Consider the following 55,808-nt stretch of genomic DNA (forward strand, 5'->3'; position numbering starts at 1 on the left):
CCGCGCACCGCGCCGGACGCGACGTCGTCGTACTCAGCAAATCCGCCGCGGGCTCGGCGGCAACGGCGACGCACTACGCCCAGGGCGGGATCGCGGTGGTGCTGCCGGGCAATGACGATTCGGTGGCGGCCCACGTGGCCGACACCCTGGCCGCCGGTGGCGGTTTGTGCGACCGCGACGCGGTGACCTCGATCGTGGCCGACGGCTATCGCGCGGTCTCCGATCTTGCCGGCGCGGGTGCGGTGTTCGACCAGGGTTCGGATGGGAACTGGGCGCTCACCCGCGAAGGCGGGCACTCCCGGCGCCGCATCATTCATGCCGGCGGCGACGCCACCGGGGCCGAGGTGCAACGTGCCCTGGACCAGGCCGCGGCCTCGCTCGATATTCGCTGCGGTCAGGTGGTGCTGCAGATCCTGCGCGACGCCGACCGCGTCACCGGCGTGCTGGTGGCCAATGCCGACGGAATCGGCGTGATCCACGCCCCGGCGGTGGTGCTGGCCACCGGAGGTCTGGGCCACCTATACCGGGCAACCACCAATCCCGGCGGCGCAACCGGCGACGGGGTGGCCCTGGCGCTCTGGGCCGGCGTCGCGGTAAGCGACCTGGAATTCATCCAATTCCATCCGACGATGCTGTTCTCGGGAGCCGGCAACGGCCGCGCTACCGGTGGGCGCAGGCCGCTGATCACCGAGGCGGTGCGCGGAGAAGGCGCCAAGCTGATCGACGCCCGCGGCGCATCGATCACCGAAGGTGTGCACCCGATGGGAGATCTGGCACCTCGCGACGTGGTGGCGGGGGCGATCGATGCGCGCCTGCGCGAAACCGGCGATGAGTGCGCGTATCTCGACGCGCGGGGGATCGACGGTTTCGCAGAGCGCTTCCCGACCGTCACCGCGGCCTGCCTACAAGCCGGTATCGACCCGGTTCGCCAACCGATTCCGGTGGTTCCGGGCGCGCATTACAGCTGTGGCGGCGTGGTCACCGACGTCACCGGCCGCACCGAGTTGCCCGGCCTGTTCGCCGCGGGCGAGGTGGGCCGAACCGGGATGCACGGCGCCAACCGGTTGGCGTCCAACAGCCTGCTGGAGGGCCTGGTGGTCGGTGACCGCGCGGGCACCGCGGCCGCGGCCCACTCGGCGTCAGTGGGTCGAGCGGACGCCGCGGTACCCGAGCCTGCTCGACGCGCGGCCCTGGACCGGCAGTGCTTGCAGGACGCGATGTCACGCGAGGCGTCGGTGGTCCGCGACGCGCAGGGGCTTGCCCGGCTGCAGGAGCTGCTGGCCGGCGCCGGTGCGCGCCAGGTCGCCGACCGGGCCGGCGTCGAGGACGCCGCACTGACCTTGGCCGCCCGGGTGGTCACGGCGGCGGCGTCGGCCCGCACCGAAAGCCGGGGCTGCCACCATCGCGCTGACTACCCGGCCGCCGATCCCGGGCAGGCCCGCAGTTCCACCATCCGGCTGCGCGACGGGGTTGTCGCGCTCGAGACACCCGCGGGAGTCGCATCGTGATGCTGTCCGAGACCGAACTGGACGAGGCGCGCCAGGTCATCGCCCGCGCGCTGGATGAGGATCTACGCTACGGGCCCGATGTCACCACCGCAGCGACGGTCCCGGCCGGCGTGACGGCCGAAGCGGCCATGGTCACCCGGGTGCCCGGGGTGATCGCCGGGGTCGACCTGGCCCTCCTGGTACTCGACGAGGTCCTCGGAGCCGACGGCTACCGGGTGTTGGACAGGGTCGCCGACGGCGCCCGGCTTCCGGCCGGCGCACCGGTACTGACTCTCAAGGCCGACACCCGAGGCCTGCTGACCGCCGAACGCACCATGCTCAACCTGGTCTGCCATCTGTCCGGGATCGCAACGGCCACCGCGGCCTGGGTCGATGCCATCAACGGAATCGCCGGCACGTCGGCGCGCATCCGCGACACCCGCAAGACGCTGCCCGGCCTGCGGGTGCTGCAGAAATACGCGGTACGCGTCGGCGGTGGGGTGAATCACCGGATGGGTCTGGGCGACGCCGCCCTGATCAAGGACAACCATGTGGCCGCGGCGGGTTCGGTGGCTGCGGCACTGCGGGCGGTCCGGGCGGCAGCGCCCGACGTGCCCTGCGAGGTCGAGGTGGATTCGCTCGAGCAGTTCGACGAGGTGCTCGCCGAGGGGCCCGAGCTGGTGCTGCTGGACAACTTCGAGGTCTGGCAGACCCAGATGGCGGTGCAGCGCCGCGACTCCCGCGCCCCCGGGGTCCTGCTGGAGTCATCCGGTGGGCTCACCCTGGACTGCGCGGGCGCCTACGCCGCCACCGGAGTCGACTACCTGGCCGTGGGAGGCCTCACCCATTCGGTGCAGGTGCTCGACATCGGCCTGGACATGTAGCCGTTTCGACTAGCGTTCCCGAATAGGCAGACCGCAGCGAGGTAGTGAGATGACCCGATACGACGTGATCGGGCAGCGTTACTCCCGGGCGAGGCGACCGGATCCGCGAATTTTCACGGCGATCAACGATGCCGTTGACGAGATGGGTTCAATCGCCAACATCGGTGCCGGTGCCGGCTCGTACGAGCCAGCACAAACGGTGGTCGCCGTCGAACCCAGCCACCTGATGATCAGCCAGCGGCCAGCCCGAGCTGCGCCGGCGGTCCGAGCCGTTGCGGAGCACTTGCCGCTCAGGAGTCACTCGGTCGATGCCGCACTCGCCATCCTGACCATTCACCACTGGAGTGACCTTGGTCGGGGTATCTCCGAGCTGGTCCGGATTGCTCGCCGACGCGTGGTGATCTTCACCTGGGACCACAGCGCCTTCCAGAACTTCTGGCTGCTACGCGACTATCTGCCGGCCGCAGGCGAGACAGATGCGAGGCTTGCGGTCTCCCTCGACCGTCTGCAGTCCCTACTGCCTGCCGAGGCCAGCATCCGCCCGGTTCCAGTCCCACATGACTGCACCGACGGGTTCGGTGGTGCCTACTGGCGTCGACCGGACGCCTATCTTGATCCGGTCGTGCAAGCCGGCATGTCGATGCTGGCCCTGACGTCTAAATCCGCGCTGCGGCCGGGCCTGACGAAACTCCGTCACGATCTGAAGTCCGGGGCGTGGGCGACCCGGCATGAAGATCTCTTGGGCGAGTCGGACCTCGATCTCGGATACCGTCTGGTCGTCACCGATCTGCCCTGATATCGGTGACGAGCACCGCCACCTTGCGGTTCTGTACCCGCAGCAGGAACGGCAGCGAGGCGTCACCCGAGCCGGCCGGCAGGATCCGCGGATTGACCAGGTGCAGTTCACTGCGGGACAGCCGAATATCGGCCTCGCCTGCGGCGATTACGTTCTTGACCCAGTCGGTCTTGCCGTGGCCGAGCGCGATCGCCAGCATGCCGCCCTTGCGGTATGAGGTCACCACCGTCTGGTACGGCTTGCCGGACTTCCGGCCCCGATGAGTGATCACCGACGTGCCCGGAATGTACTTGGACAGCGGCTTGACCACTGGGTTCACGTACTTGATCTGCAGGCGATCCACCCACGCCGGGAATACCGCGGGCAGCGTGGACGGGTCGGCGGCACCCTTGTCGGTGGCCATGGCAACTCCGTTCGTCGGGGGAACGTCACAGTTGCGCACCAGCCTAGCCGCGAGTGCTGGATAGGCGGGTCGTCCGGCGCTGCGAGCGGAAAGTAGGTAGCGCGGCGGACCCCCGGCTACAGCCGTGGGGAGGAAGTCAAATTGACTTGAGGCCCTCTGGGACAATGGACGGCGTGAACACCGGCCTGATGGCACGCATCGACCTGCGCGGCACCGCTGATCTCTCTCGGGCCCGATTGCGCGCCGTCCTGCCCCGCGGCGGGGTGGACGTGGAGGCGGTGCTGCCGCGGGTGCGCCCGATCCTCGAGGCGGGCGAATCGTTCGACCGAGTACGGCCGGACACGATCCGGGTGCCGGCTGCGGCACTGGAACGCGCGCTGGCCGAATTGAACCCCGCCGTACGTGCCGCCCTGGAAGTGGCGATCAGCCGCGCCCGTGCGGTCCACGCCGATCAGCGGCGCACCGACACCACCACCACACTGGCCCCAGGGGCCACCGTCACCGAACGCTGGCTTCCGGTCGAGCGGGTGGGCCTGTATGTGCCGGGCGGCAACGCGGTCTACCCGTCCAGCGTGGTGATGAACGTCGTCCCGGCCCAGATCGCCGGCGTCGAGTCGCTGGTGATCGCCAGCCCGCCCCAGGTCGCCTTTGATGGTCTGCCGCACCCCACCATCCTGGCCGCGGCAAGGTTGCTCGGTGTCGACGAGGTCTGGGCGGTCGGCGGTGCGCAGGCGGTGGCGTTGCTGGCCTACGGCGGCACCGACACCGATGGGGGCGAGCTGGCGCCGGTCGACATGGTCACCGGCCCGGGCAACATCTACGTCACCGCCGCCAAGCGGTTGTGCCGTTCGCAGGTGGGAATCGACGCCGAAGCCGGGCCCACCGAGATCGCCATCCTGGCCGACAACACCGCGCACCCGGCACACCTGGCCGCGGACCTGATCAGTCAGGCCGAGCATGACGAAATGGCCGCCAGCGTGCTGGTCACCACCAGCGCGGAGTTGGCCGATGCCACCGACCGCGAGGTGGTCGCTCAGCTGCAGACCACCGTGCACCGCGAGCGGGTGACCGCGGCGCTGTCGGGACCGCAGTCGGCGATCGTTCTGGTCGACGACCTGGACGCCGGTATCCGGGTGGTCAACGCCTACGCCGCCGAGCACCTCGAGATCCAGACCGCCGACCCCGCCGCCGTGGCGAGCCGAATCCGTTCGGCCGGTGCGATTTTCGTCGGACCGTACGCGCCGGTCAGTCTCGGCGACTACTGCGCCGGCTCCAATCACGTGCTGCCCACCGCGGGCAGTGCGCGGCACTCCAGTGGACTGTCGGTACAGACCTTCCTGCGCGGCATCCACGTCGTCGACTACACCGAGGCCGCACTCAAAGATGTCAGTGGACACGTGATCGCGCTAGCCACCGCCGAAGATCTGCCCGCACACGGTGAAGCGGTACGACGGAGGTTCGAGCAGTGAGCGGCACACCGGCCCGACCGGGCGCGGGGATCACCTTGGCGGATCTGCCGCTGCGCGAGGACCTGCGCGGCAAGTCGCCCTATGGCGCACCGCAACTGGAGGTTCCGGTGCGGCTCAACACCAACGAGAATCCGCACCCGCCGAGCGCTGCGCTCATCGACGATGTGGCGCGCTCGGTGCGCGAGGCCGCGGCTGAGCTGCACCGCTATCCCGATCGCGATGCGGTGGCGCTGCGCACCGACCTGGCCGCCTATCTGACCGCACAGACCGGCATCGAAGTGGGGCCGGACAATGTGTGGGCGGCCAACGGTTCCAACGAGATCCTGCAACAGTTGCTGCAGGCATTCGGCGGCCCGGGCCGCAGCGCCATCGGATTCGTTCCGTCGTACTCGATGCACCCGATCATCTCCGACGGCACCCAGACACGGTGGTTGGCCGCCAACCGGACCTCCGACTTCGGCCTGGACGTCGATGTGGCCGGTGCCGCCATCGCCGAGCACCACCCCGACGTGGTGTTCGTCGCGTCCCCGAACAACCCGTCCGGGCAGAGCATCTCGCTCAACGACCTGCGGAGCCTGCTCGACGCGGCGCCGGGGATCGTGATCGTCGACGAGGCCTACGGCGAATTCTCGTCACAGCCCAGCGCGATCGCGCTGATCGACGACTATCCGGCGAAGCTGATCGTCAGCCGCACCATGAGCAAGGCGTTCGCATTCGCCGGCGGCCGGCTCGGCTACCTGATCGCGGCCCCGGCGGTGATCGACGCGATGCTGCTGGTGCGCCTTCCTTATCACCTGTCGGTGGTCACCCAGGCGGCCGCCCGCGCCGCGCTCCGCCACGCCGACGACACCTTGGGCAGCGTGGCACAGTTGATCGCCGAACGGGACCGAGTCTCAGCCGAGCTGTCCGCCATGGGGTTTCGGGTCATTCCCAGCGACGCCAACTTCGTGCTGTTCGGCCACTTCGCCGACGCGCCCGCAACCTGGCAGCGCTACCTGGACGCCGGCATCCTCATCCGCGACGTCGGCATCCCCGGCTACCTGCGGGCCACCACCGGACTTCCGGAAGAGAACGACGCACTGCTCGCCGCCAGCAAACAGCTTGTGGCCACCGAACTCGCCCAACCGTCTTTAGGAGCATCATGACCCGTCGCGCCCGGGTGGAACGTGCCACCCGCGAATCCGACATCACGGTCGAACTCGACCTGGACGGCACCGGCATCGTTGACATCGACACCGGCGTGCCGTTCTTCGATCACATGCTGACCGCACTGGGCAGTCACGCCAGCTTCGATCTGACGGTGCGCGCCCGCGGTGACGTGGAGATCGAGGCCCACCACACCGTCGAGGACACCGCGATCGTGCTCGGACAGGCGCTGGGCGAGGCGCTCGGCGACAAGAAGGGCATCCGCCGCTTCGGCGATGCGTTCATCCCGATGGACGAGACACTGGCCCACGCTGCCGTCGACGTGTCGGGGCGGCCCTACTGCGTGCACACCGGGGAACCGGATCACATGATGCACACCACGATTGCGGGAACGCAGGCGCCCTATCACACGGTGATCAACCGGCACGTGTTCGAGACGCTGGCGTCGAACGCGCGGATCGCACTGCACGTGCGGGTGCTCTACGGCCGCGATCCGCACCACATCACCGAGGCCCAGTACAAGGCGGTCGCGCGTGCACTGCGCCAGGCCGTGGAGCCCGACCCCCGGGTGACCGGCGTGCCGTCCACCAAGGGAGCCCTGTGAGCAGCTCGCCCAGGGTGGTGGTCCTGGACTACGGTTCCGGGAATCTGCGCTCCGCTCAACGGGCCCTGCAACGGGTCGGCGCCGAGGTCGAGGTGACCGCCGACGCCGATGCCGCCGCCGATGCCGACGGCCTGCTGGTGCCGGGCGTCGGGGCGTACGCGGCGTGCATGGCCGGGCTGCGCAAGGTTAACGGCGACAAGATCATCGCCGAACGAGTACAGGCCGGTCGCCCGGTACTGGGAGTGTGCGTCGGGATGCAGATCCTGTTCGCGCACGGAGTCGAGTTCGGGGTGGACACCACCGGCTGCGGTCAGTGGCCGGGTGCCGTCACCCGGCTGGACGCCCCGGTGATACCCCACATGGGCTGGAACGTCGTCGACGCCGCGCCCGGCAGCACCCTGTTCGCCGGTCTGGACGCCGACACCCGGTTCTACTTCGTGCACTCCTATGCCGCGCAGCGGTGGGAGGGGCGTCCGGAGGCTTTGGTGACCTGGGCGACCCATCAGGTACCGTTCCTGGCGGCTGTCGAGGATGGGCCGTTGGCCGCCACCCAGTTTCACCCCGAAAAGAGTGGGGATGCCGGGGCGACACTGTTGAGCAACTGGGTGGAGGCACTGTGAGTACTGCTGTGAACAAGGCACTGGTTCTGTTGCCGGCCGTCGATGTGGTCGACGGCCGTGCGGTACGGCTGGTGCAGGGCAAGGCCGGCAGCGAGACCGAATACGGTTCGGCGCTGGACGCCGCATTGGGCTGGCAGCGCGACGGCGCGGAATGGATCCACCTGGTCGATCTGGATGCCGCGTTCGGGCGCGGATCGAACCGCGAGCTGCTTGCTGATGTTGTTGGGCGCCTGGACGTAAAGGTCGAACTGTCCGGTGGCATCCGCGACGACGAGACGCTGGCGGCGGCGCTGGCCACCGGCTGCGCCCGGGTGAACCTGGGCACCGCGGCCTTGGAGAACCCGCAGTGGTGCGCGCGGGCGATCGCCGAGCACGGCGAGAAGGTCGCGGTCGGGCTGGACGTGCAGATCGACCCCAATCACCCCGACGGCATCCACCGTCTGCGGGGCCGCGGTTGGGAGACTGACGGTGGTGACCTGTGGCCGGTGCTGGAACGTCTTGACCGAGAAGGCTGTTCACGCTACGTGGTCACCGACGTGACCAAGGACGGCACGCTGGGCGGCCCCAACCTGGAGCTGCTCGGCGCAGTCGCTGACCGCACCGACGCTCCGGTGATCGCTTCCGGGGGAGTGTCGAGCCTGGATGACCTGCGGGCGATCGCCACACTGGTCGGCCGCGGCGTCGAGGGCGCCATCGTCGGCAAGGCCCTCTACGCAGGCCGCTTCACTCTGCCCGAGGCGCTGTCCACGGTGCAGGAGTAGGCCGACATGGCGCTGGACACCGCGGATCTGGACGCGCTGGTCGCAGCGGCGTCGGAGATCCTCGATGTCGCCGCCGAGCCTTTCCTCGCCGGCCACCGCGCCGACTCGGCAGTTCGCAAGGGCGCCAACGACTTCGCCACCGAAGTCGACCTGGCCTTGGAACGGCAGATCACCGAGGCATTGGTAACGGCAACCGGAATCGCGGTGCACGGCGAGGAATTCGGCGGGCCGCCGATCGATTCGCCGCTGGTGTGGGTGCTCGATCCCATCGACGGGACTTTCAACTACGCCGCCGGATCACCGATGTCCGCGATCTTGCTGGGACTGCTGCGCGACGGTGAGCCGGTCGCGGGACTGACCTGGCTGCCGTTCGCCGACCAGCGCTACACCGCGGTCGCCGGCGGACCGCTGATCCGCAACGGGGTGGCGCAGCCGCAACTGAAACCCGTCGACTTGGCCGACTCGTTGGTCGGCATCGGCACCTTCAACGTGGAGTGGCGGGGCCGGTTCCCCGGCCGCTACCGGCTCGCTGTGCTCGAAGGCCTGACCCGGGTGACCTCACGGACGCGGATGCACGGCGCCACCGGAATCGATCTGGCCTACGTCGCCGATGGAACCCTCGGCGGTGCGATCAGTTTCGGCGACCACATCTGGGACCACGCGGCCGGTGTGGCCATGGTGCGGGCGGCCGGCGGCATCGTCACCGACCTGGCCGGCGCACCGTGGACGGCCCACTCGGACTCGGCGCTGGTCGCAGCACCGGGCGTACACGATCAGATTCTCGACATCCTCAAGCGAGTCGGCGCACCGGGGGACTACTGACATGCAGAAACGCAGTGATGTGGCGGTACGGGTCATTCCGTGTCTGGACGTCGACGGCGGCCGAGTCGTCAAGGGCGTCAACTTCGCGAACCTGCGTGATGCCGGCGACCCGGTCGAGCTGGCCGCCGCTTATGACGCCGAGGGCGCCGACGAGCTGACCTTTCTCGACGTGACGGCGTCGTCGTCGGGCCGGGCCACCATGCTCGAGGTCGTCGCGCGCACCGCCGATCAGGTGTTCATCCCGCTCACTGTCGGCGGCGGAGTGCGCACCGTTGCCGACGTCGACGTGTTGCTGCGGGCCGGCGCGGACAAGGTGTCGGTGAACACCGCGGCGATCGCCCGCCCGGAACTGTTGGCGGAGCTATCGCGCCAATTCGGCTCCCAGTGCATCGTGTTGTCGGTCGACGCCCGTACCGTCCCGGCCGGCTCGCCGCCCACCGCCTCGGGATGGGAAGTGACCACCCACGGCGGCCGGCGGGGCACCGGTATCGACGCGGTCGAATGGGCCATCCGCGGTGTGGAGCTCGGCGTGGGGGAGATCCTGCTGAACTCGATGGATGCCGACGGCACCAAGGCCGGATTCGATCTGTCGATGCTGCGCGCAGTTCGGGCCGCGGTGAGCGTGCCGGTGATCGCCAGTGGCGGAGCCGGTACTGCCGAGCACTTCGCCCCGGCGGTCGCCGCGGGCGCCGATGCGGTCCTGGCCGCCAGCGTGTTTCACTTCCGGGAACTGACCATCGGCCAGGTCAAGGCCGCGATGGCCGCCGAGGGGATCGTGGTTCGATGACGACAAACCAGCTGGATCCGGCGATCGCGGCCCGGCTCAAGCGCAACGCCGAGGGGCTGATTTCCGCGGTGGTACAGGAGCGGGGCAGCGGCGACGTGCTGATGGTTGCCTGGATGGACGACGACGCCCTGGCCCGCACCCTGGCAACCCGTGAAGCGACGTATTTTTCGCGATCGCGCAATGAACAGTGGATTAAGGGCGCGACCTCCGGCCACACCCAGTATGTGCATTCGATACGGCTGGACTGCGACGGCGACACGGTGCTGCTGACGGTCGATCAGACCGGCGGTGCCTGCCATACCGGTGATCACAGCTGTTTCGACGCGGACGTGTTGCTCGGTCCCGCAGATTGATTCGCTGATAGCGGCGGAGCGGTATGCTGGCCGATTGTGAACTCCGACGAGCCTGATGACTGGTACCAGTTGGAGCACGAACAGCGCCCCAGGGGTTTGGAGTTGGAGCGCCTGTCGCTCCAGATTGACTCACACTATGCGCAAGGCACCGTCAGCGACATCGAGGCGCACATGCCCCGTGACGGATCACGGATTGTCGCGCTGACAAACCAGCTAAGTGAATCGCAAGCAAATCTGGAGTCCGCATCGGCAAAGTTCAATGAGTTGGCTTCCGCGATTCCGGGCGACATTGTCGATCTAAGTGACCGACTGTCCGGAATCCTCAACGGAGCGGTTGCAGAAGCAGACGGTATTCGCGCGGAGGCGCAGCAGTTCGCGGACGAACTGCGCGCCGCTGCCGAGAACGAGGCCGCGGCGATTCTCGCTGACGCCGAGGCGCAGCGCCGGGAGGCGGCTGAGTTGCGGGCCGAGCTGGAAACTCAGCACAAGCACCTGCGGGCGCAAGCCTCACATCTGCGACGACAGGCTGTGTTGAGTGCGGCCGAGATCATGAAGGAAGCCGAGAGTCACGCCTCGGCGATCTTGACCGAGATGAACCAGGCGATCACCAGCCACGTGGCCGACGCGCAACGACGCTTGGCCGAACTCATCGATGCGCGGGCGAAAATCGTCGGCCAGATAGAGCGCTCAACCGGTCAAGTTAATCGCGCGAGTCAAGTTAACGCCGGAACTCACGGGAATGCTTCGGTTCACGCGGATCGCGAATCTGCTTTGTCTGCCAGAGAAACCTGGTTCCGCGAAAATCGCCCACACTGAAACGCTGCGCGGTTATTTGATTCATCGGTGACACGACCACCCACGTCTGCTACGATTCGTCGCGCGGCGGCTTTCGTGCAATAGCCGACTTGCTTTCATCAGCGATTTTGTTCGGCCAGAAGCCGGGTAGCGCCCGGCAGACGACCAGGTCTTGTCGGGAGAAGGGGTCAGTCGCCGATGCTGAATATTCCTGAATTCGAAACTCAGCTTCGCGGTTTCGATCGCGATGACGTCGCTGATTACCTCGGGCGCCTCCACCATAAAGTCGAAATTCTGCGCGACCGCACTAAATCCCTCGATATGGCCAGGGGTCAGGCTCGGTCCGACTGCGAACGACTCACCGCCGAGGTCATGCGGCTGCAGAATGAGCTCGCGCAGCGGACCGCTGACGCCGAAGCAAAGCGTCGGGAACTCATCGCCGAAATGACGCAGTTGCACAACCAGTTCGAACAGATCACCGCGCCGGTCGACACCGTTGAAGGGATGTCCGATCGCATCGCTCGGATGATGCGTATCGCATCCGAGGAGGCTCGGCGCACCAAGGAACTGGCCCACCATGAGGCCGAATCGCTGAGCGGGGACCTGCGCAAGCAGTTGATGGCCGCCAGATCCGACCGGGCGGCCGCCGCCGCGGAGCTGGCCGAATTGCAGGCCTCCGCGAACGCGCGCCGGACAAAAATCCTGGAGATCGCGACGGCACAGGCCCAAGAGATTCTCCGGCTGGCGCACGAGGAACGCGACCGCATCATCGAGGAGACCGAAGAGGCCGAGCGCACCCGCCGCGCGGTCTACGAGCGTCTGGCCGAAGAGGAAGAACGCCATCGCCTGGCAGCGCACGAGACGCTCGACGAGCAATTGAAGCTGGCCTGGGAGGAAGACGAGCGTCACCGCGCTGAGGCGCAACGTCGACTGGACCAGCAGTTGAAAGCGGCGTGGGAGCACACCGAGGCCGCCATCGCCAAGCTTGACACGGAGGCGCATTGGGAAGCCACGACACTGGTTGCCGCCGCTCAGCACGAGGTCAAAGTGATCAGCGAACATGCTCAAGCAGAAGTGGATCTGCTGAACCAGGAGCGCACCGAACTGGTCGCCGACCTCAAACTGATCAAGAACTGGATCAATACCCGTTAGGCGACCCGTGACGCTGCCATAGCGTGGGCAACCGCCAATCCGTTCGGCCGGCAAATGAGTCCTCGTTTCGCGAAGATCGTCCGGCTAAGGAGCTTTTGGCCACTGCGAGGCCGATGACATGCACTTGGAGGTCTGATACGCTCCGTCGATGGCGACTGGAGCCAGCGTGCCCATTTGGCCTCGCGCACAAGCTAACTCGGGTGAACGCTGGTTGCCCATCGCACCGAAGACCGAACCTGTCAGGTGCTTAGGAGTACGCCGGTGGCACTAGAGATTCCCGAATTCGAAACGCAGATGCGCGGTTTCGATCGCAATGAGGTCTCCGACTACATCGCACGTCTGCACCACGAAATCGATATTCTGCAGGACCGCAGCAAATCCCTCGAAGCGACCAAGTCGCAGACGCTCATTGACCGCGAACAGCTCGTCGCCGAGGTCACCCGGCTGCAGAACGACGTGGTGCGGATGACCGCCGAAGCGGATTCGGAGCGCCAACGTCTCACCGCCGAGCTGGCCCAACTGCGCTCGCAGTTCGAGCAGGTCACCGGGCCGGTGGACTCCGTCGAGGGCATGTCCGACCGGATTGCACGGATGATGCGCATTGCCTCCGAGGAGGCTCGGCGCACCAAAGAACTGGCCCGCCAGGACGCCGAGGCGCTGACCGGAGAACTACGCGAGCAGTTGGAAGCCGCCAAACACGACCGGGCCGCCGCCAGTGAGGCGCTCGCCGAGTTCCAGGCGTCCACCAACGCCCGCCGGACGAAGATCCTCGAGGCCGCGACCCAGGAGGCCGAGCAGATTCTGCAAATCGCGCACGAGGAGCGCAGCCGGATCGCCCGGGAGATCGAGGAGGCCGAACGCAGCCGGCGCGAGTTGTACCAGCGCCTGGCCGAAGAGGACGAACGCAATCGCCGGGCGGCCCAGGAATCCCTCGACGAACAGATCAAACTGGCCTGGGAAGAGGACGAACGCAATCGCCGGGAGGCCCAGCACCGCCTGGACGAGAAGATGAAGGCGGCGTGGGAGCAGGCCGAGGCCAACATCGCCAAGCTCGACAAGGAGGCCCGCCTGGAGGCCTCCTCATTGATCGCCGGCACCAAGCGCGAAGCCAAGGTGATCACCGAGCGCACACTGGCCGAAGTGGATCTGCTGAAGCGTGAGCGTGCCGGGATCGTCACCCACCTCAGCGAGATCAGGAACTGGATCGACACCACCGTCGGCGAGAACCGCCAAATCCCCGATCTGCCCGACGCGCCCGCCGCTGAGGTCGCCGAAGTGCCCCCAGCGGAGCAGGACGCCGGTTAGGACCTCTTACCGCTAGGCCGACGAGCGCGCCCGCAACACCTCCAGCGCCTTGTCGGCGTGGGTGTCCATCGAGAATTCGCTGGCGATCACGTCCAACACGGTGCGGTCGGTGTCGATGACGAACGTGGTGCGTTTCACCGGGATGAGCTTGCCCAGCATGCCGCGCTTAACGCCGAACTGGCTGGCCACCGCGCCGTCGGTGTCGGACAGCAGGGGGTAGTCGAAGCCCTGCTCGTCGGCGAACTTGGCCTGCTTGGCCACCGCATCGGCGCTGATGCCGACCCGGGTAGCCCCGACGGCGGCAAACTCGCCGGCCAGATCGCGGAAGTGACAGGCTTCCTTAGTACACCCCGGCGTCATGGCAGCCGGGTAGAAGAACAGCACCACCGGCCCGTCGGCCAGCAAGTCGCTTAGTTTGCGCCGCGCCCCGGTCTGGTCGGGGAGTTCGAAGTCGGCCACGGTGTCACCGGTTTTCATGGCGGCCACGCTACCCCGGGTGCAAGTGCGGCGGCGGCGATAGTGGTGGGCCCGCCCGGCTCCGCCGCGCTTGCGATCGCCGGGGTCTGGGAAGATGGGCGCGTGCAAATCACGAGCACTTCTAGCGCCGGTGTCACATCCCGGGCAGACTTCCGGGCACTGGCGGCCGAGCACCGCGTGGTCCCGGTAACCCGCAAGGTGCTGGCGGATGCCGAAACGCCGCTGTCGGCATACCGCAAGCTCGCCGCCAACCGCCCCGGCACCTTCCTGCTGGAGTCGGCCGAAAACGGTCGGTCGTGGTCGCGGTGGTCATTCATCGGAGCAGGCACGACCTCGGCGCTGACAGTGCGGAACGGCGAAGCGGTGTGGCTGGGCGCTGCACCGCAGGATGCACCCACCGGCGGTGACCCGTTGCAGGCTCTGCGCCAGACGCTGACGTTGCTGGAGACGGCCGCCATCCCCGGGCTGCCACCGCTGTCGAGCGGCCTGGTGGGATTCTTCACCTACGACCTGGTGCGCCGCCTGGAGCGGCTGCCCGAGCTGGCCGTCGACGATTTGCAGCTGCCCGACATGCTGCTGCTGCTGGCCAGCGACATGGCCGCCGTCGACCACCACGAGGGCACCATCACGCTGATCGCCAACGCGGTGAACTGGAACGGCACCGACGAGCGCGTTGACGAGGCTTACGACGACGCAATCGCCCGCCTCGATGTGATGGCCGCGGCACTGAGTCAGCCGCTGGAATCCAGTGTCGCCACTTTCGACCGGCCCGACCCGGTCTACCGCAGTCAGCGCACACCCGAGGAGTACGGGGCGATCGTCGAGCGACTGGTCGGCGAGATCGAGGCCGGCGAGGCGTTTCAGGTGGTTCCCTCGCAGCGTTTCGAGATGACCACGCCGGCGGACCCCATCGATGTCTACCGGATGCTGCGGGTGTCCAACCCGAGCCCGTACATGTACCTGCTGCAGGTGCCCGACGACGGCGGGGGCCTGGCCTTTTCTATCGTGGGCTCCAGCCCTGAGGCGCTGGTGACCGTGCAAGATGGCCGCGCGACCACTCACCCGATCGCCGGAACCCGGTGGCGCGGGGCGACCGAGGACGAAGACCAGCTGCTGGCCAAGGATCTGTTGAACGACGACAAGGAACTCGCCGAGCACCTGATGCTGGTCGACCTGGGCCGCAACGACCTGGGCCGGGTGTGTGTTCCCGGAACCGTGCGGGTCTCCGACTACAGCCATATCGAGCGCTACAGCCACGTCATGCACCTGGTGTCCACCGTCACCGGCGAGCTCGCCCAGGACCGGACCGCGCTGGACGCGGTGACGGCGTGCTTCCCGGCAGGCACCCTGTCCGGGGCACCCAAAGTGCGCGCGATGGAGCTGATCGAGGAGGTCGAGAAGACCCGGCGCGGGCTCTATGGCGGCGTCGTCGGCTACCTGGATTTTGCCGGCAACGCCGACTTCGCCATCGCGATCCGCACGGCCCTGATGCGCGATGGCAGCGCCTATGTCCAGGCCGGTGGCGGAGTGGTCGCCGACTCCAACGGCCCCTACGAATACACCGAGGCCTCCAACAAGGCCCGGGCTGTGCTGGCCGCGATCGCCGCCGCCGAGACCTTGGCGGTGCCCGGGACCGATGGCTGACGGTCGCGAACGCAACGACACCCGCGCGCTACGCGGGGCGCAACTGCTGCTGGTAGCGGCCGCCGGGGGTCTCTGGGGCGCCGCACGGCTGCCGTGGGTGCTGATCCGCTCGTTCGACGGGCTCGGCCAGCCCAAGCAGATCACCCTCACCGGAGCGTCCTGGTCGACAGCGCTGTTGCCCCTGGCGCTGCTGTGCCTGGCCGCCGCGGTTGCCGCGATGGCGGTGCGCGGGTGGCAGCTGCGGGTGCTGGCGGTGGTGCTGGCCGGGGTGAGCCTGGCGTGCGGCTATCTCGCTACCAGCATGTGGGCGGCCCGCGACATCACCCTGCGGGCCCTGGATATCGCGGAGATTCCGTTGACCTCGCTGCTGGGCACCGAACGCCGTCTCACCGGCGCCGTGTTGAGCCTGGTCGCCGCCCTGGGCGTGCTGGTCGCGGCGGTGCTGTTGATGCGCGTTGCCGCACACAGCGCCGGCCGGGTGACCAAGTATTCGGCACCTGCGGAGCGCCGCGCGGCGGCGCGTGATGTCGAGGCAGGCAAGCGCGCCGACCCGGACGGACCGCGGGTGTCGGAACGCATGATGTGGGACGCGCTCGACGAGGGGCGTGACCCCACCGGGGATGCAGATGATGGCGCGTCGGACCCGGACGGCTAGGTGTTCTTGACGGGCCGGTGACACCGCGGACTGCGACGGTCGTTACCCTTCGATAAAGGTCTTCGACGAAGGTCCACCGGACGCGGGAGAGGAAGCGGCAGTCATGACTTCGGCATCCGTTCTCGACTCCATCATTGAGGGAGTCTGCGCCGACCTTGCTGCCCGAGAGGCCCTCGTCCCGCTCGCGGAAGTCAAGGCAGCGGCCGAAGCCATGCCTGCGCCACGCGACGTGATGGCGGCGTTGCGGGAGCCCGGCATCGCGGTCATCGCTGAGGTGAAGCGCGCCAGCCCGTCCAAGGGCCAACTGGCGCCCATCGCCGACCCGGCGGAGCTGGCCAGCTCCTACGCCGACGGCGGGGCCCGGGCGATCAGCGTGCTGACCGAGCAGCGCCGCTTCAACGGCTCGCTGGCCGACCTGGACGCGGTGCGTGCCGCGGTGTCGGTTCCGGTGCTGCGCAAGGACTTCATCGTGCGGCCGTACCAGATTCACGAGGCCCGCGCTCACGGCGCAGACATGTTGCTGCTGATCGTGGCGGCGCTCGAGCAACAGGCACTGGAGTCCATGCTGGACCGCACCGAGTCGCTCGGTATGACCGCACTGGTCGAGGTGCACACCGAAGAAGAGGCCGACCGTGCATTGACTGCCGGCGCCAAGGTGATCGGTGTCAATGCACGGGACCTGACCACGTTGGAGGTCGACCGCGACTGCTTCGCGCGGATCGCGCCCGGACTGCCCACCGAGGTGGTCAAGATCGCCGAGTCTGGGGTGCGGGGCACCGCGGACCTGCTGGCCTACGCAGGTGCCGGCGCGGACGCTGTCCTGGTCGGCGAGGGACTCGTCACCAGTGGCGACCCGCGGGCGGCCGTTGCCGATTTGGTCAGTGCGGGTAAGCATCCGTCCTGCCCGAAGTCGGCCCGCTAAATGTCAGACACCTCGAACCCGAACCTTCCGCGTGCCAGTGCCGGAGTGGCTGAACCGACCGCGCATGATCCCGATGCCCGCGGGCACTTCGGTGTCTACGGAGGTCGCTACGTCGCCGAAGCGCTGATGGCGGTCATCGAAGAAGTCACCGCCGCCTACGACAAAGTGCGCAACGACCCTGAGTTCCTGGACACTCTGGACGACCTGCAGACGCACTACACCGGCCGGCCCTCACCGCTGTATGAGGCGGAGCGCCTGACCGCGCACGCCGGCGGCGCTCGCATCTTCTTGAAGCGAGAGGACCTGAACCACACCGGTTCTCACAAGATCAACAACGTGCTCGGCCAGGCACTATTGGCGCGACACATGGGCAAGACCCGGGTGATCGCCGAGACCGGCGCGGGCCAACACGGGGTCGCCACCGCCACGGCCTGTGCCTTGCTCGGCCTGGAATGCGTGATCTACATGGGTGCTGTCGACACTCGCCGTCAGGCCCTGAATGTGGCCCGGATGCGGCTGCTGGGCGCCGAGGTGATCTCGGTCGAATCCGGTTCGCAGACCCTCAAGGACGCCATCAACGAGGCCTTCCGCGACTGGGTTACCAATGCCGATCGGACCTATTACTGCTTCGGCACGGCGGCCGGGCCCCACCCGTTCCCGACCATGGTGCGCGACTTCCAGCGGGTGGTCGGTTTGGAGACGCGCGTTCAGATCCAACAGATGGCGGGCCGCCTGCCCGACGCCGTGGTGGCGTGTGTGGGCGGCGGGTCGAACGCTATTGGTATCTTTCACGCGTTCCTCGACGATCCCGCGGTCCGGCTGATCGGGTTCGAGGCTGGCGGCGACGGCGTCGACACCGGCCGGCACGCCGCGACATTCGCCGGTGGATCCCCGGGTGCTTTCCAGGGCTCGTTCTCCTATCTGCTGCAGGACGACGACGGTCAGACCATCGAGTCGCACTCGATCTCGGCCGGGTTGGATTACCCGGGGGTGGGTCCGGAGCACGCCTGGCTGCGTGAGACGGGGCGCGCCGAGTATCGGCCGATCACCGACACCGAGGCGATGGACGCGTTCGGAATCCTCTGCCGCACTGAGGGAATCATTCCGGCAATCGAATCGGCACACGCGGTGGCCGGCGCGCTCAAGCTGGCGACCGAGCTGGGGCCCGGCAAGGTCATCGTGGTCAACGTGTCCGGCCGGGGCGACAAGGACGTGGAGACCGCGGCCAAGTGGTTCGGCCTGTTCGACGAGGCGGGAGGCGCGTCGTGAGCGACCACGCCGGCGATCGGCTGGCCCCGATGTTCGCCGCGTGCCGAGCCGAGGGCCGCGCAGCGCTGATCGGCTATCTGCCGACCGGGTACCCCGACGTGCCGGGCTCGATTGCCGCGTTGACCGCCCTGGTCGAATCCGGTTGTGACCTCATCGAAGTCGGCGTGCCCTATTCCGATCCGGGAATGGATGGCCCGACGATCGCACGCGCCACCGAGACCGCGCTGCAGGGCGGGGTGCGGGTGCGCGACACCCTGACCGCGGTCGAGGCCATCACCAAGGCCGGCGGACGTGCCGTGGTGATGACCTACTGGAACCCGGTGCTGCGCTACGGCGTCGACGCGTTCGCTCGCGACCTGGCCTCGGCCGGCGGGCTGGGTCTGATCACCCCGGATCTGATCGTCGACGAAGCAGATGACTGGATGGTCGCGTCCGAACAGCACGTGCTGGATCGGATCTTCCTGGTGGCGCCGTCCTCGACGCCGCAGCGACTGACCGAGACCGTCAAAGCGACCCGCGGGTTCGTCTACGCCGCCTCCACGATGGGCGTGACCGGCGCCCGCAACACCGTGTCGAACGCCGCGCCGGAGCTGGTGGCCAGGGTGCGCGAGGTCTCCGACATTCCCGTCGGCGTGGGGCTGGGCGTGCGCTCGGGCGCTCAAGCCGCCGAGATCGGTGCCTATACCGACGGCGTCATCGTCGGTTCGGCGCTGGTCACCGCGCTCGCCGATGGCCTGGGCGAACTTCGGGCGTTGACGCAAGAGCTTGCTTCCGGTGTGCGTCTAAAGGTTTCAACGCAATGACGCTAGATTGGCTCACTTACTTTCCCAGCCCTGCCCGCGGTGTCTGGCACCTGGGACCGGTGCCGATCCGGGCTTACGCGCTGTGCATCATCATCGGCATCGTCGTCGCCCTGCTGCTCGGTGATCGCCGGTGGCGGGCCCGTGGCGGCGAGCCGGGCGTCATCTATGACATCGCGCTGTGGGCGGTGCCGTTCGGGCTGATCGGCGGTCGCCTGTACCACTTGATGACCGACTGGCGGACCTACTTCGGTGAGGGCGGCGTCGGATGGGAAGCGACGCCGCGGATCTGGGACGGCGGTCTGGGGATCTGGGGCGCGGTGGCGCTCGGGGGAGTCGGTGCGTGGATCGGCTGCCGTCGCCGCGGGATCCCTCTGCCGGCGTTCGGCGACGCCGTCGCGCCCGGGATCGTGTTGGCTCAGGCGATCGGGCGGATCGGAAACTACTTCAATCAGGAGCTCTACGGGCGGGAGACCACGCTGCCGTGGGGTCTGGAGATCTTCTGGCGCGAAGACGCCGCCGGGGTCCGCGATCCGCACCTGCTCGACGGCGTGTCGACCGGCGAGCTCTACAAGATCGTTCAACCGACGTTCTTGTACGAATTGTTGTGGAACCTCGTGGTGTTCCTCGTGCTGATCTACGCCGACCGACGGTTCCGGATGGGCCACGGGCGGTTGTTCGCGCTCTATGTCGCCGGCTACTGCATCGGCCGGTTCGGTATTGAGCTGCTCCGTGACGATGCGGCGACCCACATCGCCGGAATCCGGGTCAACTCGTTCACGTCGACGTTCGTTTTCATCGGCGCGGTGGTGTACATCCTGCTGGCGGCCAAGGGGCGGGAAGATCGAAGCCGAGTCGGACGAAGAGCATCAAGAGTCCGACGACAAAGAGCTGGTCGCAGCCGGGGTCGCCAACGGGGTCGGCTCCGTGGTCCGGGTGCCGAAAAGACTTACCGGCGAAGCCGAATCGGCAGAGGCCGACACCGACGACGACGAGGCCGACTCGGACGACGAGGACGGCGGCGATGCTGAGGGTTCCGAGGAGCCAGAGGTAGCCCAGCAGGCCGTACCCGAGGAGTCCGCCGAGGCCGCAGCCGAACCCGAAGCGGAAGCGGCGACGGACGGCGACGAAGACGAAGCGGTTGCTCCCGAGGCGGACGGCGACGTTACGGCCGCGGACGACTCGGACACCGACGACTCAGATGACTCAGATGACTCAGATGACTCAGACGAGGCTGACCCAGCCGATTCGGAAGATTCGGACGAAGCCGACGAGTCAGCAAAACCGCACGACACGGACGAGACTGACAGCACTGACAGCACTGACAGCGGGCCAGAGTAGCCCTATTCGCCGAAGTCGAAAGTCACTGCCGCACTGTTGCAGCTGGGGTGTCATCGACGCGATCTGGATGCTGAGTGGGCGAGTGCATGACACGCAAGGTCGCCCGCCGCACCCGTGCGTCACACGGTTTTTCGTTGACGGCAACCGTTCCTGAGGGAGTCGGCTCAGCCGGCCCGACTATGCTGGCGCCGTGAATAGACGCGGAAAGATCGTCTGCACTCTTGGTCCCGTGACTCACTCTGCGGAGATGGTCCGGGCATTGGTCGACGCAGGCATGGACGTGGCCCGCCTGAACTTCAGCCACGGCGAGCACAAGGACCACCAGGCGTCCTATGAGTGGGTGCGGGCCGCCTCGGATGCGACCGGCAGGGCGGTCGGTGTGCTGGCCGACCTGCAGGGCCCCAAGATCCGATTGGGACGTTTCGCCGACGGACCCGTTTACTGGGCCAACGGCGAGACGGTGCGGATCACCGTCTCTGACTGCCCCGGCGACCACGACCGAGTGTCGACCACTTACAAGCAGCTGGCCGCCGATGCGGCCCCGGGCGACCGGGTGCTGGTCGACGACGGCAAGGTCGGCCTGGTGGTGGAGCACATCGACGGTGACGATGTGGTCTGCACGGTCACCGAGGGTGGTCCGGTCAGCAATCACAAGGGTATTTCGCTGCCGGGCATGAACGTCTCCGCGCCGGCGCTGTCGGAGAAGGACATCGAGGACCTGGAGTTCGCGCTCAAGCTCGGCGTCGACATCGTGGCGCTGTCGTTCGTGCGCTCGCCGTCGGACGTGGAACTGGTGCACGAGGTGATGGACCGGGTCGGCCGTCGCGTGCCGGTGATCGCCAAGATGGAGAAGCCGGAGGCCATTGAGAATCTCGAGGCCGTGGTCTTGGCGTTCGATGCGGTCATGGTGGCCCGCGGTGACCTGGGTGTGGAGCTGGCGCTCGAAGAGGTGCCGCTGGTGCAGAAGCGTGTTATCCAGGTGGCACGCGAGAACGCACGTCCGGTGATCGTGGCGACCCAGATGCTGGAGTCGATGATCGAGAACTTCCGGCCCACCCGGGCCGAAGCGTCCGACGTGGCCAACGCGGTGCTCGACGGCGCCGACGCGGTGATGCTGTCCGGGGAGACCGCGGTGGGCAAGCACGCTCTCGACGCCGTGCGGACCATGAGCCGGATCATCTGCGCGGTGGAGCAGAACTCCACGGCGGCACCGCCGTTGACGCACGTGCCGCGTACCAAGCGGGGCGTGATCTCGTTCGCGGCACGCGAGATCGGTGAACGCCTGGATGCCAAGGCATTGGTGGCGTTCACCCAGTCGGGTGACACCGTGCGTCGGTTGGCCCGGTTGCACACTCCGCTGCCGTTGTTGGCTTTCACCGCGCTACCGGAGATCCGCAGCCAGTTGGCGATGACCTGGGGGACCGAGACTTTCATCGTTCCGCAGGCACACACCACCGACGGGATGATCCGCCAGGTGGACAAGGCGCTGCTCGATCTGGGTCGTTACGAGCGCGGTGATCTGATGGTGATCGTCGCGGGCGCTCCGCCGGGAACCGAGGGCTCGACCAACATGATCCACGTGCACCGACTCGGGGAGGACGACATCTAGTGCCGGCCGAGCCGAACACGGATCTCGAGGAGCTGCTGGCGGTACTGGATCTCACGAGTGCCGACGACGACGTCTTTATCGGATCGCACCCGAGCAAGACACCGTTGCGCACCTTCGGCGGCCAGCTGATGGCGCAGTCGTTCGTCGCCGCCAGCCGTACTGTGGCCGCGCACCTGCCGCCCGGGGCGCTGTCGGTCCACTTCATCAACGGTGGTGATCCGGCCCGCGACATCGAATTCCGGGTGCACCGGCTGCGCGACGAACGCCGGTTCGCCAACCGCCGGGTCGACGCGCTGCAGGGTGACACCTTGATCGCTACGTCGATGGTCTCCTACCTCTCCGGGGGGAGCGGGCTGGAGCACAGCATCGCGGCGCCCACGGTCGCCGAGCCCGAGTCGCTGCCTAGGCTGCGCGAACTGCTCAACGGTTACGAGGAAGTCGTCCCGGGCTTCGTCAAGGCGCCGCACCCGATCGAGTGGCGCTACACCAACGACCCGGCCTGGGTAATGCGCGACAAAGGTGGCCAACTGGGTCACAACCGGGTCTGGGTCAAGGCCGACGGGACGATCCCCGAGGACCCCGTGCTGCACACCGCGATGATGGTCTATTCGTCGGACACCACGGTGCTCGACTCGATCATCACCACTCATGGGTTGTCCTGGGGCTTCGACCGGATCTTCGCGGCCAGCGCCAACCACACGCTGTGGTTTCACCGGCCGATTCGGTTCGACGACTGGGTGTTGTATGCGACGTCGTCACCGGTGGCGGCGGATTCCCGCGGGTTGGGCACCGGACATTTCTTCGACCGATCCGGGCAACTGCTGGCCACCGTCACGCAAGAAGGCGTGCTGAAGTACTTCCCGAACTCTAAAAAGCGCTAGACCGCTAGGACTCTGCTGAATTAGTGGCCTGAGGGGCGAGGTGCCTCGTGGCGCTGATTTGAAGTCAGGCCCTGGGGCCGACGGGCGAGGTCATTCCGGCGTGGTGATCGTGACACTGGGCGGGGTTGAGGGCAACAGCCTTGCGCCGCTGGATCAGGCCAGCGTCCAGGCGGTGCCGGTATGGGTCAGGCCCATGGTGATCAGTCGGCGCAGGTTCAGCCCTGCGACGCGGTGATGCAGCCAAGCGTCGTTCTTGGCGATTCCGCGGTAGGGCACTCGCCGGTTCCCGCGGGTGAGCCAGGCGATGGTGCGTTCGACCATCGGCCTATGCCGGCGATAGGTGGCCTGAAAGTCACTATCGGCGGCGCGTTTACGGTGTTCACGCTGGAGCAGATCGTGCTTGTGCAGCTCGATGGTGCGGCCCTTCTTGGCGGTGGTGCATCGCGCCCGCAGCGGGCATTGCGCACATGCGATCCCGAAAACGGCCTTGCGGCTCTTGGTGATTCGCTTGGCTACCCCTGCCGGGCAGGTCAACGTCGCGGCATATGGATCGTGGGTGAAGTCGTCGATGGTGAAACCGCCCTCGACTGCGGGCTTGACCGGCCAGGGTTTGACCAGCGGCGTCCACTGCTTGTGATCCAGCGTGTGCAGCATGTCACCGGTGGCGTAGGCGGAATCACCCAGTACCTCGACGTCTTGACCCGTGGCGATGGTCGGGTCAGCGGTCACCAACTGCGCGCCCACGTTCGCATCGGAGTTATCCGGACCGTTCGTTTTCGTCAACCGCACGGTCGTGGTCAGACCGGTGTCGGGCTCGACCACGACATGGGCCTTGAACCCCTCCTGGCGGCGGTGCTGAGTCTTGTGCGCATGGCGGGTATCGGGGTCGACGGTCGAGATCATCCGATCCGGCGCGGTGCGCCGCGCGATCCGCCACCGCCCGTCGGTCCCGTCAGAACCCTCGGCGGGCTCAACGTCCTGGCCTGCGACCAAGGCAAGCAACGCGACCGCTTCGGCGGGCTTACCGCCCTGCTCCGCGATCGTCTCGACATCGAGGGCCCCCAACAGCGCCAAAGCGTCGTTGACCAGTGCGGTGACCAATTCCTCCCGCGCGGCGTGGTCATCCCAGGCGATCCGCGGCTTGCCCGTCGCGGTGTAGTCCTGCCCGGTCAACGCCGCAAGCCGTGTGCACTGCGCGGTAACCACCGCGTTGCCACCGGGCACGTCGCGGCCGACCCGACGGATCACCGCGATCAACTGAGTCACGGTGTCCTGGCGGGCGACCGCGTCATCGAGGATCGTCGAATCCAGTGCCCTCCGCGCCCGGCCAGCCAACACCCCGGTCTGGGTGATGACCTCACGAACCGCATCGAAAATCCGTTGCGGCCTATCGCTGGCCGCCAGCCGGCGCCGCCAATAGGTCAGCGTCGTCGGGTGAAACCCAGCAGCGTCGATCGCGAACCCACACGCCGCCTTCCACCGCAGGTCGAACATCACCGCCTCGGCAGCCTCACGATCCGAGAGCCCATGCAAGGTCTGCAACACGATCACCGAGGCGACCACCTCAGGCGGGACGGACGGCCGTCCACGACCCGACGGGAACAGATCAGAGAACATCTCCGCCGGGAACAACCGGGTCCGATGTTCGGCCAAGAACGCAAACACCGTCCCAGCCGGGAGCAGATGCCCCACTACCGATTCCACATCCAACAGATCTCGCTGACGATCAGCCTCACCCTGCACCCACCAAGAATCCCAGGCACCACCAACCACACCACGAAGCCACGCGGGATTATTCAGCAGAGTCCTAGGCCGGCATCAGCGCGGAGTCCGATTCCTCCTGCACCATGGGCGCGTCGGCACCGCTGCCGAAGGTGTTCTCGAAGTGTTCACGGAACCGTTCGGTGCACTGCTGCTGGGCGTCGGTGTCCGAACCAGCCTTTGACATGCACGCCACGTAGTCGCCGGCGCCGGCGGTCCGCCAGATGCCGACGTAGACGAAGATGCAACCGATGCCGGCGATCACCGCCAGCGCACCCAAGACGATCCCGGCGAGCGCGACGCCGCCGTTGTCGGCCTCCCCGCGTTTGGCGCGGCCCCGGCCGATGATGCCGAGCACCACCGCTGCCAGGCCTAATCCGACTCCACCGATCACCGACAGTGCGGTCACAATACCGGCGATGGCGACCACCAGGGCGGCGATGCCGGCACCGTTCTTGAGTACCGGGGGCGCCGCCGGTGGCGGGTAACCCGGGTACTGCCCGGGCGCCGGATACGGGTATGGGTAGTTCGGCGGCGGGGGATAGCTGGGACCGGGTGACGGCCAGGATTGCTGAGACTCAGGCGATAACGAGGGCATGCCGGACTCGGGCATTGAGCAGACTCCAGATCAGAGCTTCAGGCAGGTGTCAAAATAGGTCAGACCCCAAGGGTACCCGCGACTGGGCAAACTGGCCGCGGGCTGCGCTGCCGCTACCCGGCCGACAGCGCAGTGGTGACTTTGTGGGATGCGCTCCGAATCTTGAGCGAGGTGACGATCTCGACGATGCCGATGACGATCAGCCAGCTGCCGACGACCAACGCCAGCACCCACAGCGACTCGAACGGTGACGCCAGGGTCACCAGACCGGCCAGCAGGCTGACCACGCCCATGAAGATCTGCCAACCCCGGCCCGGCATTGCCGGGTCGCTGATGGCCGCCACGGTGGTCGCCACTCCGCGGAAGATGAAGCCGACCGCGACCCAGATGGCCAGCAGCAGCACCGCCAGGGCTTCTTCGTCGGAGTTGAAGTGCCGGAAACACAGGACGGCCAGAATCACGGACGCGGTACCGCTGAGGAACAGCAACACCCGGCCGCCGGCGGACATGACGGGCAGGCTGAAGGCGAAGATCAACTGCGCGATTCCGGTGACCACCAGGTAGACACCGAACAGCACCGCAGCGGCAATGATGGACCGGCCCGGCCAGACCAGGACCAGCACGCCCAAAACGAGGGCCAAGACACCAGAAACCAGTGTCGACTTCCACAAATTTGGCAGCAGGCTCGAAACCGATGTTTCCATGGCCGAAGTCTGGCACAGAAACCGCGTTCCGGCCGGGTATTGGCCGCCGTTCAGCGACCGGAGATCACTTGTGTGGTCTGCCGCGCGTAGATCTCGGCGAGGAACTGCTCGACGGCTACCGCCGTATGCGCTGCCCGGGGCGAGCCGAAAATGTCGAAAGCATGCTGCGCCAAGGGCAACTCGGCATAGACCACCGGGCTCGTGCTGGCCTCCCGTAACCGGTCGGCAAATGCGCGGCCCTGCTCCACCGGCACCAACGAATCATTGGTGCCGTGCAGCACGAAAAAGGGGGGCGCATCGGCGGACAGGTACGTCATCGGGGAGGCGTCGCGGTAGGTGTCCGGGAAGCGCCGCCGGCTCTGTTTGAACACGTAGGCCCCCAATGCCGGGGTCAGCAGTGGGTGCAATCCGGTCTCGCCGGTGAAGTCATAGATCCCGTAGAACGGGACCGCGGCCCGCACGCTGGTATCGGCGTCGGCGAAACCCGGCTGGAAACGCGAATCGTTCGCGGTCAACGCGGTCAGGGCGCACAGATGGCCACCCGCGGAGCCGCCGGTCACCGCGACCCAGTCGGGGTCCCCGCCGTAGTCCGCGATGTGCGCTTTGGTCCACGCCAGGGCCCGCTTGACGTCGATGATGTGGTCGGGCCAGGTGGACCGTGGGCTCAGCCGGTAGTTGATCGACACACACACCCAGCCGCGTTCCACCAGGTGGGCCATCAGCGGATGTGCTTGGCCGCGTTTGCTTCCCACCATCCAGGCACCGCCGGGAATCTGCAGCAGTACCGGCGCCCGGCCATCGCGGGGCAGGTCGCGATGCCGCCATATATCGAGGGTGTTGCGGCCGCCGTATTCGCCGTAAGGGATGTCGGAGTCGGTGGCGTAGTCCTGGTAGACCCGCATCATGCGTACCACGCCGGGTGCCTTGGCGATTTCCGCGTCCGGGCCCGGCCGCTTCCACAGGTCCCGGCTTTCGGTGCGTCGTCCCGCACCGAGTTCGGCATCCAGTGCCGCGGTCAGCGGCCTATTGGCGGTACGCCCGGCATAGTTCAGCCCCAACAGGCCCAGCCACGAGATCGCCGACAGCAGCCAGGTGGTCCGCCGAGCCGGCGGGGATAGCCGCCGGCTCACCGCCGCCAAGGCCGCGGACTGGCCGGCGATGAGCTGTAGCGGCAGCTCCGAGGCGAACAGGCCGAAGGCGAACGCATACAGCGACGGATAACCGCGCTTGGTCAGCGGACGGTAGCCATTGATCGTGGTGGCCAGACCGGCCAGCGAGCCGAGCACGGCCAAAAGCCTTCTCATTGCGCTCCTCAGCGTTGTGGGACGACCTGCCCCGGCACCCTACCGAAGCCGGCCGGAGCACCGGGTCTGTGCGGTGGTCAGCCCGCCGGGGTCGCCGATAGCGATCGGGGCGCCGGACCGCGCGAGACCGGGGGACGGGCGTCGACCAGAAACCAGGTGCGCATGACGCCCTTGCCTTTGACGTCGACGTCGCCGCGCTCCTCGAACACGAAGTCATCGTTGAGGCGCTCGTGGACCGCTTGCGGCACCTGGATGCGGTCCTGGGCGCCGGTCGACTCCATCCGGGAGGCAAGATTCACCGCGTCGCCCCACACGTCGTAGAAGAACCGGCGGTTGCCGACGACCCCGGCCACCACCGGCCCGGTGGCCAGTCCGATCCGCAGCGATACCGGCCGGCCCAGCGGATCACGCAGTTCGGCGACGGTTGCGGCGATGTCGAGCGCCAGCCGCGCCAGCGCATGCAGGTGATCCGGTCTCGGGTCGGGAACTCCACTGACCACCATGTAGGAGTCGCCGCTGGTCTTGATCTTCTCCAGGCCGTGCTGATCAACCAGCAGGTCCAGCCCGCTATAGAGCTCATTGAGAAACCCGACCAGTTGGCCCGGGTCGGTCTGGCTGGCCCGCCGGGTGAAGTCGGCGATGTCGGCGAACAACACCGAGGCATCCGGGTAGCTGTCGGCGATCACCTCGACCGCCGGGTTCTTCAGCCGGTCCGCGACCGCCGTGGGCAAGATGTTGGCCAACAGGGCTTCCGAGCGTTCATATTCGGCCTCCATCGCCGCTTCGGCGTGGGAGATCTCGCGCAGCGCGAACCAGACCGTGGCTACCACCATGAAGCAGGCCGAGACCACCACCAGCACGTAGGACAGCCTGTGCAGCCACTCCGGTTGGTGCAGGTTGTCGTCGGGGACCAAGAATTGCAGGGCGATGGTCAGCGCCGCACCGATGCCGGCCACGACGGCGGCCAATTTGATCCGGTCCACGCCCAGAATCAGCACGCTGATCGATGCCGAAGCCAGAAAATAGAACTGGATTCCCGACCCGGTTCCCACCATCCAGCAGACGATGGCGGTCGTCAGATAGGCGATGGCCACGAAGGTCAGGGGAGCGATGAGCTCGCCGTAGCGGTACAACAGCGGGGTCAGGGCCAGCGCGGCGGCGGCGACGAGATTGATCGCGCCGATCCACCAGTAGGCGGGGTCAGCCCAGATCTCCAGCATGCCCCACCCGGCGCTGATGAACGCGGCGAGTCCAGCAGCCACCTTGAGGATCCGCAGCCGCTGCGACAATCGCGCCGCGTAATGGCGGGTGCGGGCCGGTATGCAGTGTGTGCGCCGGTAGGGGCTCTGAGCCTCGGCCGGCACCGCGAGGAACCGCTTGACGGACACAACCGACAGCCTAATCCGGTGAGCTGGGCCGATGGGGGTTTCACCAGCTAGGCGGCCCGCGTCTAGGGTCAGCGGTCATGGTGATGCGTTCCGTCGCGCTGTTCGTGTTGGCGGCCGTCGCGGAGATCGGCGGTGCCTGGCTGGTGTGGCAGGGGGCGCGAGCACCGCGGCCTGCTGTGGGTCGGCGCCGGCGTGACCATGTATTGGCCGCGCTGACGCTCGTCAGCCCACGGGTTCGATCCCCGAACTTGAGATCACGAAGCCGCGGCCAGAGGATTCGAGGGTGCAGGTCACCCCGGTGGCTTCCGATTGGCAAGTGAACGGTCCGGCACCCGCGCTCTGGCCGAACGGAAGAATCGGTTGGTCGGACGGGGGATTAGACAAGCAGTTGACGCCGTCCCGGCAGATCGACAACTCCCCGTCGGTGTCCATCGATACGTGCTGCGGCGGATTTACCGACATGCAGTAAGCCGAATCGGGCAGATCGCCTCGCCGGTAATTGATTTCGCAGTTGATCCCGGCCCGCGTCCCGAAAAACGGCACGAAGGGCAGCTGGCACGATTCGCAGTCGTCGTAACTGGGCTCGCCAACCATCTCTTGCAGCGGGTCGCGTTGCAGAAGGTTGCCGCCGACGCCGCCGTCATGGCCAGATGGCGCGTCGTCGAATTGCCCGCGAGCCTTGGCCGGCACGTGCTTCGTGTCTTCGTTCGACGGCCACAGAAGAAAGCCGACCGACACGCCCAACAGCAGCACCAGCGCACCCAGCACGGCTTTTCTCAAGGGCCCTCCTCGGCTGCCGTAGTCGCGGCGTGCCCGAGTCTAGGTTCGACGGTGTCGGTAGGGGGCGACAATGGCGAATCGTTCGGGACTCGTGGGCTCTTCTTCGTAGGCAAATGGCGAGGACCGAATGCCGTGATGTGATCTGGAGTACGGATGTGCTGCCGCATCGGTAGCCGGGTGGACGGAGCCGTAGCAAACCCGAACCGGCCGAGCGCCCGGGACCACCTTGTTCGGCACGGGGCAGTGCGGTGGTTTCGGTGCGGACACTATGGCGATGGAGGCTGCGGCGCCGCACAGCAGCGCTCCGGCCCGGTCCTGTTGTTTACCAGCGCGAAGTCGGTCGGCGTGCGTGCAGTGAGAACGTCCGCCGACGCGGGCCGTTAGACAGAACGATCAACGACCAAATCCGAACAGGCTCATTATTGATTGAAAAAGATTTGATATGAACGAAAAGAAATACTGGAAGATGTCCAAAAACGGATTGCCACTATCATATCCCTGTGTTCGATCGTATATGCTACCGTTGTCACCAATCAGTTTGCCGTCTGAAGTATAAGATGCAGCTGGACCAGGTTCCCCACTATCGCTAGCGAAAGTGCCGACGTAATCAGCCTCAGCGCTGCCCGCGTTGGGATGGTAATCCGAGTTATTCGTTAGGTCATCCAGAGTGATAGCCAGCGAGGAAACATCGACCGCAGCATCAATCACGGCCGAATGATCACCGAGCTCCACGACCGATGAATGGATGTCCAAATCGGGATCGGAGTCATTGTTAAAATCTCCGTCAACCGAAGATGTGATGGATGGATCGATAAATTCATCAACATCCGATTTGGCCGTCGGTGCAGACGTCAAACATGCTATCGCCAGTCCCAACGAACCGAGGCCCGTGACGGCAGCTGTAGCTCGTGCGTTTCGGCTCACGGCATACGTCACTTGAGCTCCTCCAGGTATCGGTCTATAGATCGCGAATCATTCTCAACTACACAGGTTGAAATCATGTTCTTCTGAGCAAATACTTATCATGGGGTAATCTTGCCTGTCAATCAGCGGTGCTCGCCGCGCCGGGGGTCAACGACACGAACGCACCGCGGAGGCCCCACCGTCGTCATTCAGGCCTGCGGCTACGCAGACGTCGAATATAGTGCCCCACATGGGATGTATTCGTAGACTTTCGTTCGTTGTCGCGATCTTGGTGGCTGCGGCAGCGTCGACCCCGGTGGCCGCGCAGGCGGTACCGGGCGATCCCCAACCGGGATGCGAGTCGAATTTCTGGGGCTCGATGTACTGCGATGGTCCGATCCGTGAGGACGGCACCTGGAAGCGCTGCGCAACCTGGCAGCCCTCTTACGTCCCCGGCGGTAGCTACATCCCCGGCGGCAACAAATGCGACATCATCGACCAGGGCAGCATTCCGTTCGGAACCCCCGACCACCACATCGAAGAGTGAACGTCTAGCCACCGCACGTCGAGGATTTCGGTGAGGCGCTCGTGGTTGAGATGGGCCTACGACCACCGTCTCGCTGGCTACACGCTCACCACGAATGCAGCCCGAAGCGGCGGTTGGTGCCATTAGAGACTGTCGACAAGCCTCATGACCTACAGGAATATCGGTGCTACTTGTGGTGCCCTCGGTGAGATTCGAACTCACACTGCACGGGTTTTGAATCCGTTTCCTCTGCCAGTTGGGATACGAGGGCCCGGCGCTGACGCGCGGCTTCCTACCTTAGACGATGCCCCGCGCTGTTGCTCCAGCCGGCAGCCGCGACAGAATAGGGGGATGACCGACTCCACGTCCGCCAGCAGCCCGCGTCCCGCCCGGCGGGTCCTGATCGCCGAGGATGAGGCGCTGATCCGGCTGGATCTCGCCGAGATGTTGCGCGAGGAGGGCTACGAGGTGGTGGGCGAGGCCGGCGACGGGCAGGAAGCCGTCGAGCTTGCCGAGCTGTTGCGCCCGGACCTGGTGATCCTGGATGTGAAGATGCCGCGCCGCGACGGCATCGACGCGGCCTCCGAGATCGCCGCCAAGCGGATCGCGCCGATCGTCATCCTGACCGCGTTCAGCCAGCGCGATCTGGTGGAACGGGCCCGCGACGCCGGCGCGATGGCCTACCTGGTCAAGCCGTTCACCGCCGGTGACCTGGTCCCGGCCATCGAGCTGGCGGTCAGCCGGGCCGAGGAAATCACGGCGTTGGAGCGCGAGGTCAGCAGCCTGTCCGACCAGCTGGAAACCCGCAAGCTCGTCGAGCGGGCCAAGGGTGTGCTGCAGACCGCGCACGGCTTCACCGAACCCGAGGCCTTCAAGTGGATTCAGCGCGCGGCGATGGATAAGCGGACCACCATGCGGCAGGTGGCCGAAGTGGTGCTGGAAAACGTCGAGGCCCCGGTCAACCCACCGGCCTGACCGCCACGCCACCATCGGCGCTGAGCCCCGTCGCGCTGGTTCAACCAGTACGCTCGATGACGTGCAGCGCAGAATCATGGGCATTGAGACCGAGTTCGGTGTCACCTGCACCTTCCACGGCCATCGGAGGCTGTCGCCCGACGAGGTGGCGCGCTATCTGTTCCGCCGGGTGGTGTCGTGGGGACGTAGCTCGAATGTGTTCCTGCGCAACGGCGCTCGACTGTATCTCGATGTCGGCAGTCATCCGGAGTACGCCACCGCCGAATGCGACAACTTGACTCAGCTGGTCACCCACGACCGGGCCGGTGAACGGGTGCTCGAAGACCTGCTGATCGACGCCGAACAGCGGCTGGCCGATGAGGGCATCGGCGGCGACATCTACCTGTTCAAGAACAACACCGACTCGGCCGGCAACTCCTACGGCTGCCACGAGAACTACCTGATCGTGCGGGCCGGGGAGTTCTCCCGGATCTCCGACGTGCTGCTGCCGTTCCTGGTGACCCGCCAGCTGATCTGCGGCGCCGGCAAGGTGCTGCAGACCCCCAAGGCCGCCACGTTCTGCCTGTCCCAGCGTGCCGAACACATCTGGGAAGGCGTCTCCAGCGCCACCACCCGGTCGCGGCCGATCATCAATACCCGCGACGAGCCGCATGCCGACGCCGAGAAGTACCGGCGCCTGCACGTCATCGTCGGCGACTCGAACATGTCCGAGACCTCGACCCTGCTCAAGGTGGGCAGCGCCGCGCTGGTGCTGGAGATGATCGAGGCCGGGGTGTCCTTCCGGGACTTCTCGTTGGACAACCCGATCCGGGCGATCCGCGAGGTCAGCCATGACGTCACCGGCCGGCGGCCGGTACGGCTGGCCGGCGGGCGCCAAGCCGGCGCCCTGGACATCCAGCGCGAGTACTACGGGCGGGCCGTGGAGTACGTGCAGACCCGGGCCAGCAACCCCCAGCTCGAGCAGGTCATCGATTTGTGGGGCCGCCAGCTTGACGCCGTCGAAACCCAGGACTTCGCCAAGGTGGACACCGAGATCGACTGGGTGATCAAGCGAAAGCTGTTCCAGCGCTACCAGGATCGCTACAACATGGAGCTGTCCGATCCCAAGATCGCCCAGCTGGACCTGGCCTATCACGACATCAAGCGCGGGCGTGGAGTGTTCGATCTGCTGCAGCGCAAGGGCTTGGCCACCCGGGTCACCACCGACGAAGACGTCGACGAAGCCGTCGACACCCCGCCGCAAACCACCCGCGCCAAACTGCGCGGCGAATTCATCAGTGCCGCACAGGCAGCCGGCCGCGACTTCACCGTCGACTGGGTGCACCTCAAGCTCAACGACCAGGCCCAGCGCACCGTGCTGTGCAAAGACCCGTTCCGCTCGGTCGACGAGCGGGTCAAGCGCCTGATCGCCAGCATGTAGCGAACCAGCGATGACCCGGCTCAGCGGCCTGGCCGCGCTCATCCCGTTGGGTATCGCGCTGACCGTGGCGCCGGCCGCGCACGCCGACGCCGTCGTCACGTGTCAGTTCAGCGTGGCCAAGCCGTTCGTCTACTCGGTCAACGGGGCCGACTACATGGGCAGCCGGGTCGACGTCAGCGACTGCCGGAGCGACCGGCCCGCTGCACGGCTGACCTTCCAGATGCACCTGACCGCCTCCGGTGCGCCGCTGGAGCTGGCCGGTCCGTCGCACACCCTCACCTACACCGAGACCCGCGACGTGCACAACGGCGACAGCTTCTCGGTGACCTTCCCCAACGACGACCGGCTGATGCCGCTGTACCCGGGCGTCTACGGCGCGAAAGTGGCGGTGCGCACGGACGTCGCGGACGAACCGCCCACCGATGACCCGCGATTCTCGGACTACCAGTGCAGCACCTGGGACTTCCCAGGAATGACATGCGCACCCGCGGCCTGTACCTGAACAACCCCGCAACCTGCGAGCCTTATCCTGTCTTGTCATGGCGACCGCGAAAGTCGAGCGACTCCTCAATCTCGTCATCGCGTTGCTGGCCACCCGCAGCTACCTGACCGCCGAGAAGATCCGGGCCACCGTAGTCGGCTACGGCGACAGCCCCAGCGACGACGCGTTCTCGCGGATGTTCGAGCGCGACAAGAACGAGCTACGTGACCTGGGCATTCCGCTGGAGACCGGCAAAGTGTCGGGGTTCGACACGGTGGAGGGCTACCGGATCAACCCCGACACGTACGCGCTGCCGGCGATTGACCTGACCCGCGAAGAGGCCGCCGCGGTCGCGGTCGCGGTGCAGCTGTGGCAGTCCCCGGAGTTGCGCGCCAACGCCGAGGGCGCCGTCGCCAAACTGCATGCCGCCGGTGTCGAGGTGGACCCGAATCAAGCCGACGTGCTGGTGGCGCCGCCGACCGCTCTGCCGGGAATTCACCGGGCCGAACCGGCGCTGGGCGCGTTGATGGATGCCGTGCAGGCGGGCCAGGCCGTGCAGTTCGAGCACCGCCCCTCACCGGTCGAGCCGTATGTCACCCGCACCGTCGAACCGTGGGGAGTGGTCGCCCACGCCGGCCGCTGGTATCTGGTGGGCCATGACCGCGACCGCAACGCGGTACGTACCTTCCGGATGTCGCGGATCGCGCCGGAGGTGCGGCCGATCGGGCCGCCCGACGCCGTCGCCCGACCCGACACCGCCGATCTGCGCGCCATCGTCGCCGACGCCGTCGGCGATGCCCCCAGCGGGCTGCAGGCCCGGATCTGGGTCGCCGATGGCCGCGCCGTGGCGCTGCGCCGGGCCGGCACGGTACTGGCCCGTCAGGCTCTTGCCGGCCGCGACGGCGACCTCATCGGCGTCGACATGGGAACCCATGACCGGCTGGCCCGGGAGATCGCTGGCTATGGGGCCGACGCCGTCGTCGTGGACCCGCCGTCGCTGCGCGACGATGTGGTGGCGCGCTTGAGTGCTCGCGTGGGGGAGGTGCCGGTGTGACCCAGCTGTCGAAACGCCTGGTCCGGCTGCTGAATATGGTGCCGTATCTGAAGGCTCGCCCCGGGATCAGCAAGGAGCAGGCCGCCGCCGAACTCGGCGTGAGCCTCAGCCAGCTGCAGAGCGATCTGGAGCAGCTGGTGATGTGCGGCCTGCCCGGCTACGGGCCCGGCGAGCTGATCGACGTGACGTTCTACGAAGACCGCCTGGACGTGTTCGAATCCGCCGGCGTCGATCGTCCGCTGCGACTGACGTCGCGGGAAGCCACCGCCATGCTGATGGCATTGCGCACCCTGGTCGATATGCCCGGCATCGTCGACCCCCGGGCCGCCCGCAGCGCGATCGCCAAGATCGAGGAGGCCGCTGGAGCCGCGGCACCAGCGTCGCCCGCCTCCGCCGTGCACGACGAGTCGGCCGCCGACTTTGCCCGACAAGACGTCGTCCGCGACGGCGTCCAGCAACACCGAGCCCTGGCGATCGACTACTACGCGGCATCGCGAGACAGCGTGTCGCAGCGGATCGTGGATCCGATCCGGGTGGTGCTGATCGGCGCGCACAGTTACCTGGAGGCGTGGTGCCGCGAGTCCGAGGGAGTGCGATTGTTCCGGTTCGACCGCATTGACGACGCCCGGCTCCTCGACGAGCCGTCGGCGCCGCCCGAACCGGCGCGGCGGGCCGAAACCGACACCTCACTGTTCGACGCCGACCCGTCACTGCCGGTGGCCATCATGCGAGTGGCCCCGTCGGCGGCGTGGATGTTCGAGTACTACCCGATGCAGGCCCTCGGCGAGCTTGCCGAGGGCTGGCGTGAAGCCCAACTGACCTACGCCTCCGAGGAGTGGCTGATCCGGCTGCTGCTCGGTATGGGCGACGAGGTGCAGGTGGTGGCGCCGGAATCGGTGGTTGCCGGCGTGCGCGAGGCCTCGGTGGCCGCGTTGGCGATGTATGAGCAGGTGCGCCCTTGACGCTGTACAGCGTCGGAGCCCTGGTAGCCGACATCACCTTCCTGGCCCTGATGGTAGGAGTTGTGGTGGGCATCGTTTTCCTGCTCAAGGCCAAGGCGAAGAACGCTGGTCAGCCACCCATGACGGCGAACTGGTATCCCGATCCGGCTGACCCCGAGCTGCTGCGCTACTTCGATGGTCACAGCTGGACGGAGACCACCCGGCCCCGGGATGCACCGCCGGGTTGATGCGGCGGTTCCAGCTTCGCCTCTCCTTCGTCGAGCCTCGCTGAACCACCGGGTTGATGCGGCGGTTCCAGCTTCGCCTCTCCTTCGTCGAGCCTCGCTGAACCACCGGGTTCCTGAGCTGCGGTAGCATCGTGACGACGTCTGGAGGTAACCAAAGTGAACGCTTTAGGACCGTCGCACCTGGCGATCCTCGCCGTCGCCGTGATCATTCTGTTCGGCGCCAAGCGACTGCCCGATGCGGCACGCTCGCTCGGTAAGTCGCTGCGCATCTTCAAGTCCGAGGTCCGCGAGCTGCAGAACGAGAGCAAGCCGGATTCGACTGCCACCTCGACCACCGTCCAGTCCGAGCGGGTCGATCCGCCGGCGGCCGGCGGCCAGTCGGCGTAACCCGGTCCGCCGTCGCGGCGACCGCGCCCCATTCGACTGTGCGCACGCTCGGAGTTCTGCGGCGGCTCGACCCCCGTCAGCGGCGTAGCCGCACCAATCCCGACGGGACGATGTCGCTCGTCGACCACCTGCGGGAGCTACGTACCCGGCTGCTGATCTCGATGGCCGCGATCGTGCTCACCACGATCGTCGGCTTCATCTGGTACACCCAACCGCTGTTCGGGCTGGAAAGCCTCGGCGAATGGCTGCGGCACCCCTACTGCGAGCTGCCGGCCTCAGCGCGCGCGTCGATCGCGCCCGACGGGCAGTGCCGGCTGCTGGCCACCGCGCCGTTCGACCAGTTCATGCTGCGACTCAAAGTGGGCTTAGCCGCCGGAATCGTGCTGGCCTGCCCGGTCTGGTTCTACCACCTGTGGGCGTTCATCACTCCCGGCCTCTACCGCAAAGAGCGGCGCTTCGCGGTGGTGTTCGTCGTCTCGGCGGCCGTGCTGTTCGTCACCGGCGCCATCCTGGCCTACCTGGTGCTGGCCAAGGCGCTCGGCTTTCTGCTGACCGTCGGCAGCGACGTCCAGGTGACCGCACTGTCCGGCGACCGGTATTTCGGGTTCCTGCTGAACCTGCTGGTGGTTTTCGGGATCAGCTTCGAGTTCCCGCTGCTGATCGTGATGCTCAACATGGTCGGCGTGATCAGTTATGCCCGGCTCAAGGAGTGGCGGCGCGGACTGATCTTCGCGATGTTCGTGTTCGCCGCATTCTTCACCCCGGGCTCGGACCCGTTCTCGATGATCGTGCTGGGTAGCACGCTGACCCTGTTGCAGGAGTTCGCCATCCAGATCGCCCGGCTGCACGACAAGCGCAAGGCCAAGCGGGAGGCGGCCACCGCGCTTGCCGACGACCAGGCCTCGCCCATCCAAGCGCCCACACCCGTCACCGCGCCGCATGAGTAGTCCGCCGGAGACGCCCGGACAGACCGAGCTGAGCCGGTTCACCGCGGAACTGCCCTTCGGACTCGACGGCTTTCAGCGTCGGGCCTGCGAGGCCCTGCAGGACGGTCGGGGAGTGCTGGTGTGCGCCCCCACCGGCGCCGGTAAGACCGTCGTCGGCGAGTTCGCGGTCCACCTGGCCCTGGCCGGCGGCGGAAAGTGCTTCTACACCACCCCGATCAAGGCGCTGAGCAACCAGAAGCACACCGACCTGGTGGCCCGGTACGGCAAGGACCGGGTGGGGCTGTTAACCGGTGACCTGTCGATCAACGCGAATGCGCCGGTGGTGGTGATGACCACCGAAGTGCTGCGCAACATGCTGTATGCGAATTCTCCTGCACTGCAAGGTCTTTCCCACGTAGTCATGGACGAAGTGCACTTCCTGGCAGACCGGATGCGCGGTGCGGTGTGGGAAGAGGTCATTCTGCACCTGCCCGAGGAGGTGCGGCTGGTCAGCCTCTCGGCGACGGTCAGCAACGCCGAGGAATTCGGCGGCTGGATTCAGACGGTCCGCGGCGACACCTCCGTCGTGGTCGACGAACACCGCCCCGTGCCGTTGTGGCAGCACATGATGGTCGGCAAGCGGCTCTTCGATCTGTTCGGGGCCCGGCCGGACTCCGATGCCCGCGCCGCGGGGGGCCGGCCCCGTGTGGACCCCGAATTGTTGCGCCACATCGCCCACCGCCGGGAAGCCGACCGGCTCACCGACTGGGGCAGCTCCCGTCGCCAACGGCACGGCGGCTCGGGCCGACCCGATCGGCCGACCTACCGGCCGCCGATGCGCCCGGACGTGATCGCGGTGCTGAACTCCGCGGGTCTGCTGCCGGCGATCACCTTCGTGTTCTCCCGGGCCGGCTGCGACGCCGCGGTTAAGCAGTGCCTGCGCTCCCCGCTGCGGCTGACCACCGAATCCGAGCGGGCCCGCATCGCCGAGGTGATCGACCATCGCTGCGGTGATCTGGCCGATGACGACCTGGACGTGCTGGGTTACTACGAATGGCGCGAGGGGCTGCTGCGCGGCCTGGCCGGCCACCACGCCGGGCTGTTGCCGGTGTTCCGGCACACCGTCGAAGAGTTGTTCGCCGCGGGTTTGGTCAAGGCCGTGTTCGCCACCGAAACCCTGGCGTTGGGCATCAACATGCCGGCCCGCACGGTGGTGCTCGAACGGCTGGTGAAGTTCAACGGTGAGCAGCACGCCGCGCTGACGCCGGGGGAGTACACCCAGCTGACCGGCCGGGCCGGCCGGCGTGGCATCGACGTCGAAGGCCATGCGGTGGTGCTGTGGCACCCCGGGGAGAGCACCGCCGATCCCGACCAGGTCGCCGGGCTGGCATCCACCCGTACCTTCCCGCTGCGCAGCTCGTTCGCGCCGTCGTACAACATGACCATCAACCTGGTTCAGCACATGGGACCCGAGCAGGCCCACCAGCTGCTGGAGCAGTCGTTCGCCCAGTTCCAGGCCGACCGGTCGGTCGTCGGCCTGGTGCGCAGCGCCGAGCGCGGCGAGCGCTCCCTGGATGAGATCGCCGCCGAGTTCGGCGGGCGCGACTCGGCAGTGCTCGACTACGCCCGGCTGCGGGCGAAGATCTCCGAACGCGAACGCGCCCAGGCGCGGGCCTCGCGCGTGCAGCGGCGCCGGGCCGCCAGTGATGCGCTGGCGGAGCTGCGTCGCGGCGACATCATCAACCTCAGTCACGGCCGTCGCGGTGGTTTGGCGGTGGTGTTGCAGGCCGATCGGGATGCCGATGAACCGAGGCCGCTGGTGCTCACCGAGCATCGCTGGGCCGGCCGCATCTCCTCGGCCGACTATTCGGGCGCGGTCCCGCCGATCGGCACTATGAGCCTGCCCAAACGAGTGGAGCACCGCCAGCCGCGGGTCCGCCGCGACCTGGCCTCGGCACTGCGATCCGCGGCCGCCGGGCTCGATGTACCCAGCTCGCGCAAACGCCGCGGCGACGCAGCTGACGCGCCGGCGGATCCGGAGCTGGCGGCCCTGCGCCAGCGCATGCGCGACCACCCCGTTCACGACGCGCCGGATCGCGAAGCCCAGGTGCGTGTCGCCGAGCGCTATCTGCGAGTGGAGGCCGACACCGCGCAGTTGCGCAGGAAGGTCGAGGCGGCCACCAATTCGCTGGCGCGCACCTTCGACCGGATCGTGGGCCTGCTGTCCGAACGCGGGTTTATCGAAGGCAGCCCTGGCGAAGGCGACCCCACGGTCACCGACGACGGCCGGATGCTGGCCCGAATCTACAGCGAGAGCGACCTTTTGGTTGCCGAGTGTCTTCGCACCGGGGCGTGGCAGGGCCTCAAGCCCCCGGAACTGGCTGCGGTGGTCTCGGCGGTGCTCTATGAAACCCGCGGCGCTGACGGCCCCGGCGGACCGCCGACCCTGCAGGCGCCCACCGAAGCCGTGCGCCGGGCGCTGCACCAGACCCGCAAGCACTCGGCGGCATTGCGGGCCGACGAGCGCCGCCATGGCATCAACCCGACCCGCGAACCCGACGACGGGTTCGTCGCCGCGGTCTACCGGTGGGCCCGCAGCGGCGATCTGGCTTCGGCACTGGCCGCCAGCGACGCGGCCGGCGGGGGTACGCCGCTGTCGGCGGGTGATTTCGTGCGCTGGTGCCGGCAAGTGCTCGACCTGCTGGATCAGCTGCGGAATGCGGCACCCAGTCCGGAGTTGCGGGCCACCGCAAAACAGGCGATCGACACGGTTTTGCGTGGGGTCGTTGCGGTTGACGCCGGGTAGGCTGGTCCGGGCGCTACGGTGGAGAGCCGGCGGTGATCAGCACCCGCTACGTGAGAGGACTTGAGGAACAACGATGAGCGGACCGCAGGGATACGACCCGACGCAGCCGTGGCAGCCTCAGCAGCCCGGGCAGCCCGAGGACCAGGGCGCCGGACAGGGTCCCGCGACCGGCGCTGAGCAGCAGTGGCAGCCTCCGGCCTACACGCCACAGCAGTACCCCCAATACCCCCAGCAGGGCGCGTACCCGTCGGCGCCGCAGCAATATCCCGGCTACCCGCAGCCCGAGCAGTACGGTCAGCCGTCTGCGTACGGCCAGCCTGGCCAGTACGGCCAGCCGTCGCCGTATGGTCAGCCCGGCCAGTACGGTCAGCCGGGGCAATACGGCCAGCCGGGCCAGTACGGTCAGTACCCGCAGCAGCCGGGTCAGTACCCCGCACCGGGCACCGCCACCAAGCGCCCGTCCGGGCTGGTCGGCTCGGTGCTCGCCGGGTGTGTCGGCATCGCCGTGCTGGTGCTGCTGGTGTTGGGCTTCTGGAAGCCCGGTTTCTTCGTGACCACCAAGCTCGACATCGATAAGGCCCAGGAAGGCGTGCAGCAGATCCTGGCCGACCAGACCAACGGCTACGGCGCCAAGAACGTCAAGGACGTCCGCTGCAACAACGGGCAGAGCCCGGTGGTCAAGCAGGGCGACACCTTCAACTGCGAGGTCAGCATCGATGGGACCAAGCGTCAGGTGACGGTCACGTTCCAGGACAACTCGGGCACCTACGAGGTCGGCCGGCCCAAGTAGGCCTCAGTCCGGCAGCGTGTCGAGTGCCCGCTGCAGGCGAGCGATCGAGGACTCCACGCCGTACCGCTGTGCCAGTTCGGCGACTCGGGCGGTGTCGGCGGCGGTGCGGGGCAGCACATCCGACGGTGTCGACAGCGTGACCGGCGCGTCGGTGGCTACCCGCACCACCGGACCGGCGGCCTCGATGTAGTCCTGCCCGGCCTGCAGTTTGGCCCGAACCCCCTTGGCCAGAGGCGATCCCGGGTCAGCGGCGGCAGCCAGCACCGCCGCCAGCGAGCCGTACTGGGTCAGTAGGTCGGCTGCCGTCTTCTCACCGATGCCGGCCACCCCGGGCAACCCATCGGAGGGGTCGCCGCGCAGCAGCGCCATTTCGGCGTAGGCAGCCCCGGCCCGCTCCGGCGGCAGGCTGTAACGCTGCGCCACCTCATCGGGGCCGAACAGCGTCGCTTTGGCCAGACCTTGGCCTAGGTAGAGCACCGACACCGGGACCGGCTGATCGGTAACCACCTGCAGCAGGTCGCGATCACCGCTGACGACGATCACCGGGTCACGCTGTTCGGCCGCCGCCAAGGTGCCCAGCACGTCATCGGCTTCGAAGTCGGGCGCTCCACCCGTGGTGATGCCGAACGCATCGAGCAGCTCGGCAATCATCTCGACCTGCGGGCTCAGCTCGTCGGGCACCTCTTCGACAGCTGTGCCCGCGATCGGCTCGGCCCCTGCTTCGGCCACCCGGTGGGCCTTGTAGGACGGGATGAGGTCCACCCGCCACTGCGGCCGCCAGTCCAGATCCAGACAGACCACCAGCCGTCCGGGGCACTGGCGGGTGATCAGGGTGGCCACCGAGTCGAAGAAGCCGCGCACCGCGTTCACCGGCCGGCCGTCGGGTGCGGTGATCGAGGACGGCACCCCGAAGTAGGAGCGGAACCACATACTGGCGCCGTCGAGCAGCAACACGGGAGCGGGCATGGTTGCCAGGCTAAAGCGTGCGGATGTCTGGCTCCGCCGGCGGGCGCCCGGTCATGCCGCCAATCGGGGCAGCACTTCGTCGCCGAGTCGCTCGACCCAGCCCACCGGGTCGGGGTTGCCGGGGATCGGCCCGGTGCTGATCAGGTCGAAGCCGAGTTCGGCGTAACGGTCCAGCGTGCGCAGGTAGCTGTCGACGTCGGCGAAGGGGTCGGTGAATAGTCCCGCGGTGAGCCGGATTTCATCGAAATCGCGATTGACCGCGTCGCAGTGCTGGCGCAGCACATCCAATTTGTGCGGCAATTCCTCGATCGACGCTGTGGTGTTCCAGACGTCCGCATATTGGGCCACCAAACGCAGCGTCTTCTTCTCGCCCGAACCACCGATCAGGACCGGGGGACGGTGGATCGGCTGCGGATGACAGATTGTCTCGGCGAGCCGGTAGTGCTGGCCCCGATAGGGGCCGTCGTTGGCGCTCCACATCTGCTGACAGATCTGCAGTGTCTCCTCCAGCATCTCAAAACGGATCCGCAACGGCGGGTAGGGGATGCCCAGGGCGTGATGTTCGCGTTGGTACCACGCGGCACCCAATCCCAGCATTGTCCTGCCGCCGGCGAGGACATCCAGTGTGGCCACGGTTTTCGCCAGTACGCCTGGGTGCCGGTAGGTGACACCGGTGACCAACATGGTCAGCGCGATCCGGTCGGTGAGTCCGGCCAAGTAGCCCAATGAGGTGTAGCCCTCCAAGAACGGGTCTTCCGCACAGCCCACATTTTCCATCTGGAAGAAGTGGTCGGCCAGGGTGAACATTTCGGCACCAATCCGTTCGGCGGCCTGGGCAGTGGCCGCCAGTGTCGGGCCGAGCCGGTCCGGGGCCCCGGGCAGGAAGTCGATGAAGTGGATACCCAGGTTCATTGTGGTTCCTCGCTTTTCGTCAGTCGTTGAGTCGGTTGAGCAGCGTCAGAGCTTCGTTGATCATCTGCCGCTCCCGCTCGCTGTAGCGGTCCTGCATCGCTCGTACCAGCCATTCGTCGCGCGCCCTGCGGTCGTTCTCGGCGCGGTGACGGCCCACTGCGGTCAACTCGATCAGCTGCCGGCGGCCGTCGTCGGGATCGGGCCGGCGGTCGATCAGCCCATGACGATCGAGCCCGGCCACGGTGGCGGCCATGGACTGGGGCCGAACCCGTTCGGCCCCTGCGAGCTGACTGACGGATGCGGGCCCGTCCTTGACCAGCCTGAGCAGGACCGCAGTTTGCGGCGGCGTGAGGTCGTCGGCCGCCGCAAACTCCCGCAGTCGCCTGCGCAGCCTGCTGAAGAGCACGCGCAGATCTCGTGCCGCCCGCACCGATGATTCGTCACAGGCCGCCATATCGACAGTCTACACTGAACAGTTGTAACTGGATATCTTCGGCGGGGCATCGGCCACGGAGCACCGATCGGCGAAACGGAGCGCACTAGCCTGGTCGGCATGTCTGCCCAACGTTTCGACAGCAGTGTCTACGCCCACCGACTGACCGCCGCGGCCACTGCCGCCGCGAATGCCGGCCTGGCCGGCTTGGTGATCACCCCCGGCTACGACCTGCGCTACCTGATCGGGTCGCGGGCCCAGACCTTCGAGCGGCTCACCGCCCTGGTGTTGCCGGCCTCGGGTACGCCCACCATGGTGGTGCCGCGTCTCGAGCTGGCGGCGCTGCGCGAATCGGCGGTGGCCGACCTGGGTGTGGCGGTGCGGGACTGGGTCGACGGCGAGGATCCCTATCGCATGGTGGGCGAGGCGCTGGGGGGAGCATCGTCTGCGGTCGCCGTCACCGACTCGATGCCGGCTCTGCACCTGTTGCCGCTGGTCGACGTGCTCGGCACGACGCCCGTGTTGGCGACGGGGGTCCTACGCGATCTGCGAATGATCAAGGACCCCAGTGAGATCGATGCCCTGCGCAAGGCCGGCGCGGCGATCGACCGGGTACACGCCCGGGTGCCGGAGTTCTTGGTGCCGGGCCGCACCGAAGCCGACGTCGCCGCCGACATCGCCGAAGCGATCGTGGCCGAAGGGCATTCGGAGGTGGCCTTCATCATCGTGGGCTCGGGCCCGAATGGCGCCGACCCGCACCATGAATGCTCCGAGCGGGTGCTGCAAGCCGGTGACATCGTGGTCGTCGACATCGGCGGTCCGGTCGAGCCCGGATACAATTCCGACTCGACCAGGACGTACAGCCTAGGGGAGCCCAATCCCGAAGTAGCCCAACATTATTCGGTGCTACAGGAGGCGCAGCGTGCCGCGGTCGCCAGCGTTCGCCCGGGGGTCACGGCCCAGCAGGTCGACGCCGCGGCTCGTGAGGTGCTGGCCGAGGCCGGTTTGGCGGAATACTTCGTGCACCGCACCGGGCACGGCATCGGGCTGTCGGTGCACGAGGAGCCCTACATCGTTGCCGGTAATGACGAGGAGCTCCGGGCGGGGATGGCGTTCTCGGTGGAACCCGGCATCTACTTTCCCGGCCAGTGGGGCGCCCGCATCGAAGACATCGTGCTGGTCACCGCCGACGGGGTGGAGTCATTGAACGACCAGCCGCACGAGCTGGTGGTGGTACCGGTTTAGCGGTTACCGCGATCGAGCAGGTCTGCGGAGCCGAGCACCCGCTCCACCTGCACTTCGATCACCACACGCTGCGGATTCACCCGAGGTGTGCGGTAGCGCTGGGCGTATCGCAGTTCGGCGTCACGAACCGCCGCGGGGGCGTCGTTGACGGTGGCACTGCCTTCCAGCGAGAGCCAGCGCGCCCCGTCCACTTGGCTCAGCACGGCGACCCCGGCCCGTTCGGCGTTGACCGCCTTTTGCGAACCGCCGGTGGTAATCACGCGGGCGATGTGGGTTTTCGGATCAAAGGTGAACCCAACCGCGACCACGTGCGGCGAATTGTCGGCCCGCAAGGTGGTCAGCATCGCCAGGTGGCGTTCGGTGAGAAACGCCAACGCGTCACTGGTCAGTCGAGTCGTCGCGTTCGCCATCACCGCCCACGCTAGCGCAGGCGATAATCTCAGCCGTGAACGACACGGTTGACGGGCCAGTGGTGATTTTCGGCGGACGCAGTGAGATCGGCCTCGAACTGGCGCAGCAGCTCGCGCCCGGGGCGACGGTGGTGCTGGCGGCACGCTCGGCCGATCGGCTTGCCGCCGAAGTCGCCGCGGTGCGCCACGCGGGCGCGGTGGCGGTACACACGAACGAGTTCGATGCCGATGACCTGTCCACCCACGGCCCGCTGGTGGCGGCACTGATCGCCGAGCACGGCCCGATCGGTACCGCCGTATTGGCATTTGGGGTCCTGGGTGATCAGGCCCGCGCGGAGTCGGATGCGGCGCATGCGGCGGCCGTCGTGCACACCGACTACGTTGCCCAGATCAGTTTGCTTACCCACCTGGCCGCGGCTATGCGCATCGCCGACAGCGGCCGCCTGGTGGTGTTCTCCTCGGTGGCGGGGGTGCGGGTACGACGGGCCAACTACGTCTACGGCTCGGCTAAAGCCGGCCTCGAAGGCTTCGCCAGCGGGCTTGCCGACGCACTGCACGGCACGGGTGTGCGCCTGCTGATCGTGCGACCCGGTTTCGTCGTCGGCCGGATGACCACCGGCATGGATCCCGCACCACTGGCGAGCACTCCGCCGCAGGTGGCGCGCGCCGCGGCCAGGGCACTGCGCAAGGGTCGCGGCACGGTGTGGGTGCCGTGGGCACTGCGCCCACTGTTCGCCACACTCAGATTGCTGCCGCAGGCTGTCTGGCGCCGGATGCCGCGTTAACAAAGCGGAGCCCCGCGCGAGGCCGCTCCTGGGCGTTACGTATCATGCACGGAACGTGATATTTCCCAGTTTGTGGAAGTATCCGGAGAGTTTTCCGACCTCTTCTCGCCTGACAGGACTAGAGTCTAAAACCATGGACGATCGTAAAAAGGATCCGTCGGTCGTGCTGCCCTACCTGGTCGGTAGGCCGCTCCCGGCGACGGAGGTATACGAGGCCTTCGGCTATCGGAAGTCCGCCTATTACAAGGCAGCCCACGAGGGGCGTTTGATCACCGCCGACAATCTCATCCGGGTTGCCAGGCACTTCGGTTTGAACGCGGTTGATCTGCTGGTCCGCTACGGACTGATCACCGTTGATGCCGTGGCCGCCTTCATGGATGCCGAGCAGCCTAAGGCCGAGCTGCCTAAGCTCGCCGACTTGCATCCCATCGCGAGCCACCCACCGCTGTAGCCGTTCGCTGCTGCAGGGCGCCGGGCGGGTAGGTTCGCGGTCATGGCCCCGACTTTCGCCCAGATCGCCAAGTCCGACTATTTGCTGCTGACCACGTTCACCAAAGATGGCCGACCCAAGCCGACCCCAGTGTGGGCCGCGGCCGACGGTGACCGACTGTTGGTGATCACCCAGGAGTCGTCCTGGAAGGTCAAGCGCATCCGCAACACCCCCCGGGTGACCTTGGCGGTCTGCGATGTGCGGGGACGGCCCAAGGGCGAGGCGATCGAGGCCGTCGCCACGGTCTTGGACAAGTCGCACAACGGCGCCGTCTATGCGGCGATCGGCAAGCGCTACAAGCTCATCGGCCCGGTGTTCAACTTCTTCAGCAAGCTGCGGGGCGGCATGCGCACCAACGTGGGATTGGCGTTGACTCCGGCCGGACCCGCGTGATCGACTACCTCACATATAATGGACTTTGCTCATTGAAATGAGCAAAGGTAGATCGGAAGCCCGACCGCGAGGAGCCAGATGGCCACCGTCACTTCCGATCAGATCCTGGGTGACATCGTCACCGCCGACCCGTCGACCACCCGCATCCTCAGCCGATTCGGAATCGATTTCTGCTGCCACGGTCAGCGCTCCCTGGGCGCGGCGTGTGCCGCCGACGGGGTCGACGCTGACGAGGTGCTGGCCGCACTCAACGCCACCGCCCCCGGCCAGCCAGCCGATTGGGCCGAGTACGACGACACCTCGCTGATCGCCCACATTGTCAGCACCCACCACCGGTTTCTGTGGGACGAGTTCCCGAGGTTGGCCGAGTTGGTGGACAAAGTGGCGCGCGTGCACGGCCCCAACCACGGCGAACTGCTCCGGGTCCGCGAGGTGTTCCATCAGCTCCGCGGCGGCATGGAGCCACACCTGCGCACCGAGGAGACGCTGCTGTTCCCCGAGATCAGCCTGCACGCGGGGCGCTCAGACCGCCCGCTGCCCGACGAGGTGCGCACCGAACTCGCGGAGAACCAGCGCGAGCACGACAATGCCGGTCATCTGCTGGCCGAACTGCGTGAGCTCACCGACGGCTACACCGTCCCTGCGGACGCCTGCGCCAGCTACACCGCGATGCTGGCCGGCCTGGCGGACCTGGAATCCGACATCCACCTGCACGTGCACAAAGAGAACAACGTGCTGTTCCCGCGGGTGCTAGCGGCGGCCGGAGGTCCGGCCTGAGCGGTCAAGCTTTGGGGCGTAGGTGCTCGCCGAAGAAGCCGAACACCCGCTCCCAGGCATCGGCGGTGGCGGCCGCGTTGTAGCCGAAGCCGGCGATGCGAATCAGCGGCTGGGCCGGCAACTCGTTGGCGAAGCTGTGGCCGGCTCCGGGATACACCTTGATGTCGTGCGGGATGCCGTTTTCCTCCACCACCCGACGTAACCGGTTGGGTGCGCCGATACCATACGGGTCGCGGCCCCCGAAGCTGGCCACGATGGGGCAGGCCCCGTCGAGGGTCTGCTCGAGGTGGCGGGGAAGCGGCACACCGTAGAACGGTGCGGCGGCTCCGAATCCCTTGGGCGCCAAGATCAATGCGAACTGGCCTCCCATGCAGAAACCGGCGATACCGACCGCGCCCGAGCACTCGGGCATACCCAGCAGATGATCGCGGGCGGCCAGGATGTCATCGAGGGCGCGGCCGCGCTGGGTGAGCAGCTCACGGAACACCCTGGTGATGCAGCGCGCCCGGCCGCCCCGGGAGTACAGGTTCGGCGACAGTGCGAGGTAGCCCGCGCCCGCGACCCGTTCGGAGATGGCCTTCATGTCCCGGCCGTAGCCGATCGCGTCGTGGATTACCACCACACCGGGCCACGGCCCGGGCCCGGCCGGAGCGTCCAGGAGCGCATCGATGGGGCCGGCGGGCGCATCGAGTTGGATCGTCGTCATCGCATCAGTATTGCCGTCCCGGCATGTCGCGGCGACAGGCTGGAACCACATCACTGGCTCGAACGTTGAGATGGCATGGTGAGCGGTGTGCTGCGGATCTTCGGTCTCTACGCCTTGGTCGAGTTGGCGGCGGTTGCCGGGTTGGTCTGGGCGATCGGGTTTGGCTGGACGACGTTGCTGCTGCTGGGCATCTTCCTGGCCGGACTGGTGCTGGCGAGCGGGCAGATCAAGCACCAGATCCGCCGCCTGCGCAAGCCCGCCGACCCGGGGGTTCTCGCCGACAGCGGGTTGGTCACGGCCGGCAGCGTGCTGGTGCTGGTTCCGGGCCCGGTGACCTCGCTGGTGGGTCTGCTGCTGTTGGCGCCCCCGACCCGCGCCGCCGCCCGCCCGCTGCTGGCGGCGATGGCTGCCACCGCGCTGGGCCGGCATACCCCGCTGGTGGCTGCGGCCACGGTCGGCCGGCAGTGGTACACCACCCGGCGCACGCCCGGGAGCCGAGCCGACTTCATCGACGCCGAATTCGTCGACGTGACCGAGGCCGGGCAGCGCACCCTTCCGGTCGGCTGACCCGCGGCCCGTAACAACCCGTACTTTCTACGTCGTGACCGTTGTGACCGGCAGGCCGGCCTCCTTACTGCTCGGCGGGCGAATCCACAGTCCCAGTCATCCCGACGCCACCGCGATGGCGGTCCGGGACGGCGTGGTGGCCTGGCTGGGCAGCGACGACGTCGGCCGTGAGCAGTTTCCGCAGGCCGAGGTGATCGAACTCGACGGCGCGTTGGTGACACCGGCTTTCGTGGACAGCCATGTCCACGTCACCGAGACCGGGCTGTGCCGCATCGGGCTGGACCTTCGGCCGGCGACCTCGGCGCGGCACTGCCTGCAACTGATCGCCGACTACGCCGCGGCCCATCCCGGCGAGCCGATCCGCGGACATGGTTGGGACGAATCCGGCTGGCCCGAGGGCCGTGCCCCGGACACCGCGGCCATCGACGCCGTGGTGGGGGATCGGCCCGCCTACCTGTCGCGGGCCGACGTCCACTCCGCGCTGGCCTCGACCGCGTTGCGCAACCTGGTGCCGGAATCGCCGGCCGGGATCGACACCGCCGTCCCGTTGTCCGGTGATGCCCACCACCGGGTTCGGGCGGTGGCCGGCACCCTGCTCACCGCCGCGCAGCGCGCCGAGGCCCGGGTGGCTGCGCTGGATGCCGCCGCCGCGGCCGGGATCGTCGCGGTACATGAATGCGCCGGCCCGGATATCGGCGGCCTCGACGACTGGCGCGAACTGCGGGCACTGGGCGACGGCGGCCACGGCGTCGAGGTCGTCGGCTACTGGGGCGAAGCGGTCACCAGCGCCGCCCGGGCCCGCGAGTTGATCGCCGAGACCGGCGCGCGCGGGCTCGGCGGCGACCTGTTCGTCGATGGGGCGTTGGGCTCGCACACCGCCTGGCTTCACGAGCCGTACGCCGACACAACTGGCGGTACCGGGGTGTGCCACCTGGACATCGACGCGGTCACCGCCCACCTGTGGGCCTGCACCGAGGCCGAGGTGACCGCCGGATTCCACGTGATCGGCGACGCCGCGGTCACCGCGGTGGTGTCGGCGCTGGAACGGGTGGTGGAGAAATTCGGCGTGCCCGCGGTGGCCCGCCGCGGGCACCGGCTGGAGCACCTGGAGATGGTCAGCGCCGAACAGGCCGCCAAGCTGGGCTCCTGGGGCGTGATCGCCAGCATGCAGCCGGCTTTCGACGCACTGTGGGGCGGCGAGAACGGTATGTACGCCCAGCGCCTGGGCGCCGAGCGAGCCGCCGGGCTGAACCCGTTCGCGCTGTTAGCATCCCAAGGCGTGCCCCTCGCGTTCGGTTCTGACAGCCCGGTGACCACATTGGATCCGTGGGCTGCCGTGCGTGCCGCCGCGCACCATCGCACCCCGGGCAGCGCGGTATCGATGCGGGCGGCTTTCGCCGCGTCGACGCGCGGTGGCTGGCGGGCCGCCGGAATCAACGACGGCCTCACCGGGACCCTGGTGGCGGGCGCACCCGCGTCCTACGCGGTCTGGGAAACCAGCACGCTGGCCGTCGAAGCGCCTCGCGACACCGTCCAACGGTGGTCAACCGATCCGCGCGCACGGGTTCCCGCGCTGCCGGTACTCGAGCCCGGCGCCAGCCCCCAATGCCGTCGCGCTGTGCACCGTGGTGTGGTCCTGCATGGTTGAGCCCACCGACGAACCGGCAGTTGAAACCCCGGCCGGGCCGAACCGACTGGAGAGGTGGGGCATAGCCGCGGCAGATCGCTGGGCGCAGCTGGCCGCCTCGGTGGCTGCGGGCATGCTGTTGCGTTCCAGCTTCCCCCCGCTGAACTGGTGGTGGGCCGCGATTGTGGGCTTCGCACTGCTGAGCTGGGTGCTCGTTCGCCGCGAGACCACCGTTGCCGGCGGTTTCGGATACGGCTTGCTGTGCGGCCTGGCGTTCTACCTGCCGCTGTTGCCGTGGGTCGGCGGGCTGGTCGGCGCGGTGCCCTGGCTGATCCTGGCGCTGATGTGTGCGCTGTTTCCCGCCCTGTTCGGATCGGCGGCGGTGGTAGTGCGGTCCCAGTCCGGCTGGCCGATCTGGTTCGCGCTGCTGTGGGCGGCCCAGGAGTGGGCGAAGTCGGTCTTCCCGTTCGGCGGATTCCCTTGGGGGGCGGTGGGTTACGGCCAGACCGCGGGACCGTTGCTGCCCCTGGTCGCGCTCGGCGGGGTGCCGTTGCTGTCGACCGGCGTGGTGCTGATCGGTTCCGCCGGCGCCGCTCTGGCGATCGAGATCGTGCGGTGGTTGCGGAATCCACCCGAACCCGGTTCCACCGACCGCCCGCCGGCCGTGCTGATGCCCGGGTTGTGCATCTGTCTGGTGATGCTGACCGCCGTGGTGGTGTGGCCGGGGGTGCGCCGCTCCGGTGTGGGCGCCGGCGACGAACCGTCGATCACGGTGGCCGCCGTCCAGGGCAACGTCCCGCGGCTCGGGCTCGACTTCAACGCCCAGCGCCGCGAGGTGCTGGACTATCACGTCCGCGAAACCCTGCGATTGGCAGAGGATGTCGCGGCCGGACGCGCCCCGCAACCACTGTTCGTCGTCTGGCCGGAGAACGCCTCGGACATTGACCCGTTGACGAACATCGATGCCGCGCAGCAGATCACCGTCGCCGCCCAAGCGGTCGACGCCCCGATCCTGGTGGGTACGGTACGTGCCGCGCCCGGCTGGAGCCGGGACAATCCGGTCGCGTCGAATTCGGTGCTGGTGTGGGATCCGCGCACCGGGCCGGGGGAGAGCCACGACAAGCGGATCGTGCAGCCCTTCGGTGAGTATCTGCCGTGGCGCGACTTCTTCCGTCACCTGTCCGGCTACGCCGACCGGGCCGGGTATTTCGTTCCCGGCCACGGCAACGGGGTGGTGCATGTCGCTGGCGTCCCGGTCGGGGTGACCACCTGCTGGGAAGTGATCTTCGATCGCGCGCCGCGCCAGTCGGTGCTGTCCGGCGCGCAGGTGCTGGCGGTACCGACCAACAACGCCACCTTCGACGAGACGATGAGCGACCAGCAGCTGGCGTTCGCCAAGGTGCGCGCTGTCGAGCACGACCGCTACGTCGTCGTCGCCGGAACCACCGGAATCAGCGCGGTGATCGCCCCCGACGGCCGTGAAATGGCCCGTACCGCCTTCTTCGAGCCCGCCTACCTCGACAGTCACGTGCGGCTCAAGACCACGCTGACGCCGGCGACGCGGTGGGCGCCCGTACTGCAGTGGGTGTTGCTCGGAACGGCCGTTGCGTCCCTGCTGACCGCCATACGGCAAAATAGAAACTTCATGCGCGGTCGGATTACGCGACGTCATTTCAAGCGGGGCCGCACCGGCGCCGATGCGGAGAACGGGAGGAACGGCGCCGATGAGTGAGCGTCCCAGCCTGCACACTCTGGTGGTCATCCCCACCTACAACGAGTTGGAGAACCTGCCGATCATCCTGGATCGGCTCCAGCAAGCCCGCCCCGACGTACACGTCCTCGTCGTCGACGACGGCAGCCCGGACGGTACCGGCAAACTGGCCGACGAACGGGCGGCTGCCGATCCGGCGCGCATTCACGTGATGCACCGGACCGCCAAGGCCGGGCTGGGCGCGGCCTACCTGGCCGGTTTCGCCTGGGGTCTGGACCGCAACTACGAGGTGATCGTGGAGATGGACGCCGACGGCAGCCACGCCCCCGAACAGCTCTACCGGCTGCTGGACGCCATCGACGCGGGCGCCGACCTGGCGATCGGCTCGCGCTACGTCGACGGTGGGACGGTGCGAAACTGGCCGGTGCGCCGGCTGGTGCTGTCCAAGACCGCCAACACCTATGCGCGCCTGCTGCTCGGCGTCGGGATCCACGACATCACCGCCGGTTACCGGGCCTACCGGCGCGGAGTGCTGGAGAAGATCGGCCTGGACGCCGTCGACTCGAAGGGGTATTGCTTCCAGGTCGACCTCACCTGGCGGGCCGTCAACAGCGGCTTCACCATCACCGAGGTGCCGATCACGTTCACCGAACGTGAACTGGGTGTATCGAAGATGAGCGGCTCGAACATCCGCGAAGCGATGGTCAAGGTCGCGCGGTGGGGGATCGGCGGCCGGGTGAACCGGCTGCGGGGCGCCCGCGGCTAGTCCGCCGCGGGGCCCAGCGCAGGCTGCTTAGCCGCGCCGCTTCGTCTTGATCAGCTCCAGGCGCTCCTTGAGCAGCTCTTCGAGCTCTTCGACCGAGCGGCGCTCCAGCAGCATGTCCCAGTGAGTGCGCGGCGGCTTGACCTTCTTCGGCTCGGGCAGGTCGCCCTCGAGCAGGGTGCCCTCCAGGCCGTTGCGGCACATCCAGGTACCGGGGAGCTCCGCGTCATCGGCGAAGGGCACCTCGAACTCTTCACCGTTGTCGGTGCGGTAGCGCGCCATCCGGCGCGGCGCCAGGTCGTGGTTGCGGTCGGTCTCGTAGCTCACGGCTCCCAGCCGACTGCCCCGCAGAACACGATCAGCCATGACCCACTCTCCTTATGCCTATTGGTGAAAATGCCTCGCGATTGTCAACGCGAGCGAACCCTCTGAAGTTCCCGGCGCATACGGCGCGACCTCTCATGATACCGGGAACGTCGCGGTCCTCGGACTAAGGTGTGCAGACGTGCCTCGCAGTCCCCGCCCCCAGCCGTGTCGATGGTGCGGTCGCGACGTGGGTGACGCGGGGATCGGTCGGCGGCGGCAATACTGCCGGCAGTCCTGCCGGCAACGCGCCTACGAGCAGCGCGCCCTGATCAGCAGCGGGAAGACGACCGCGCTGACGCCCGATTCCGTGGTGCTCTCCGCTGACGAGGCGACTGCCCTGTCCGACCGGGTCTATCAGGTGCGATGCGCGGCCGAGGACATCGCGATCGCCTTGTCCGAAGACGCTCCCCACGATGAGCTGCGGAAACTGTGCGACACGTTGCTGCAGGCTGTCGACTCGGCCGACCGCTGGCGCTGATCTTCAGCTGGCGCAGCTGAACAGCTCGCCGGCGTCGGCCGGCGGCGGCACCGGGTGCAGACAGCCGAACGTTCCGATGCCCTCCGGGCGCAGCAGCACAGCCGACCGATGGGCGTAGTTGACGCAGATCAGCCCCACTCGATCGGCTCGGCAGCGGTAGTCGCCGAAGGACAGGGTGGACCCGTCCGGCAGCTGCGCTCCGTCGCCGTGCACAAATCGGCCCGGATCGCCGTGCGCAGAACCCACCCGCAGCGTGTTACCGCCGAAGTCGACCCAGCCGCCCTTCCATTCGCCATAGATGTCGGCGGGCTGCGCGGGCGGATTCACCAGGTCCACCACACAGGCCAGGGCGCTGTCGGGGGAAGCGGAATCGCTGATGCAGGTGGTGGGCCGGCGGGGTGCGGCCTCCACCGTGAAGGCGACATCGTCGATGAGGTCGGTGACCTCACCATCGCGGGTGGCCTTGTGGTATTCGGCGGCGTCGACGGGCTTGCCGGCTTCTATCCAGGCGATGACGTCGGCGATCGCCGCGCCCGCAGCAGGGGGAGCCAACGGGCCCGGCGGCTTCGCCGAGGTTGACGTCACCGACGGCGCTGCTGTGCTGGACGTGGCCGACCCAGACGGACCGGTCGAAGTCGGCTCCGGCGCTTCGACCTTGGCGCCAGAACAGCCGGCGACCAACAGCAGTACGGCGATCAGCCCGGTGACACGCATGCCGTTAGGCTAACCGGCCCTGCTCAAGCGGCGGTCCAGCTTCGGCTCTCCTGCGTCGAGCCTCGCTAACCGCCGGGTGATTCGCTACCGTTCGGCTCATGCATAACCACCCTGTGCAGGCCCGCATCGCCACCGGTGTTGTGGAGGGTTTCGTCCGTGACGGGGTGCGCAGATGGCGGTCCATTCCCTATGCCCGCCCGCCGGTCGGTCCGCTGCGGTTTCGGGCGCCCCAGCCGGCGGAGCCATGGTCGGGGGTGCGGCATTGCCACGGATACACCAATTGCGCGCCGCAGGAGCGGTTCTACACCGTCCTGGGCCCCGGCCGGTTCCAGCCGACCAGCGAAGACTGCTTGACGCTCAACGTGGTGGCCCCGGAGCACACCGATGAGGGCCCGCTGCCGGTCATGGTGTTCATCCACGGCGGCGGCTACATCATGGGCAGTTCGGCCACCCCCATCTATGACGGCGCGGCGCTGGCCCGACGCGGCTGTGTGTATGTGTCGGTCAACTACCGACTGGGCGCGCTGGGGTGTCTGGATCTGTCCTCGCTGTCGACTTCCGAAGTCACCCTGGACAGCAACCTGTACCTGCGCGACCTGGTACTCGCCCTGCGCTGGGTTCAGGAGAACATCGCGACATTCGGCGGCAACCCCGACAACGTCACCATCTTCGGGGAAAGCGCAGGCGCCCACGCGGTGGCCACCCTGTTGGCGGTTCCCGCAGCACAAGGCCTATTCGCCCGGGCGATCGCCGAAAGCCCGGCCGCGGGTTTGGTGCGTAACACCGACATTGCTGCCGCCTTCGCCGAGCGATTCGCCGCACTGCTCGGGGTGCGCCCGTCCGACGGCGTCACGCGCAGCGCGTCGACGCCGTCGGAGCTGCTGACCGCCCAGGACCGATTGATCGCCGACGGCAACCGGGACATGCTGGGCGCGTTCCCCATCGGCCCGGTCTGCGGCGACGACGTGCTGCCGGTGGACCCGGTTGAGGCGATGCGGCAGGGATGCGCCCACCGGGTTCCGCTGATTGTGGGCAGCAACGGCGAGGAGGGCCGCCTGTTCACCCGCTTCTTGAAGATGTTGCCGACGACGGAGTCGATGGTCGAGGAAGTGCTGGCCAACGCGGGCCCCGGTGTGCGCGACCGGATTGTCGCGGCCTATCCGGATTACCCGAATCGGGCGGCCTGCATCCGGCTGGGCGGTGATTTCGCCTTCAACGCCGCGGTGTGGCAGATCGCCGAAGCCCATGGGGCCCACGCGCCCACCTACGTCTACCGCTACGACTACGCGCCGCGGATGCTGCGTTGGGCGGGCATGGGTGCCACACATGCCACCGAATTGTTCGCGGTCTTCGATGTGTACCGCACCGGCGGATTCGGCCGGCTGCTCACCGCCGGCGCGGACCGCCGGACGGCGTTGCAGGTCAGCAAGCAGGTGCAGCGCCGTTGGGGCGCGTTCAGCCGCGCGGGGGTACCGGGTGACAACTGGCCGG

Annotated in this window: 60 protein-coding genes, 1 tRNA gene and 2 pseudogenes (1 of these 63 running past the window's edge); 45 read left to right on the forward strand and 18 right to left on the reverse strand. The window is 67.6% G+C overall.

Annotated features, from left to right (window positions below):
• The 3 genes from BN4346_RS37305 to BN4346_RS37315 all read left to right on the forward strand — a co-directional run.
• Positions 1-1,508: L-aspartate oxidase (locus BN4346_RS37305; protein ID WP_067973394.1), on the forward strand; the 1,508-nt coding region annotated here is incomplete at its 5' end.
• Positions 1,508-2,371, forward strand: coding sequence for a carboxylating nicotinate-nucleotide diphosphorylase (gene nadC, locus BN4346_RS37310; RefSeq protein WP_067973406.1), 864 nt, complete (start codon positions 1,508-1,510; stop codon positions 2,369-2,371). The genes BN4346_RS37305 and nadC, both read left to right, overlap by 1 nt.
• Before the next feature lie 49 nt (positions 2,372-2,420).
• Positions 2,421-3,167, forward strand: coding sequence for a class I SAM-dependent methyltransferase (locus tag BN4346_RS37315; protein WP_067973408.1), 747 nt, complete (start codon positions 2,421-2,423; stop codon positions 3,165-3,167).
• Here the strand turns inward: BN4346_RS37315 and BN4346_RS37320 are convergent.
• Positions 3,151-3,570 (reverse strand): nitroreductase family deazaflavin-dependent oxidoreductase, encoded by a 420-nt coding sequence (locus BN4346_RS37320; protein ID WP_067973410.1) that lies wholly within the window; start codon positions 3,568-3,570, stop codon positions 3,151-3,153. The two genes, BN4346_RS37315 and BN4346_RS37320, sit on opposite strands and share 17 nt — an antisense overlap.
• Before the next feature lie 164 nt (positions 3,571-3,734).
• Between BN4346_RS37320 and hisD the strand changes: the two genes are divergently transcribed.
• The 9 genes from hisD to BN4346_RS37365 are packed head-to-tail and all read left to right on the forward strand — an operon-like array spanning position 3,735 to position 10,948.
• The gene (gene hisD / locus BN4346_RS37325; protein ID WP_067973411.1) at positions 3,735-5,039 is read left to right on the forward strand and encodes a histidinol dehydrogenase; all 1,305 of its coding nucleotides are present in this window, start codon (positions 3,735-3,737) and stop codon (positions 5,037-5,039) included.
• Positions 5,040-5,068: 29 nt separating this feature from the next.
• Positions 5,069-6,184 (forward strand): histidinol-phosphate transaminase, encoded by a 1,116-nt coding sequence (locus tag BN4346_RS37330; RefSeq protein ID WP_407695142.1) that lies wholly within the window; start codon positions 5,069-5,071, stop codon positions 6,182-6,184.
• Positions 6,181-6,789, forward strand: coding sequence for an imidazoleglycerol-phosphate dehydratase HisB (gene hisB / locus BN4346_RS37335; RefSeq protein ID WP_067973421.1), 609 nt, complete (start codon positions 6,181-6,183; stop codon positions 6,787-6,789). Before BN4346_RS37330 ends, hisB begins: the two co-directional genes overlap by 4 nt.
• Positions 6,786-7,409, forward strand: a complete 624-nt coding sequence (hisH, locus tag BN4346_RS37340) for an imidazole glycerol phosphate synthase subunit HisH (protein ID WP_067973423.1) — start codon at positions 6,786-6,788, stop codon at positions 7,407-7,409. The genes hisB and hisH overlap by 4 nt, the downstream gene beginning before the upstream one ends.
• A gap of 20 nt (positions 7,410-7,429) precedes the next feature.
• Entirely contained in the window at positions 7,430-8,170 is a 741-nt protein-coding gene (gene priA, locus BN4346_RS37345; protein ID WP_078058688.1) for a bifunctional 1-(5-phosphoribosyl)-5-((5-phosphoribosylamino)methylideneamino)imidazole-4-carboxamide isomerase/phosphoribosylanthranilate isomerase PriA, read from the forward strand.
• Positions 8,171-8,176: 6 nt separating this feature from the next.
• Positions 8,177-8,992, forward strand: a complete 816-nt coding sequence (locus BN4346_RS37350) for an inositol monophosphatase family protein (RefSeq protein WP_067973425.1) — start codon at positions 8,177-8,179, stop codon at positions 8,990-8,992.
• Between the two features lies 1 nt (position 8,993).
• The gene (hisF, locus tag BN4346_RS37355; RefSeq protein ID WP_067973427.1) at positions 8,994-9,779 is read left to right on the forward strand and encodes an imidazole glycerol phosphate synthase subunit HisF; all 786 of its coding nucleotides are present in this window, start codon (positions 8,994-8,996) and stop codon (positions 9,777-9,779) included.
• The gene (gene hisI, locus BN4346_RS37360) at positions 9,776-10,132 is read left to right on the forward strand and encodes a phosphoribosyl-AMP cyclohydrolase (RefSeq protein WP_067973428.1); all 357 of its coding nucleotides are present in this window, start codon (positions 9,776-9,778) and stop codon (positions 10,130-10,132) included. Before hisF ends, hisI begins: the two co-directional genes overlap by 4 nt.
• A 36-nt stretch (positions 10,133-10,168) precedes the next feature.
• Positions 10,169-10,948: a M protein gene (locus BN4346_RS37365; protein ID WP_067973430.1), complete on the forward strand. Its 780-nt coding sequence runs from the start codon at positions 10,169-10,171 to the stop codon at positions 10,946-10,948.
• 21 nt (positions 10,949-10,969) lie between these two features.
• Here BN4346_RS37365 and BN4346_RS49065 read toward each other — a convergent pair whose 3' ends face one another.
• The gene (locus BN4346_RS49065; protein WP_235653643.1) at positions 10,970-11,386 is read right to left on the reverse strand and encodes a hypothetical protein; all 417 of its coding nucleotides are present in this window, start codon (positions 11,384-11,386) and stop codon (positions 10,970-10,972) included.
• On the opposite strand from BN4346_RS49065, the gene BN4346_RS37370 reads away from it, so the two are divergent.
• Together BN4346_RS37370 and BN4346_RS37375 are read left to right on the forward strand one after the other, a co-directional pair.
• Entirely contained in the window at positions 11,372-12,079 is a 708-nt protein-coding gene (locus BN4346_RS37370; protein WP_235653644.1) for a hypothetical protein, read from the forward strand. The genes BN4346_RS49065 and BN4346_RS37370 overlap by 15 nt on opposite strands.
• A gap of 261 nt (positions 12,080-12,340) precedes the next feature.
• Positions 12,341-13,384, forward strand: a complete 1,044-nt coding sequence (locus BN4346_RS37375) for a coiled-coil domain-containing protein (protein ID WP_067973436.1) — start codon at positions 12,341-12,343, stop codon at positions 13,382-13,384.
• A 12-nt stretch (positions 13,385-13,396) separates the two neighbouring features.
• On the opposite strand, the gene BN4346_RS37380 is transcribed toward BN4346_RS37375, so the two are convergent.
• Positions 13,397-13,861, reverse strand: coding sequence for a peroxiredoxin (locus tag BN4346_RS37380; RefSeq protein ID WP_067973624.1), 465 nt, complete (start codon positions 13,859-13,861; stop codon positions 13,397-13,399).
• Between the two features lie 102 nt (positions 13,862-13,963).
• Here BN4346_RS37380 and BN4346_RS37385 point away from each other — a divergent pair, with 102 nt between their 5' ends.
• From BN4346_RS37385 to BN4346_RS37420, 8 genes and pseudogenes are all read left to right on the forward strand, one after another.
• On the forward strand, positions 13,964-15,505 hold the full coding sequence (locus BN4346_RS37385) for an anthranilate synthase component I (RefSeq protein WP_208863245.1): 1,542 nt from the start codon (positions 13,964-13,966) through the stop codon (positions 15,503-15,505).
• Positions 15,498-16,160: a TIGR02234 family membrane protein gene (locus BN4346_RS37390; protein WP_067973438.1), complete on the forward strand. Its 663-nt coding sequence runs from the start codon at positions 15,498-15,500 to the stop codon at positions 16,158-16,160. The genes BN4346_RS37385 and BN4346_RS37390 overlap by 8 nt, the downstream gene beginning before the upstream one ends.
• Positions 16,161-16,263: 103 nt before the next feature.
• The gene (gene trpC / locus BN4346_RS37395; protein ID WP_067973441.1) at positions 16,264-17,082 is read left to right on the forward strand and encodes an indole-3-glycerol phosphate synthase TrpC; all 819 of its coding nucleotides are present in this window, start codon (positions 16,264-16,266) and stop codon (positions 17,080-17,082) included.
• Positions 17,083-18,351, forward strand: coding sequence for a tryptophan synthase subunit beta (gene trpB / locus BN4346_RS37400; protein ID WP_067973442.1), 1,269 nt, complete (start codon positions 17,083-17,085; stop codon positions 18,349-18,351).
• Positions 18,352-18,380: 29 nt separating this feature from the next.
• Positions 18,381-19,154, forward strand: coding sequence for a tryptophan synthase subunit alpha (trpA, locus tag BN4346_RS37405; protein ID WP_067973632.1), 774 nt, complete (start codon positions 18,381-18,383; stop codon positions 19,152-19,154).
• Positions 19,151-20,492: pseudogene (gene lgt / locus BN4346_RS49950) on the forward strand (prolipoprotein diacylglyceryl transferase). Before trpA ends, lgt begins: the two are co-directional and overlap by 4 nt.
• Positions 20,493-20,682: 190 nt before the next feature.
• Positions 20,683-22,101 (forward strand): pyruvate kinase, encoded by a 1,419-nt coding sequence (pyk, locus tag BN4346_RS37415; protein WP_067973453.1) that lies wholly within the window; start codon positions 20,683-20,685, stop codon positions 22,099-22,101.
• A complete protein-coding gene (locus tag BN4346_RS37420) occupies positions 22,101-22,982 on the forward strand; it encodes an acyl-CoA thioesterase II (protein ID WP_067973456.1) in 882 nt (293 codons plus the stop codon). Before pyk ends, BN4346_RS37420 begins: the two co-directional genes overlap by 1 nt.
• Positions 22,983-23,135: 153 nt before the next feature.
• Here the strand turns inward: BN4346_RS37420 and BN4346_RS37425 are convergent, their stop codons facing one another.
• The 5 genes from BN4346_RS37425 to BN4346_RS37445 all read right to left on the reverse strand — a co-directional run bounded on the left by BN4346_RS37425 (position 23,136) and on the right by BN4346_RS37445 (position 28,737).
• Positions 23,136-24,725 carry an IS1182 family transposase gene (locus BN4346_RS37425; protein ID WP_067973461.1) on the reverse strand — a complete coding sequence of 530 codons (1,590 nt, stop codon included), beginning with the start codon at positions 24,723-24,725 and terminating at the stop codon, positions 23,136-23,138.
• A 64-nt stretch (positions 24,726-24,789) separates the two neighbouring features.
• Positions 24,790-25,356 (reverse strand): DUF4190 domain-containing protein, encoded by a 567-nt coding sequence (locus BN4346_RS37430; protein WP_067973463.1) that lies wholly within the window; start codon positions 25,354-25,356, stop codon positions 24,790-24,792.
• Between the two features lie 98 nt (positions 25,357-25,454).
• Positions 25,455-26,063, reverse strand: coding sequence for an HdeD family acid-resistance protein (locus tag BN4346_RS37435; protein ID WP_078058675.1), 609 nt, complete (start codon positions 26,061-26,063; stop codon positions 25,455-25,457).
• A 32-nt stretch (positions 26,064-26,095) separates the two neighbouring features.
• Positions 26,096-27,349 (reverse strand): alpha/beta hydrolase, encoded by a 1,254-nt coding sequence (locus tag BN4346_RS37440; protein ID WP_078058676.1) that lies wholly within the window; start codon positions 27,347-27,349, stop codon positions 26,096-26,098.
• 77 nt (positions 27,350-27,426) lie between these two features.
• A complete protein-coding gene (locus tag BN4346_RS37445; protein ID WP_067973467.1) occupies positions 27,427-28,737 on the reverse strand; it encodes an adenylate/guanylate cyclase domain-containing protein in 1,311 nt (436 codons plus the stop codon).
• A gap of 77 nt (positions 28,738-28,814) precedes the next feature.
• On the opposite strand from BN4346_RS37445, the pseudogene BN4346_RS37450 reads away from it, so the two are divergent.
• A pseudogene (locus BN4346_RS37450) lies at positions 28,815-28,932 on the forward strand (YnfA family protein); the annotation flags it as partial.
• A 27-nt stretch (positions 28,933-28,959) separates the two neighbouring features.
• On the opposite strand, the gene BN4346_RS37455 reads toward BN4346_RS37450, so the two are convergent.
• Positions 28,960-29,517, reverse strand: coding sequence for a hypothetical protein (locus BN4346_RS37455; protein ID WP_154677603.1), 558 nt, complete (start codon positions 29,515-29,517; stop codon positions 28,960-28,962).
• Positions 29,518-29,910: 393 nt separating this feature from the next.
• A complete protein-coding gene (locus BN4346_RS47735; RefSeq protein WP_154677604.1) occupies positions 29,911-30,453 on the reverse strand; it encodes a hypothetical protein in 543 nt (180 codons plus the stop codon).
• Between the two features lie 217 nt (positions 30,454-30,670).
• On the opposite strand from BN4346_RS47735, the gene BN4346_RS37460 reads away from it, so the two are divergent.
• The gene (locus BN4346_RS37460; protein WP_154677605.1) at positions 30,671-30,967 is read left to right on the forward strand and encodes a CDGP domain-containing protein; all 297 of its coding nucleotides are present in this window, start codon (positions 30,671-30,673) and stop codon (positions 30,965-30,967) included.
• 173 nt (positions 30,968-31,140) lie between these two features.
• Here the strand turns inward: BN4346_RS37460 and BN4346_RS37465 are convergent.
• Positions 31,141-31,217 (reverse strand) — tRNA-Leu (locus BN4346_RS37465).
• Positions 31,218-31,297: 80 nt separating this feature from the next.
• Here BN4346_RS37465 and BN4346_RS37470 point away from each other — a divergent pair.
• The 10 genes from BN4346_RS37470 (at position 31,298) to BN4346_RS37520 (ending at position 40,974) form a co-directional block, all read left to right on the forward strand.
• On the forward strand, positions 31,298-31,921 hold the full coding sequence (locus BN4346_RS37470) for an ANTAR domain-containing response regulator (RefSeq protein ID WP_067973476.1): 624 nt from the start codon (positions 31,298-31,300) through the stop codon (positions 31,919-31,921).
• A 61-nt stretch (positions 31,922-31,982) separates the two neighbouring features.
• A complete protein-coding gene (gene pafA, locus BN4346_RS37475; protein ID WP_096867537.1) occupies positions 31,983-33,341 on the forward strand; it encodes a Pup--protein ligase in 1,359 nt (452 codons plus the stop codon).
• 10 nt (positions 33,342-33,351) lie between these two features.
• Positions 33,352-33,843 (forward strand): hypothetical protein, encoded by a 492-nt coding sequence (locus BN4346_RS37480; RefSeq protein WP_067973480.1) that lies wholly within the window; start codon positions 33,352-33,354, stop codon positions 33,841-33,843.
• Positions 33,844-33,880: 37 nt separating this feature from the next.
• On the forward strand, positions 33,881-34,876 hold the full coding sequence (locus BN4346_RS37485) for a helix-turn-helix transcriptional regulator (RefSeq protein ID WP_067973482.1): 996 nt from the start codon (positions 33,881-33,883) through the stop codon (positions 34,874-34,876).
• Positions 34,873-35,838, forward strand: a complete 966-nt coding sequence (locus BN4346_RS37490) for a helix-turn-helix transcriptional regulator (RefSeq protein WP_067973485.1) — start codon at positions 34,873-34,875, stop codon at positions 35,836-35,838. The genes BN4346_RS37485 and BN4346_RS37490 overlap by 4 nt, the downstream gene beginning before the upstream one ends.
• Positions 35,835-36,065: a DUF2510 domain-containing protein gene (locus tag BN4346_RS37495; protein ID WP_067973492.1), complete on the forward strand. Its 231-nt coding sequence runs from the start codon at positions 35,835-35,837 to the stop codon at positions 36,063-36,065. Before BN4346_RS37490 ends, BN4346_RS37495 begins: the two co-directional genes overlap by 4 nt.
• Positions 36,066-36,221: 156 nt before the next feature.
• Positions 36,222-36,452, forward strand: coding sequence for a Sec-independent protein translocase subunit TatA (gene tatA / locus BN4346_RS37505; RefSeq protein WP_046284045.1), 231 nt, complete (start codon positions 36,222-36,224; stop codon positions 36,450-36,452).
• A 38-nt stretch (positions 36,453-36,490) separates the two neighbouring features.
• Positions 36,491-37,399 (forward strand): twin-arginine translocase subunit TatC, encoded by a 909-nt coding sequence (gene tatC / locus BN4346_RS37510; RefSeq protein ID WP_067973494.1) that lies wholly within the window; start codon positions 36,491-36,493, stop codon positions 37,397-37,399.
• A complete protein-coding gene (locus tag BN4346_RS37515; protein ID WP_067973496.1) occupies positions 37,392-40,184 on the forward strand; it encodes a DEAD/DEAH box helicase in 2,793 nt (930 codons plus the stop codon). Before tatC ends, BN4346_RS37515 begins: the two co-directional genes overlap by 8 nt.
• Positions 40,185-40,257: 73 nt before the next feature.
• Complete coding sequence (locus tag BN4346_RS37520) at positions 40,258-40,974, forward strand: DUF4333 domain-containing protein (protein ID WP_067973499.1); 717 nt, start codon at positions 40,258-40,260, stop codon at positions 40,972-40,974.
• A 3-nt stretch (positions 40,975-40,977) separates the two neighbouring features.
• Here BN4346_RS37520 and BN4346_RS37525 read toward each other — a convergent pair whose 3' ends face one another.
• From BN4346_RS37525 to BN4346_RS37535, 3 genes are read right to left on the reverse strand one after another with little or no spacing between them, the layout of a single operon-like run.
• Positions 40,978-41,940, reverse strand: a complete 963-nt coding sequence (locus BN4346_RS37525; protein WP_067973502.1) for a 5'-3' exonuclease — start codon at positions 41,938-41,940, stop codon at positions 40,978-40,980.
• A 51-nt stretch (positions 41,941-41,991) separates the two neighbouring features.
• On the reverse strand, positions 41,992-42,852 hold the full coding sequence (locus BN4346_RS37530; RefSeq protein WP_067973504.1) for an LLM class F420-dependent oxidoreductase: 861 nt from the start codon (positions 42,850-42,852) through the stop codon (positions 41,992-41,994).
• Between the two features lie 19 nt (positions 42,853-42,871).
• Positions 42,872-43,306, reverse strand: coding sequence for a MarR family winged helix-turn-helix transcriptional regulator (locus BN4346_RS37535; RefSeq protein ID WP_067973507.1), 435 nt, complete (start codon positions 43,304-43,306; stop codon positions 42,872-42,874).
• Positions 43,307-43,405: 99 nt separating this feature from the next.
• On the opposite strand from BN4346_RS37535, the gene BN4346_RS37540 reads away from it, so the two are divergent.
• Positions 43,406-44,530, forward strand: a complete 1,125-nt coding sequence (locus BN4346_RS37540; protein ID WP_067973508.1) for a M24 family metallopeptidase — start codon at positions 43,406-43,408, stop codon at positions 44,528-44,530.
• Here BN4346_RS37540 and BN4346_RS37545 read toward each other — a convergent pair.
• Positions 44,527-44,940 carry a F420-dependent biliverdin reductase gene (locus tag BN4346_RS37545; protein WP_046284039.1) on the reverse strand — a complete coding sequence of 138 codons (414 nt, stop codon included), beginning with the start codon at positions 44,938-44,940 and terminating at the stop codon, positions 44,527-44,529. The genes BN4346_RS37540 and BN4346_RS37545 overlap by 4 nt on opposite strands.
• Before the next feature lie 35 nt (positions 44,941-44,975).
• On the opposite strand from BN4346_RS37545, the gene BN4346_RS37550 reads away from it, so the two are divergent.
• The 4 genes from BN4346_RS37550 (at position 44,976) to ric (ending at position 47,385) form a co-directional block, all read left to right on the forward strand.
• The gene (locus BN4346_RS37550; RefSeq protein ID WP_067973509.1) at positions 44,976-45,725 is read left to right on the forward strand and encodes an SDR family NAD(P)-dependent oxidoreductase; all 750 of its coding nucleotides are present in this window, start codon (positions 44,976-44,978) and stop codon (positions 45,723-45,725) included.
• Between the two features lie 133 nt (positions 45,726-45,858).
• Positions 45,859-46,176: a hypothetical protein gene (locus BN4346_RS37555; protein ID WP_067973511.1), complete on the forward strand. Its 318-nt coding sequence runs from the start codon at positions 45,859-45,861 to the stop codon at positions 46,174-46,176.
• Between the two features lie 42 nt (positions 46,177-46,218).
• Positions 46,219-46,608: a PPOX class F420-dependent oxidoreductase gene (locus BN4346_RS37560; protein WP_067973514.1), complete on the forward strand. Its 390-nt coding sequence runs from the start codon at positions 46,219-46,221 to the stop codon at positions 46,606-46,608.
• Between the two features lie 78 nt (positions 46,609-46,686).
• The gene (gene ric / locus BN4346_RS37565) at positions 46,687-47,385 is read left to right on the forward strand and encodes an iron-sulfur cluster repair di-iron protein (RefSeq protein WP_067973518.1); all 699 of its coding nucleotides are present in this window, start codon (positions 46,687-46,689) and stop codon (positions 47,383-47,385) included.
• A gap of 4 nt (positions 47,386-47,389) precedes the next feature.
• Here ric and BN4346_RS37570 read toward each other — a convergent pair whose 3' ends face one another.
• Positions 47,390-48,091: a dienelactone hydrolase family protein gene (locus BN4346_RS37570; RefSeq protein ID WP_067973521.1), complete on the reverse strand. Its 702-nt coding sequence runs from the start codon at positions 48,089-48,091 to the stop codon at positions 47,390-47,392.
• Between the two features lie 78 nt (positions 48,092-48,169).
• Between BN4346_RS37570 and BN4346_RS37575 the strand changes: the two genes are divergently transcribed.
• From BN4346_RS37575 to BN4346_RS37590, 4 genes are all read left to right on the forward strand, one after another.
• Positions 48,170-48,658, forward strand: coding sequence for an FxsA family protein (locus BN4346_RS37575; RefSeq protein ID WP_235653645.1), 489 nt, complete (start codon positions 48,170-48,172; stop codon positions 48,656-48,658).
• A gap of 115 nt (positions 48,659-48,773) precedes the next feature.
• Positions 48,774-50,306: an amidohydrolase gene (locus tag BN4346_RS37580; RefSeq protein ID WP_067973639.1), complete on the forward strand. Its 1,533-nt coding sequence runs from the start codon at positions 48,774-48,776 to the stop codon at positions 50,304-50,306.
• A complete protein-coding gene (lnt, locus tag BN4346_RS37585) occupies positions 50,299-52,017 on the forward strand; it encodes an apolipoprotein N-acyltransferase (RefSeq protein ID WP_067973527.1) in 1,719 nt (572 codons plus the stop codon). Before BN4346_RS37580 ends, lnt begins: the two co-directional genes overlap by 8 nt.
• On the forward strand, positions 52,010-52,762 hold the full coding sequence (locus BN4346_RS37590; protein WP_208863246.1) for a polyprenol monophosphomannose synthase: 753 nt from the start codon (positions 52,010-52,012) through the stop codon (positions 52,760-52,762). Before lnt ends, BN4346_RS37590 begins: the two co-directional genes overlap by 8 nt.
• 27 nt (positions 52,763-52,789) lie before the next feature.
• Here BN4346_RS37590 and BN4346_RS37595 read toward each other — a convergent pair whose 3' ends face one another.
• Entirely contained in the window at positions 52,790-53,125 is a 336-nt protein-coding gene (locus BN4346_RS37595; protein ID WP_024441259.1) for an RNA polymerase-binding protein RbpA, read from the reverse strand.
• A gap of 139 nt (positions 53,126-53,264) precedes the next feature.
• Here BN4346_RS37595 and BN4346_RS37600 point away from each other — a divergent pair, with 139 nt between their 5' ends.
• The gene (locus BN4346_RS37600) at positions 53,265-53,603 is read left to right on the forward strand and encodes a hypothetical protein (protein ID WP_078058678.1); all 339 of its coding nucleotides are present in this window, start codon (positions 53,265-53,267) and stop codon (positions 53,601-53,603) included.
• 3 nt (positions 53,604-53,606) lie between these two features.
• Here BN4346_RS37600 and BN4346_RS37605 read toward each other — a convergent pair whose 3' ends face one another.
• On the reverse strand, positions 53,607-54,317 hold the full coding sequence (locus BN4346_RS37605; RefSeq protein WP_067973534.1) for a hypothetical protein: 711 nt from the start codon (positions 54,315-54,317) through the stop codon (positions 53,607-53,609).
• 98 nt (positions 54,318-54,415) lie between these two features.
• Here BN4346_RS37605 and BN4346_RS37610 point away from each other — a divergent pair, with 98 nt between their 5' ends.
• Positions 54,416-55,808, forward strand: the 5' portion of a protein-coding gene (locus BN4346_RS37610; RefSeq protein ID WP_067973536.1) for a carboxylesterase/lipase family protein. Its footprint extends 113 nt past the window's final position; 1,393 of the gene's 1,506 nt are visible here — the first part of the coding sequence; its start codon is at positions 54,416-54,418; its stop codon lies beyond the right edge, outside the window.

The sequence above is a fragment of the Mycolicibacter icosiumassiliensis genome (assembly GCF_900078685.2).
Lineage (GTDB): Bacteria > Actinomycetota > Actinomycetes > Mycobacteriales > Mycobacteriaceae > Mycobacterium > Mycobacterium icosiumassiliensis.

What these genes read in the sequence shown, in the direction of transcription:
- BN4346_RS37480 (WP_067973480.1), top strand. Translation starts at nt 33,352, where the DNA reads ATGACCCGGCTCAGCGGCCTGGCCGCGCTCATCCCGTTGGGTATCGCG.
- BN4346_RS37470 (WP_067973476.1), top strand. Translation starts at nt 31,298, where the DNA reads ATGACCGACTCCACGTCCGCCAGCAGCCCGCGTCCCGCCCGGCGGGTC.
- BN4346_RS37380 (WP_067973624.1), bottom strand. Translation starts at nt 13,861, where the DNA reads ATGAAAACCGGTGACACCGTGGCCGACTTCGAACTCCCCGACCAGACC.
- BN4346_RS37545 (WP_046284039.1), bottom strand. Translation starts at nt 44,940, where the DNA reads ATGGCGAACGCGACGACTCGACTGACCAGTGACGCGTTGGCGTTTCTC.
- hisB (WP_067973421.1), top strand. Translation starts at nt 6,181, where the DNA reads ATGACCCGTCGCGCCCGGGTGGAACGTGCCACCCGCGAATCCGACATC.
- BN4346_RS37560 (WP_067973514.1), top strand. Translation starts at nt 46,219, where the DNA reads ATGGCCCCGACTTTCGCCCAGATCGCCAAGTCCGACTATTTGCTGCTG.
- BN4346_RS37580 (WP_067973639.1), top strand. Translation starts at nt 48,774, where the DNA reads ATGGCGGTCCGGGACGGCGTGGTGGCCTGGCTGGGCAGCGACGACGTC.
- hisF (WP_067973427.1), top strand. Translation starts at nt 8,994, where the DNA reads ATGCAGAAACGCAGTGATGTGGCGGTACGGGTCATTCCGTGTCTGGAC.
- BN4346_RS37520 (WP_067973499.1), top strand. Translation starts at nt 40,258, where the DNA reads ATGAGCGGACCGCAGGGATACGACCCGACGCAGCCGTGGCAGCCTCAG.
- BN4346_RS37540 (WP_067973508.1), top strand. Translation starts at nt 43,406, where the DNA reads ATGTCTGCCCAACGTTTCGACAGCAGTGTCTACGCCCACCGACTGACC.
- BN4346_RS37350 (WP_067973425.1), top strand. Translation starts at nt 8,177, where the DNA reads ATGGCGCTGGACACCGCGGATCTGGACGCGCTGGTCGCAGCGGCGTCG.
- hisI (WP_067973428.1), top strand. Translation starts at nt 9,776, where the DNA reads ATGACGACAAACCAGCTGGATCCGGCGATCGCGGCCCGGCTCAAGCGC.
- BN4346_RS37530 (WP_067973504.1), bottom strand. Translation starts at nt 42,852, where the DNA reads ATGAACCTGGGTATCCACTTCATCGACTTCCTGCCCGGGGCCCCGGAC.
- BN4346_RS37460 (WP_154677605.1), top strand. Translation starts at nt 30,671, where the DNA reads ATGGGATGTATTCGTAGACTTTCGTTCGTTGTCGCGATCTTGGTGGCT.
- hisD (WP_067973411.1), top strand. Translation starts at nt 3,735, where the DNA reads ATGGACGGCGTGAACACCGGCCTGATGGCACGCATCGACCTGCGCGGC.
- BN4346_RS37370 (WP_235653644.1), top strand. Translation starts at nt 11,372, where the DNA reads ATGACGCAGTTGCACAACCAGTTCGAACAGATCACCGCGCCGGTCGAC.
- nadC (WP_067973406.1), top strand. Translation starts at nt 1,508, where the DNA reads ATGCTGTCCGAGACCGAACTGGACGAGGCGCGCCAGGTCATCGCCCGC.
- BN4346_RS37485 (WP_067973482.1), top strand. Translation starts at nt 33,881, where the DNA reads ATGGCGACCGCGAAAGTCGAGCGACTCCTCAATCTCGTCATCGCGTTG.
- lnt (WP_067973527.1), top strand. Translation starts at nt 50,299, where the DNA reads ATGGTTGAGCCCACCGACGAACCGGCAGTTGAAACCCCGGCCGGGCCG.
- BN4346_RS37590 (WP_208863246.1), top strand. Translation starts at nt 52,010, where the DNA reads ATGAGTGAGCGTCCCAGCCTGCACACTCTGGTGGTCATCCCCACCTAC.
- BN4346_RS37515 (WP_067973496.1), top strand. Translation starts at nt 37,392, where the DNA reads ATGAGTAGTCCGCCGGAGACGCCCGGACAGACCGAGCTGAGCCGGTTC.
- BN4346_RS37315 (WP_067973408.1), top strand. Translation starts at nt 2,421, where the DNA reads ATGACCCGATACGACGTGATCGGGCAGCGTTACTCCCGGGCGAGGCGA.
- BN4346_RS37390 (WP_067973438.1), top strand. Translation starts at nt 15,498, where the DNA reads ATGGCTGACGGTCGCGAACGCAACGACACCCGCGCGCTACGCGGGGCG.
- BN4346_RS37320 (WP_067973410.1), bottom strand. Translation starts at nt 3,570, where the DNA reads ATGGCCACCGACAAGGGTGCCGCCGACCCGTCCACGCTGCCCGCGGTA.
- trpB (WP_067973442.1), top strand. Translation starts at nt 17,083, where the DNA reads ATGTCAGACACCTCGAACCCGAACCTTCCGCGTGCCAGTGCCGGAGTG.
- BN4346_RS37595 (WP_024441259.1), bottom strand. Translation starts at nt 53,125, where the DNA reads ATGGCTGATCGTGTTCTGCGGGGCAGTCGGCTGGGAGCCGTGAGCTAC.
- ric (WP_067973518.1), top strand. Translation starts at nt 46,687, where the DNA reads ATGGCCACCGTCACTTCCGATCAGATCCTGGGTGACATCGTCACCGCC.
- trpA (WP_067973632.1), top strand. Translation starts at nt 18,381, where the DNA reads ATGTTCGCCGCGTGCCGAGCCGAGGGCCGCGCAGCGCTGATCGGCTAT.
- trpC (WP_067973441.1), top strand. Translation starts at nt 16,264, where the DNA reads ATGACTTCGGCATCCGTTCTCGACTCCATCATTGAGGGAGTCTGCGCC.
- BN4346_RS37535 (WP_067973507.1), bottom strand. Translation starts at nt 43,306, where the DNA reads ATGGCGGCCTGTGACGAATCATCGGTGCGGGCGGCACGAGATCTGCGC.
- BN4346_RS37525 (WP_067973502.1), bottom strand. Translation starts at nt 41,940, where the DNA reads ATGCCCGCTCCCGTGTTGCTGCTCGACGGCGCCAGTATGTGGTTCCGC.
- BN4346_RS37570 (WP_067973521.1), bottom strand. Translation starts at nt 48,091, where the DNA reads ATGACGACGATCCAACTCGATGCGCCCGCCGGCCCCATCGATGCGCTC.
- BN4346_RS37605 (WP_067973534.1), bottom strand. Translation starts at nt 54,317, where the DNA reads ATGCGTGTCACCGGGCTGATCGCCGTACTGCTGTTGGTCGCCGGCTGT.
- BN4346_RS37430 (WP_067973463.1), bottom strand. Translation starts at nt 25,356, where the DNA reads ATGCCCGAGTCCGGCATGCCCTCGTTATCGCCTGAGTCTCAGCAATCC.
- BN4346_RS37440 (WP_078058676.1), bottom strand. Translation starts at nt 27,349, where the DNA reads ATGAGAAGGCTTTTGGCCGTGCTCGGCTCGCTGGCCGGTCTGGCCACC.
- BN4346_RS37555 (WP_067973511.1), top strand. Translation starts at nt 45,859, where the DNA reads ATGGACGATCGTAAAAAGGATCCGTCGGTCGTGCTGCCCTACCTGGTC.